This is a genomic window from Pseudomonas sp. W2Jun17 (assembly GCF_023127795.1).
Lineage (GTDB): Bacteria > Pseudomonadota > Gammaproteobacteria > Pseudomonadales > Pseudomonadaceae > Aquipseudomonas > Aquipseudomonas synxantha_A.
This window is the reverse complement of the sequence record NZ_SPKO01000029.1, coordinates 1-55,020: the sequence shown is the minus strand read 5'-3', so window position 1 is coordinate 55,020 and position 55,020 is coordinate 1. Positions and strand designations below refer to the sequence as shown.

General features: G+C 59.4%; 44 protein-coding genes and 1 pseudogene. 30 read left to right on the top strand and 15 right to left on the bottom strand.

Annotated features, from left to right (window positions below):
- The 3 genes from E4O98_RS17355 to E4O98_RS17345 all read right to left on the bottom strand — a co-directional run.
- Window positions 1-1,036 (bottom strand): M10 family metallopeptidase C-terminal domain-containing protein (locus tag E4O98_RS17355; protein WP_248091291.1); only part of this gene is annotated, 1,036 nt, incomplete at its 3' end.
- Window positions 1,037-1,402: 366 nt separating this feature from the next.
- Entirely contained in the window at window positions 1,403-2,509 is a 1,107-nt protein-coding gene (locus E4O98_RS17350) for a P1 family peptidase (RefSeq protein WP_103735198.1), read from the bottom strand.
- 9 nt (window positions 2,510-2,518) lie between these two features.
- Complete coding sequence (locus E4O98_RS17345) at window positions 2,519-3,883, bottom strand: APC family permease (RefSeq protein ID WP_005788456.1); 1,365 nt, start codon at window positions 3,881-3,883, stop codon at window positions 2,519-2,521.
- Window positions 3,884-4,082: 199 nt separating this feature from the next.
- Here E4O98_RS17345 and E4O98_RS17340 point away from each other — a divergent pair, with 199 nt between their 5' ends.
- A complete protein-coding gene (locus E4O98_RS17340; RefSeq protein ID WP_005788457.1) occupies window positions 4,083-4,868 on the top strand; it encodes a LuxR C-terminal-related transcriptional regulator in 786 nt (261 codons plus the stop codon).
- Window positions 4,869-4,870: 2 nt separating this feature from the next.
- Here the strand turns inward: E4O98_RS17340 and E4O98_RS17335 are convergent, their stop codons facing one another.
- Window positions 4,871-5,323: a M10 family metallopeptidase C-terminal domain-containing protein gene (locus tag E4O98_RS17335; RefSeq protein WP_032875250.1), complete on the bottom strand. Its 453-nt coding sequence runs from the start codon at window positions 5,321-5,323 to the stop codon at window positions 4,871-4,873.
- Window positions 5,324-6,213: 890 nt separating this feature from the next.
- Here E4O98_RS17335 and E4O98_RS17330 point away from each other — a divergent pair.
- Window positions 6,214-6,486 carry a DUF1652 domain-containing protein gene (locus E4O98_RS17330; protein ID WP_005788459.1) on the top strand — a complete coding sequence of 91 codons (273 nt, stop codon included), beginning with the start codon at window positions 6,214-6,216 and terminating at the stop codon, window positions 6,484-6,486.
- 80 nt (window positions 6,487-6,566) lie between these two features.
- Here E4O98_RS17330 and E4O98_RS17325 read toward each other — a convergent pair whose 3' ends face one another.
- Entirely contained in the window at window positions 6,567-9,011 is a 2,445-nt protein-coding gene (locus E4O98_RS17325) for a UvrD-helicase domain-containing protein (protein WP_248135774.1), read from the bottom strand.
- Window positions 9,012-9,229: 218 nt separating this feature from the next.
- Between E4O98_RS17325 and E4O98_RS17320 the strand changes: the two genes are divergently transcribed.
- Entirely contained in the window at window positions 9,230-9,925 is a 696-nt protein-coding gene (locus E4O98_RS17320) for a pirin family protein (protein WP_032875247.1), read from the top strand.
- Between the two features lie 115 nt (window positions 9,926-10,040).
- Here E4O98_RS17320 and pgm read toward each other — a convergent pair whose 3' ends face one another.
- From pgm to E4O98_RS17300, 4 genes are all read right to left on the bottom strand, one after another.
- Window positions 10,041-11,684 carry a phosphoglucomutase (alpha-D-glucose-1,6-bisphosphate-dependent) gene (gene pgm / locus E4O98_RS17315; protein ID WP_248135773.1) on the bottom strand — a complete coding sequence of 548 codons (1,644 nt, stop codon included), beginning with the start codon at window positions 11,682-11,684 and terminating at the stop codon, window positions 10,041-10,043.
- 105 nt (window positions 11,685-11,789) lie between these two features.
- The gene (locus tag E4O98_RS17310) at window positions 11,790-13,193 is read right to left on the bottom strand and encodes a PLP-dependent aminotransferase family protein (protein WP_248135772.1); all 1,404 of its coding nucleotides are present in this window, start codon (window positions 13,191-13,193) and stop codon (window positions 11,790-11,792) included.
- Window positions 13,194-13,229: 36 nt separating this feature from the next.
- Window positions 13,230-14,654, bottom strand: coding sequence for a hypothetical protein (locus tag E4O98_RS17305; protein WP_248135771.1), 1,425 nt, complete (start codon window positions 14,652-14,654; stop codon window positions 13,230-13,232).
- A gap of 703 nt (window positions 14,655-15,357) precedes the next feature.
- Window positions 15,358-16,380: a zinc-dependent alcohol dehydrogenase family protein gene (locus tag E4O98_RS17300; protein ID WP_005788465.1), complete on the bottom strand. Its 1,023-nt coding sequence runs from the start codon at window positions 16,378-16,380 to the stop codon at window positions 15,358-15,360.
- A 268-nt stretch (window positions 16,381-16,648) separates the two neighbouring features.
- Here E4O98_RS17300 and E4O98_RS17295 point away from each other — a divergent pair, with 268 nt between their 5' ends.
- From E4O98_RS17295 to E4O98_RS17215, 17 genes are all read left to right on the top strand, one after another.
- Window positions 16,649-17,563, top strand: a complete 915-nt coding sequence (locus E4O98_RS17295) for a LysR family transcriptional regulator (protein ID WP_078821402.1) — start codon at window positions 16,649-16,651, stop codon at window positions 17,561-17,563.
- A gap of 132 nt (window positions 17,564-17,695) precedes the next feature.
- Window positions 17,696-18,424 carry an AraC family transcriptional regulator gene (locus E4O98_RS17290; protein WP_032875173.1) on the top strand — a complete coding sequence of 243 codons (729 nt, stop codon included), beginning with the start codon at window positions 17,696-17,698 and terminating at the stop codon, window positions 18,422-18,424.
- A gap of 182 nt (window positions 18,425-18,606) precedes the next feature.
- Window positions 18,607-19,671 carry an SDR family oxidoreductase gene (locus tag E4O98_RS17285; protein WP_348984634.1) on the top strand — a complete coding sequence of 355 codons (1,065 nt, stop codon included), beginning with the start codon at window positions 18,607-18,609 and terminating at the stop codon, window positions 19,669-19,671.
- Window positions 19,668-20,927, top strand: coding sequence for an aminotransferase class III-fold pyridoxal phosphate-dependent enzyme (locus E4O98_RS17280; RefSeq protein WP_248135769.1), 1,260 nt, complete (start codon window positions 19,668-19,670; stop codon window positions 20,925-20,927). The genes E4O98_RS17285 and E4O98_RS17280 overlap by 4 nt, the downstream gene beginning before the upstream one ends.
- A gap of 15 nt (window positions 20,928-20,942) precedes the next feature.
- Window positions 20,943-21,386 (top strand): SRPBCC family protein, encoded by a 444-nt coding sequence (locus E4O98_RS17275; RefSeq protein WP_032875168.1) that lies wholly within the window; start codon window positions 20,943-20,945, stop codon window positions 21,384-21,386.
- A 3-nt stretch (window positions 21,387-21,389) separates the two neighbouring features.
- The gene (locus tag E4O98_RS17270) at window positions 21,390-22,532 is read left to right on the top strand and encodes an acyl-CoA dehydrogenase family protein (protein WP_032875165.1); all 1,143 of its coding nucleotides are present in this window, start codon (window positions 21,390-21,392) and stop codon (window positions 22,530-22,532) included.
- Window positions 22,529-23,356, top strand: a complete 828-nt coding sequence (locus E4O98_RS17265) for an SDR family NAD(P)-dependent oxidoreductase (RefSeq protein WP_032875162.1) — start codon at window positions 22,529-22,531, stop codon at window positions 23,354-23,356. Before E4O98_RS17270 ends, E4O98_RS17265 begins: the two co-directional genes overlap by 4 nt.
- A gap of 10 nt (window positions 23,357-23,366) precedes the next feature.
- Entirely contained in the window at window positions 23,367-24,326 is a 960-nt protein-coding gene (locus tag E4O98_RS17260) for a fatty acid desaturase (RefSeq protein WP_032875159.1), read from the top strand.
- 46 nt (window positions 24,327-24,372) lie between these two features.
- Window positions 24,373-25,188, top strand: a complete 816-nt coding sequence (locus E4O98_RS17255; protein ID WP_032875157.1) for a DUF3050 domain-containing protein — start codon at window positions 24,373-24,375, stop codon at window positions 25,186-25,188.
- A 29-nt stretch (window positions 25,189-25,217) separates the two neighbouring features.
- Entirely contained in the window at window positions 25,218-26,285 is a 1,068-nt protein-coding gene (locus E4O98_RS17250) for an HlyD family secretion protein (RefSeq protein ID WP_032875154.1), read from the top strand.
- Window positions 26,282-27,799 (top strand): DHA2 family efflux MFS transporter permease subunit, encoded by a 1,518-nt coding sequence (locus E4O98_RS17245; protein WP_148853193.1) that lies wholly within the window; start codon window positions 26,282-26,284, stop codon window positions 27,797-27,799. Before E4O98_RS17250 ends, E4O98_RS17245 begins: the two co-directional genes overlap by 4 nt.
- 22 nt (window positions 27,800-27,821) lie before the next feature.
- Window positions 27,822-29,165 (top strand): TolC family outer membrane protein, encoded by a 1,344-nt coding sequence (locus E4O98_RS17240; RefSeq protein WP_248135768.1) that lies wholly within the window; start codon window positions 27,822-27,824, stop codon window positions 29,163-29,165.
- A gap of 85 nt (window positions 29,166-29,250) precedes the next feature.
- Window positions 29,251-30,147 carry a LysR substrate-binding domain-containing protein gene (locus E4O98_RS17235; protein WP_032875145.1) on the top strand — a complete coding sequence of 299 codons (897 nt, stop codon included), beginning with the start codon at window positions 29,251-29,253 and terminating at the stop codon, window positions 30,145-30,147.
- Between the two features lie 178 nt (window positions 30,148-30,325).
- The gene (gene mexE / locus E4O98_RS17230) at window positions 30,326-31,567 is read left to right on the top strand and encodes a multidrug efflux RND transporter periplasmic adaptor subunit MexE (RefSeq protein WP_078821430.1); all 1,242 of its coding nucleotides are present in this window, start codon (window positions 30,326-30,328) and stop codon (window positions 31,565-31,567) included.
- 15 nt (window positions 31,568-31,582) lie between these two features.
- Window positions 31,583-34,762, top strand: coding sequence for an efflux RND transporter permease subunit (locus E4O98_RS17225; RefSeq protein WP_248135767.1), 3,180 nt, complete (start codon window positions 31,583-31,585; stop codon window positions 34,760-34,762).
- Entirely contained in the window at window positions 34,759-36,174 is a 1,416-nt protein-coding gene (locus E4O98_RS17220; RefSeq protein ID WP_216091321.1) for a TolC family protein, read from the top strand. Before E4O98_RS17225 ends, E4O98_RS17220 begins: the two co-directional genes overlap by 4 nt.
- Before the next feature lie 279 nt (window positions 36,175-36,453).
- A complete protein-coding gene (locus tag E4O98_RS17215; protein ID WP_078821409.1) occupies window positions 36,454-36,978 on the top strand; it encodes a hypothetical protein in 525 nt (174 codons plus the stop codon).
- Window positions 36,979-37,698: 720 nt separating this feature from the next.
- Here the strand turns inward: E4O98_RS17215 and E4O98_RS17210 are convergent.
- Entirely contained in the window at window positions 37,699-38,718 is a 1,020-nt protein-coding gene (locus E4O98_RS17210; RefSeq protein WP_248135766.1) for an AraC family transcriptional regulator, read from the bottom strand.
- 168 nt (window positions 38,719-38,886) lie between these two features.
- Here E4O98_RS17210 and efeU point away from each other — a divergent pair, with 168 nt between their 5' ends.
- The 4 genes from efeU to efeO (E4O98_RS17190) are packed head-to-tail and all read left to right on the top strand — an operon-like array spanning window position 38,887 to window position 43,106.
- Complete coding sequence (efeU, locus tag E4O98_RS17205) at window positions 38,887-39,732, top strand: iron uptake transporter permease EfeU (RefSeq protein ID WP_223018258.1); 846 nt, start codon at window positions 38,887-38,889, stop codon at window positions 39,730-39,732.
- Between the two features lie 10 nt (window positions 39,733-39,742).
- Window positions 39,743-40,945, top strand: coding sequence for an iron uptake system protein EfeO (gene efeO, locus E4O98_RS17200; RefSeq protein WP_248135765.1), 1,203 nt, complete (start codon window positions 39,743-39,745; stop codon window positions 40,943-40,945).
- A gap of 13 nt (window positions 40,946-40,958) precedes the next feature.
- Window positions 40,959-42,263: an iron uptake transporter deferrochelatase/peroxidase subunit gene (gene efeB, locus E4O98_RS17195; protein ID WP_228309844.1), complete on the top strand. Its 1,305-nt coding sequence runs from the start codon at window positions 40,959-40,961 to the stop codon at window positions 42,261-42,263.
- A gap of 24 nt (window positions 42,264-42,287) precedes the next feature.
- Entirely contained in the window at window positions 42,288-43,106 is an 819-nt protein-coding gene (gene efeO, locus E4O98_RS17190; protein ID WP_248135764.1) for an iron uptake system protein EfeO, read from the top strand.
- Window positions 43,107-43,175: 69 nt separating this feature from the next.
- Here the strand turns inward: efeO (E4O98_RS17190) and pssA are convergent, their stop codons facing one another.
- Window positions 43,176-44,519, bottom strand: a complete 1,344-nt coding sequence (gene pssA / locus E4O98_RS17185; protein ID WP_223018254.1) for a CDP-diacylglycerol--serine O-phosphatidyltransferase — start codon at window positions 44,517-44,519, stop codon at window positions 43,176-43,178.
- Window positions 44,520-44,644: 125 nt separating this feature from the next.
- Here pssA and E4O98_RS17180 point away from each other — a divergent pair, with 125 nt between their 5' ends.
- Window positions 44,645-45,196, top strand: a complete 552-nt coding sequence (locus E4O98_RS17180) for a TetR/AcrR family transcriptional regulator (RefSeq protein WP_005788500.1) — start codon at window positions 44,645-44,647, stop codon at window positions 45,194-45,196.
- Between the two features lie 56 nt (window positions 45,197-45,252).
- On the top strand, window positions 45,253-45,732 hold the full coding sequence (locus E4O98_RS17175; RefSeq protein ID WP_248135763.1) for a nuclear transport factor 2 family protein: 480 nt from the start codon (window positions 45,253-45,255) through the stop codon (window positions 45,730-45,732).
- Between the two features lie 62 nt (window positions 45,733-45,794).
- Here the strand turns inward: E4O98_RS17175 and E4O98_RS17170 are convergent, their stop codons facing one another.
- A complete protein-coding gene (locus E4O98_RS17170) occupies window positions 45,795-46,952 on the bottom strand; it encodes a PQQ-dependent sugar dehydrogenase (protein ID WP_032875110.1) in 1,158 nt (385 codons plus the stop codon).
- A 12-nt stretch (window positions 46,953-46,964) separates the two neighbouring features.
- On the bottom strand, window positions 46,965-47,279 hold the full coding sequence (locus E4O98_RS17165) for a hypothetical protein (RefSeq protein ID WP_032875107.1): 315 nt from the start codon (window positions 47,277-47,279) through the stop codon (window positions 46,965-46,967).
- Between the two features lie 184 nt (window positions 47,280-47,463).
- Here E4O98_RS17165 and E4O98_RS17160 point away from each other — a divergent pair, with 184 nt between their 5' ends.
- A complete protein-coding gene (locus E4O98_RS17160; protein WP_248135762.1) occupies window positions 47,464-48,303 on the top strand; it encodes a Ku protein in 840 nt (279 codons plus the stop codon).
- 24 nt (window positions 48,304-48,327) lie between these two features.
- On the top strand, window positions 48,328-50,847 hold the full coding sequence (gene ligD / locus E4O98_RS17155) for a DNA ligase D (RefSeq protein WP_223018249.1): 2,520 nt from the start codon (window positions 48,328-48,330) through the stop codon (window positions 50,845-50,847).
- Between the two features lie 19 nt (window positions 50,848-50,866).
- On the opposite strand, the gene lpxO is transcribed toward ligD, so the two are convergent.
- Window positions 50,867-51,766 (bottom strand): lipid A hydroxylase LpxO, encoded by a 900-nt coding sequence (lpxO, locus tag E4O98_RS17150; RefSeq protein ID WP_032875099.1) that lies wholly within the window; start codon window positions 51,764-51,766, stop codon window positions 50,867-50,869.
- 264 nt (window positions 51,767-52,030) lie between these two features.
- Window positions 52,031-53,368, bottom strand: a complete 1,338-nt coding sequence (locus tag E4O98_RS17145) for a Wzz/FepE/Etk N-terminal domain-containing protein (protein WP_103735219.1) — start codon at window positions 53,366-53,368, stop codon at window positions 52,031-52,033.
- 338 nt (window positions 53,369-53,706) lie between these two features.
- On the opposite strand from E4O98_RS17145, the gene E4O98_RS17140 reads away from it, so the two are divergent.
- A complete protein-coding gene (locus tag E4O98_RS17140; RefSeq protein ID WP_248135761.1) occupies window positions 53,707-54,093 on the top strand; it encodes a TIGR03067 domain-containing protein in 387 nt (128 codons plus the stop codon).
- Between the two features lie 94 nt (window positions 54,094-54,187).
- Window positions 54,188-54,709: pseudogene (locus E4O98_RS17135) on the top strand (hypothetical protein).
- Window positions 54,710-55,020 lie beyond the last annotated feature (311 nt).

The window sequence follows — 55,020 nt, the reverse complement described above, 5'->3', positions numbered from 1 at the left end:
AACCGCCGAATGCGTTCTCGATGGTGACGCCCTTGGCGATCGACACGTTGCCGACCAGGCCGCCAACATCGGAGAACGAGGTGGCAGTGAGGTTGATCTTCTGGTTTTGAGTGAAGCCAGAGAAGTCCAGGGTGTCGTTGCCGCCACCGTCCCACACCGAGAACACCAGCTTGTCGGCGTTGGATGTGGCGCTGAGGAAATCACGCCCGGTGTTGGAGTTGAACCCGTAGGTGGTGTCGCCGGCGCGGGTGTTGAGGTTGGCACCGTAGAGCTTCTGGATCGCGGCGATGTCGTCGATCAGCGGGCCGGAAGCGTAAGCCTCGACGCCACCTTTGCTGAAGTTCTGGTTGGTGTTGCTCTCGCTCCAGTAACTCATGAGGCTATAGCCACGCGTGTCCTGTCCATAGGTCGCGTCGTTATAGGTCGGGTTGCCGTTCCCGGCGTTGTAGTCGCCAGGGTGAGCCAGGCCCAGGGTGTGGCCGATTTCGTGGGTCAGGGTCTGCCGACCATAGTTGTTCAGGTCCGGAGTCTTGTTCGGCGTGTAGCTGTTGTTGGTCAGGTACCACGAGGTGCCATCGTAGCCCGCACCGGTGCCGGGCAGGTAAGCGAAGGCCGCGGCGCCGTCCTGGCCGCTGCTGTAGTTGCCGAAGGTCATGTGACCGTCACCGCCGGAAGCCTTTTCGGTAAAGGTCACGTTGGCGACATCCGACCAGGATTGCATGGCCAGTGCGGCCTGTGCTTTCTGCTGGGCGTTGAACTGGCTGAACCCTGAGATGCCATGTTTGTTCATGGTGCTCTGGGTAGCCGAGGTGAGGAAGGTGTAGGTCAGATCGATCTTGCCGTTGCCATCAAAGTCCCGATACGCGGCGCCATCCCGCAGCAGCTGGGTCGCTGCCTGGTCCACGGTGTAGGACGGTTTGCCATTGACTGTGAGGTTACCGCCACGGTCATACAAATGGCTGAAGCTATCGATTTGCGAGTAAGCAGTGCTGGCTTGCGCGGCAGATACAATAGCTTTGTCTTTTACTTTTGACATAAACGTACTTCCTTGTTTGCAAGTGCATCAGTCTTTGTTCGATAGGAACCTCGCGGGCGAGGATAGTCCTATCACTCACCTCTTTTGAAGGCGTAAGAAAACTGACACAACTTGAAATCTTTCGTCTACATCTATTTCCACAGCAAAAATGTGACACAGGTTCAACTTGAGGAAGTCCCACGCAGTGTTTACTGGGAACGCTTGCTTTTACCCGCCGAATTCGAGCGCCGCATTATTTAAATATTAAATAGCAGTAAAGCCGCTCCAAGTTGAGCGGCGCACTTGAGTAATGGATCCAATATATTGTCACGGTGTCATTAGCGGCATTAAATAGCCACTACTTGCACTATTAAAGTGCAGTGTCCCCTATTGCCGGGGCACACTCCAGCCACACTTGTGCAATGCTGCCAAGAGGGTCTCGCCGGCCAGGCCAGGCACCTGGACACCCGCCTGTGTGGTCATGTCTTCCCCTGCCAGCATCGCGTTGATGATTGCTTCTTCCACTGCCTCCGCCGCCGCGCTGAACAGTGGAGAAATATGATCGTTATTGACCATATGCAACGCGGTACGCAGCGGCAGGTCCTTGCGCCCGTAGTCCGCCTGCGGCAAATCCTGATTACCGGTGGCAAAGGCCAGAAACAAGTCACCGCTGGAATCCTCGGTGCCGCCACCGGTGCGTGCGATACCGATGGACGCCCGCTGCGCCAGGCGTTGGCACTGATGGGGCAGCAACGGCGCGTCGGTGGCGATAACCACCACGATGGACCCCATGCCGGGCGTGCCCTGCTCGGCAAAGGGCGAAGTGATGTCCATCAAATGTCGGCCCACCGGGTAGCCATCGACCCGCAGCTCCTGGCGCTTGCCATGGTTGGCCTGCACCAATACGCCGACGGTCCAGCCGCCCTGCTCCGCCGACAAGCGCCGGGATGCGCTGCCGATGCCGCCCTTGAACTCATGGCAGATCATCCCGGTGCCGCCGCCCACGGCGCCTTCCTGCACCGGGCCGGTTTCGGCATGGTCGAGTGCCTGGCGCACATGCTCAGGTTGCACATGCTGGCCCCAGATATCGTTGAGCAGGCCGTCATAGGTTTCCATGACCACCGGCATGCACCAGTACACCGCGGGGTCTTGCAGGCGTTCGCGCTCCAGGGCGATCAAGGTGTCACGCACGATCCCGACGCTGTGGGTGTTGGTGATGGCCATCGGCGTGGTCAACAATCCGGCCTCGTTGATCCACTCAAGGCCGGTGGCATCACCATTGCCGTTCAGCACGTGGTACCCGGCAAAACAGGGTTGATGCCGGGCCTCACCGGCGCGTGGCTGGACCACCGTCACGCCGGTACGCACCTGCTTGCCGTCGACACGCGTCTTGAGCGTGGTGTGGCCGACGCGAACCCCGGGAACATCGGTGATGGCATTCAATTCGCCAGGCGTGCCCAGCCCCAGCGTGATACCCAATTGACGTGCGCGCATACCCACTCCTTACAATTTCTGAAAGACCGGACTCGACCGGCCACTGATGCAATACAAAATCACCGACAGCGCCAGCAAGCCGATAATGACCATGATGTCGCGCATCGACGCCTCAAGGATCAAGGTCACTAACAGATACCCCGCGCCGAGCACCGCCAGCACGGCCGGCAACGGCCACAATGGCATGCGATAGGGATGTTCGCGATCACGCAGCAGCACCCGGCTCATCAGCGCGCTCAGCGCCACCACCAGGTACACCAGCATGATCAGCAACACGCTGAACGACGTCAGATCCGCCAGGTTCGAGCTGAAACTCAACAGCGCCGAAGGAATCGCCAGGAACAACGTAGCCAGCCACGGCGAATCCCAGCGCGGATGAATCCGCGTGAACAGCTTGTTGATACTCGGCGTCCACAGTGCATCGCGTCCGCTGCTGAACACCACCCGGCCGATCTGGATGACAATGGCCACAATTGCGTTGAACACCGACAGGAAAATCCCGGCACTGACCAACCGCGACAGGGTTTCATTACCGTGACTGGTCAACAGATAGCCAATGGGGTCGGGGCTGCTGATCATCTCACTCAGAGACGGCGCGCCGATCAAGAGTGCGGTGATTGGCACAAGTTCGATCACCACCACCAACCCCAGGGACCACAGCACCGCCTTGTGTACCCCCTTGCCGCCGCATTTCATGTCTTCGGCCAGCAACACCGCCGGGCCGTAGCCATTGAATGAGAACAGGCCAATACCGACGGCACCGATCACCAGGGCCCAGGGCGCGAGGTGCAACACGCCGTTTTCGACGATCTGCGGCTGGAACAATACGCTGGCCGGCTGCACCGGGTTGCCGAAGCCGATCACCACAATCACCAGCAACGCTGCCACTTCCAACAGCAGGCAGGTGCCGGTAATCCAGGCATTGAGCTTGATATTGAGAATGCCCAGGGCGTAGCTGCACACCACGATCACCAGGGCGACAGTTTGGGAGTCGAAGTTCGTACCCAGGGCATTATTCAGATAAGTCGCCGCACCAGTCGCCAATACCGGCGGAATAAACAGCAACATCACCAGCACCGTCAGGAACGTGGCGTAGCCGGCCATGCCACCAAACACGCGCTTGGCATACACATACTCGCCACCGGCACTGTTATGGGCGCGTCCGAGTTCGGCGTAACAGAAGGCGAACATCAACGCCAGCAGCCCGGCCATCACAAACGCCAGGAACACACCGCTGCCCGCTTGCTGAATGGCGAACGGGGCGATCACAAATACGGAACTGGCCGGCGTCACCGCAGAAACGGTGATAGCCACTACATCAAAGACGCTCAAGGTGGGCTTGAGCACGCCATCGGGCGTGGGGGTAGCGCTCATATCGTTATCCTCTGTCGTTGTTTTTGGTGTGAGGCAGAAACGAAAAATGATGTGTGTGTGCGGGATATGCTTCCCGTTGAATAGTGACGACGTTATCGGCTGGCGGGCCGGTAGGCCAATTCCCCTATTGGCGTACTCCCCTTGACGGTACCGGCTAAAAGCCGAACCCTTGGCCGATCTTTTGAGGGGAGCCAGTGATATGAGCCTGTTCCGGGAAATCGGCATGCACGCGGGATTGGGGCGCACCCTGTCACAAATCGGCACCGAACGGTTCTGGAAACAATTGGTGCTGTTATTGCACCAATGCCTGCCCTTCGATAACGCCCTGGCGATTTTCTACCCGCTGGACGGCCCGCCCCAGGCCCTTGAGGAGTACGACGCCCAGCCCAGCAGCAAACCGGCGTCGATGCTGGTGTACCTCAACGGTCTGTACCTGCTCGATCCGTTCTACCAGGCGTGCCGCGAGAACTATGCCAGCGGCGTGTACCGCCTGGAGGAAGTGGCGCCGGACCATTTTCGCCAGAGTGAGTACTTCCTCAACTACTTCCACGACAACGTGCTGGAAGACGAAGTGCAGTTGATCCTGCAATTGCCCGGCACGGGCACGCTTTCACTGTCCCTGGGTATGCAGCGACGCTTCAGCTTTGAGGAAACCGGGCTGTTGACCACACTGGCTGCTTGGGTGCTGCCATTGATGCAGCAGCACTGGCAGCAAAGCACTCAGCGAGCACCGGCAATAGACAGCCAGATTCGGGACGCGCTGAGTCATTTCGGCAGTGGTGTACTGTCGGACCGCGAGCTGGAAATCGCTCGCCTGGTGTTACGGGGTTTTTCCTCCAAGGCCATGGCCGAACGCCTCAAGATCTCGCCGGACACGGTCAAAGTGCACCGCAGGCACCTTTACGCCAAGCTCGATATCTCGTCACAGCCCGAGTTGTTTTCACTGTTTATCCAGTCGCTGGGGCATGACCTGGAGAACCCGTAGGCTTAATCCGAATGGAAGAAATTAATATGCTGCGGCAACAGATTTACACCATCAACGCGTACGGAAAAGTTCGGCCCTTCGGCATTGACTTTGATAGTCAATGTACTCACGCCGAACGCGTGGCTCAGTTGCACATCGCCCACCTCCACAGGCGGGCCTGGTTGAATATTGATTGCCGATATAGCGTGGTCCTTTAACATCAGGGACACATCGATCTCATCTTCTTTCGGATTGAAATTCAGGATCGTGTCCGGATCATCGCTGAGGGAGTCGGTGCTTTTTTCATATTTGAATGTATTGGCACCCTGACGCCCCACCAGTTGGTCGCCGCCTGCCCCGCCGACCAGCACTGAAGGCTCGCCGCGCCTGGCCTCCAGCCGTTCGCGCTGGTCTGTGCCACGTAACTCGGACTGGGTCCATGTACCGCCGATTGGAAGGCTTTCTATGGAAGACATATAAGTCACCTGTTGATAATCAGTTATGTGAGAGTGTTACGTGTTGCGGCCGAAATCTCTCACAGTGACACCCCTTCTTTCCATTCGGAATAGTTGACAGAAAATGTCTTAATCATGACGCCATTATTTATTTAACCAGTGGCCGGTTAATTATCTGAAAAGTGTCAATTAACGTCCGGTGCGATATAGACCGACCCGTTGCACAACTTGATAGCAGCCAACGGTAACCACGATGCGAAGCGAGCCGCTCTTGATCTTGATCTTGATCTTGATCTTGATCTTGATCTGCTTTTGATCTTAAGCGCCCCGTCAAACCACGCTGGCCGGAATTCGACAGGGATTTGGGGGGTAAATCGGCAGGGATGCCGGTTTAGCCGCCCCGCGCCATGGATGGCGCGTGGCGGCGGCCCCCCAAATCCATGTCGGATTACGGGCACACCGAGCCTAAGCGAGGTGCCGAGTGGTGGGGCAAGAGCGCTTTGGTTACTTTCGCGCTTTTCGAAAGTGACCCGCTGTAAAAGCGGAACCAATAGCAGCCGTTACCCAAATAACGGATATATACCCGGTCTGATCCAGCACCCTGGTCAGCCCTGAGGCCGCCATCGGGAGCAAGTCGAATCGTCGCACCGCCCCTGCGCCAGCACAGCGAACAAAATGCTTGAGATTGCCTAAATCTACCCGCCCCCCACAATGGCCAGACGACCATTCGAAGTAATGGCCTTTTGCCTAATCTGCTGTAGGACATGATCCACATCAAAATCAGGTAAAAGAACCGCCGAACGGGGCCGAAAAACTCACCTTGTACTTGCGAACGAATGCTATTTTTAAGTTCTTCGCCGTCTTGACCAACGAAGGTCCTGACCCCTGCCGCGAGCTAAAGGAAGCGCTCAATGAACAAGGTAGGCAACATGAACAAAGTAACTTTTCCCAATGCGTGCCAGTTGATGCGCTGGCATTTTCATCCGATGGGCTTCGAGGGGAGTATGGATGCCCCCGGCAGCATGATCGCCCGACTGTTCGACCGCGCCAGCGGTGAAACATTGATCGCCATCGCCGGCATACCTTGCGCCACAGTGATGAACGCCGCTGATGTGGAGCGCATTATCGAGGCCGTGGAGGATGAGCTGGAGTGTTTTGTGCCGCCGTTGTCGTTGCGGGCCTGAATAGTATTTGTCAGCCGCCGATTACCTGATGCGGGAGCGGACAAGCCCCTCCCGCATTTTGCTGTGTGTCAGCTGAAGGTTCAGCGCTGATCGTCGAAAAACGCTTTCTTGCCATCCACCCGCTCGGATGCCCTGGGCACATTTACACCCTGGCCCTCCGGCTTTTCCACATACCAGTAGCAGTGGCTGACCGCTCGGGTAATACCGACGTAGGCCAGCCGTAGTATTTCGTCCTTTTGCGCATTGTCGTACGGCTCGCTGTCACCTTCCTTGCCCAAGCCCGCCATGCGGTAGACCTGGTTTTTGTAGGGCGAGCTGGTGAGATGCTGGCAGTCCCCAAGCAGAAATACTGCATCGGCCTGCAGGCCCTTGGCGCTGTGGTAAGTGAGCTGTTTCAGACGGCGCTCGTGGACCGGCAAGCTAGAATCCACATTAAAAACAGACTGAATATGCTCTTGAATCAGCAACTTATCGCTGCTTTTTCGATAAAGCATCAAGATCGTATCCCCGCGTTGGTAATGCTCCAGCAACCGCCGGCCGAGCGCCGCGTCGTCGCGCTCCTGCACGGTGACCGGCACCAATGCCTTGGGCTCGCCACTGGCCTTGGCCTTCTTGCCGGGGATGGCCGGTGCGGTGCGCACGATATGCTCGGCCGCGTCGATGATGTGTTGGTGGCTGCGGTAGTTCTCGCCCAGCATCACGCGAGTGGTGCTCGGTGCGACAAATTCCTGGTTGAATTCCATGAAGTACTTGGGCGAACTGCCGCGCCAGCCATAAATCGACTGCCAGTCATCGCCGACACACAGCAAGGATGAGCGTTGCGCCCCACGCCCGACGTGCATGGCTGGGCCGCGACTGCGGATTTCCCGCAGCGTGGCACGGATCCACGAGACGATCTGCGGCGATACATCCTGGAATTCGTCGATCATCAGGTGTGACATCGGCCGCAGCAAGGGATCACTGAGCAGCTTGAGGTTCTCCGGGGTATTTTCGCCAAACAGGGAAAACATTCGGTTGTAGGTCATGATCGGCGGTGATTGATCGAGCAGGTGGTCTTCCAGGGCCTTCCAGAAAATGCTCAAGGCCTCGAAGAACAACCGATCCGGGTCATCCTTGGCGAAGCTCATCTGGCCCACGGCCGTCGGTACGTCCAGCCCGAGGTTCTCGATAAACCCGGCCGCCATGACAAAACTGTCCAGCAGCGGCGCCGAGGCGAGTTCACCCTTGACCTTGTAATCAAAGCCAGGCCCTGCCGTGGCCTCGCCGGCCAGACTGCTTAAAAGGCGCTTGGATGACTCGTAGTTATCCAGCCATATCAATGGCTTATTGCAGAAAGCTTGAAACAGGGTGCGCTTTACCGCCCACTCTGCGCGAACCGATAATTTTGAGTTTGGGCGGCTGATCCCGGCGTTTTCCCGCGCATCGAAACCTAATACGACCCAGGCATCCAACTGCGGGATATAGCCGTGGCAATGAAACTTGGCACCGTTGATTTCAAAGGTCTGACGGCTGGGTTCGATGCCTTTGATCGGCCAGGCGCCCGCGCGGAACCACAGGTCCTCGATCACGTCGCAGAGTTCTTCATCACGTTTGGCCGCCAACTCGGTCACGGCCATGCGCTTTTGCACGTCCGGATGATCGCGTTCCAGCTCCTTGAGCTGCAGGCCCTGGCGAGCCAGCGGCGCAATCAACTCGCGAAAACGCGCATGATGCCCCTGCAAACGGTGATAACAGGTGTTCATATGCTGGCGCTGGGCATCACTGATACGTAGATCGAAGGCATTGCTATCGGCGTCTTCAAAGCCGCCACTGAGGTTTTCGAAGGCTTGCAGCCGTTCAAAACCCGGCAGGCTGCGCACCATCGGCAGGATGCGCGAGTGAAACGTACGCACCACCGCCTGGGCTTGTTTCAGGTCAAGGGGTTGGCCCCACAGGCTCAGAATCTCCATGAGCTTGTTGATGAAGTCCTTGCGCGACTCGCGGGTGAACGTCACCACGGTCATCGAACTCAACTCAAAACCCAGGTAATGGGTGAGCAACAGGATACGCAACACCAGGGAGGTCGATTTACCTGCGCCGGCGCCCGCAATCACCGAGGTCGAGGGCGTGTCGCTGAAGATCATCTTCCACTGCGCTGTGCTCGGCTGCGCGTGGGCTGGCAGCAGGCGCGCCACATCCGCCTTCATGCGCTTCTTCACATCGGCGGTGAGCGGCAATCGCCAATCGTCGAACAGGCTGTCATCCACACCGGGCGCTCGGTGCTCATCAGGGCGAAAGTCGCGAATCAACAGGACTTGCCGGCCCTCTTCAAGACCATCGGCCTTACCCTCGCGATACCCATATTCCACACCGGCTTCATGCCCATTGCGAAAACCGTCGGCCTGGCCATGCAGCCAGGAAAACCGGTGCTGCGCGCGCAAACGGGTGAGGCCATGGCCGAACAGGCGAGCGGCCAGCCGCTTCAATAACGGCATTTCAGCCAAGGGGCGCAGTTCAGGGGGCAGATCAGGCTTTTGTTGCGGCACGCGGACTCCTGCGATGAGCTTGGCTTTGACAAGGCCGCCATGGTCGCCGGAATCGACGCTCAGTTCCAGCCAATTGCTTTACGGTCATGTAGTTAGGCGATGAAGTGAAAGTTGAAGCAGATTTAAATGATCGAATTGATGGATAGGAATCAGGCATTTTTTACGCTTTTTATCGATCATGCGCTGCTGGATGATGGGCTCATTCACAGGAGACGATCATGCTTGAACTTCGACCTTTCAACACCCTCGGCGGCGCCCATCATGGCTGGCTCGACGCCCATCACCACTTTTCATTCGCCGAATACCACGACCCCGAGCGTATGCACTGGGGCAATTTGCGGGTATGGAACGACGACATCATCGCGCCTGGCAGCGGTTTCCCCCAGCACCCGCACCGCGACATGGAAATCATCACCTACGTACGCGAAGGCGCAATCAGCCATGCCGATAACCTGGGCAACAAAGGCCGCACCGAGGCGGGCGATGTACAGGTGATGAGCGCTGGTACCGGGATCGCGCACAGCGAGTACAACCTGGAAGCCACCCCGACCAAGATCTTCCAGATCTGGATCATCCCGAATGAGGCCGGCTTGCCACCGTCCTGGGGTGCCAAGCCGTTTCCGCAAGGTAATCGTGAAGGCTTTGTGACGCTGGCCAGCGGCAAGGCTGGCGACAGTGAAAGCCTGCGCATTCGTGCCGATGCACGCTTGGTGGCGGCGAACCTGAAAGCTGGGGAAAGCGCCGAATACCGGCTGGACAACGGACGCCGGGCGTACCTGGTGCCGGCAACCGGCGTAATTGAAGTCAATGGTTTGCGCGCACAGGCGCGAGACGGCGTGGCCGTTGAGGATGAGCAAGTGTTGCGGGTGACGGCGATCGAGGACAGCGAGATCGTGCTGGTCGACCTGGCCTGATCTTGCATCATGCTGCTATCTAATGTGGGAGGGAGTTTGCTCCCGATGAGGTTATGCCAGTCAACACATCTGTGACTGACCCACCGCTATCGGGGGCAAGCCCCCTCCTACACCGTTACTGGGAAATTGCGCCGTCCACCAGCACCTGCGCCTCTTCCACCAGCTGCTTGAGGTGTTCTTCGCCGATAAAGCTCTCGGCGTAGATCTTGTAGATGTCCTCGGTACCCGATGGCCGCGCAGCAAACCAGCCGTTTTCAGTCATGACCTTCAAGCCGCCAATCGCCTGGTTATTGCCCGGGGCATGGCTGAGGATCTGCTGGATGCTCTCGCCGGCCAATTGGGTGGACGTCACCTGCTCCGGCGACAGCTTGCCCAGCAGGGCTTTCTGCGCCGGGGTCGCCTTGGCATCCACGCGAATGGCAAACGGTTCGCCGAGTGCATCGGTCAGGCCGCGGTAGATCTGGCTGGGATCCTGGCCCTTGCGCGAGGTCATTTCCGCTGCGAGCAAGGCCGGGATCAGGCCGTCCTTGTCAGTGCTCCAGACCGTGCCGTCCTTGCGCAGGAACGAAGCACCGGCGCTTTCTTCACCGCCAAAACCCAACGAGCCTTCGAACAAGCCATCGGCAAACCATTTGAAGCCCACCGGCACTTCATACAGACGCCGGCCAATACGTGCAGCCACGCGATCGATCAGGCCACTGCTGACCACGGTTTTTCCCACCGCCGCATCGGCTCGCCAATCAGGACGGTTCTGGAACAGGTAATCGATGGACACCGCCAGGTAGTTGTTCGGCGCCAACAGGCCGCCGGAGGGCGTGACGATACCGTGACGGTCATGATCCGGGTCACAGGCAAACGCCACGTCAAAACGTTCCTTGAGACCAATGAGGCTCTGCATGGCGTAGCTGGAGGATGGGTCCATGCGGATCTGTCCATCCCAGTCCACGCTCATGAAGCGGAAGGTGGAATCCACTTCGGTGTTCACCACCTCCAGGTTCAGGCGGTAGTGCTCGGCAATTGCCGACCAGTAGCGCACCCCCGCCCCGCCCAATGGATCAACGCCCAGGCGCAGATCAGCGCTACGGATCGCGTCCATATCGATCACATTGATCAGGTCGGCCACATAGCTGTTGAGGTAGTCATGGCGATGAGTGGTCTCCGCCTTGAGCGCCTGGGCATGGGTGATGCGCTTGACCCCAGCAAGCTTGTGGGCTAGCAGTTCATTGGCTTTGGCTTCGATCCACTTGGTGACGTGGGTATCGGCCGGGCCGCCATTGGGCGGGTTGTACTTGTAGCCGCCACTCTGCGGCGGATTGTGCGACGGGGTGATCACAATGCCGTCCGCCAGGCCGCTGGCGCGGCCGCGGTTGTAGCAAATGATGGCGTGGGAAATCGCCGGGGTCGGTGTGTACTCATCGCCCTCAGCCAGCATGACGTGCACGCCATTGGCAGCCAGCACTTCCAGGGCACTGGCACCGGCCGGCGTGGACAATGCATGGGTATCCAGGCCAACGAACAGCGGCCCTGTGATGCCTTGGGCTTCACGGTACAGGCAGATCGCCTGGCTGATCGCCAGCACATGCCATTCATTGAAGCTCAGCTCGAACGAACTGCCTCGGTGCCCGGAGGTACCAAAGGCTACACGCTGGGTAGAGATTGCTGCATCAGGCTGGCCGGTGTAATAGGCCGTGACCAGTCGCGGGATATCCACCAGCAACTGAGCCGGCGCCGGTTTGCCCGCAAAAGGACTGATAGTCATGCATAAACCTCGGAAAATAAGGATTCGGAAAAAATGACAGTTTACTCAGAGTTGGACTACTGAGCGATGTTATCGATCCCGCAATTCGGAGAGAAGTTTCACACATTAATCGGTCTGTGCCTGGAGCAGCGCCTGAGCCAGCGCATTCAGGACAATATCCAGATTGGGGTGGCCGCTGAACGTATGACTCAAGCGCATATGCTGGTGATGCAAGCCTATGAGGCTGAACAACTCCCCCGGCGCAATCACGACCTGCTGGGCGAGCATGCGCTGGAACACCAGACGCATATCCACCGGCACCACCGACTGCAACCAGAAACTTGCCCCGGCGATAGGCATTCGATAACTCACACGCCCTTGCATATGCACATCCAACCGATGGCTCATGGCTTGCGCCTGTTCCTGAAGGCGCTGGCATAACGTCTGCAAGTGCTGATCCAACCGCCCGCTCTCATATAGCCGAGCAATGGCGCGTTGCCGAATGGAGGAAAGTCGAAATGAGCGCAGCAAAAACTGGCGCTGCAACTCACTGCCCATTTGCTGCGTCAGTAGGTACCCAAACGGCGCTTCTGGCCCCAACACCTTTTCGAACGAAGAAAACACAATCAGCCGCTGCGGGTTGACCAGGTTGCGCAAAGCCGTCTGCGACGACGCGAAGCTCAGCTCACCAAACGTGTCGTTCTCCAGCAACCAACAGGCGTGCCGCTCCAGCAAATGCGCTACTTGCAGCCGTTCAGGTAGCGTCAGCGCGTTACCCGAGGGCATGCTGACCACGGAGGACAGCAGCACAAGGTGCACCGGTTCGTGCTTGAGCAGGTGCTCGAACGTGGCCAAGTCGAAGCTGCCATCGGCGTGCCAGGGCAGTTCGATAACCCGCACGCCAGCGCTTTGTAACAGGCGCAAGACCAGGTAATCGCAGGGCGATTCAGCCAGCACCACCGTACCCTCGAGGCCAAGCGTGTCGATCAGGATTTGCAGTACGCCCTGAAGATCGGCGCCGATATACACCTCGTCGGCCTGCCAGCAATGGCTAGGCGACGAGGTATAACGGGCCGCCAATGCCGCCCGTAATTCCCATACGCCAGAAGGTTGCGACGGTTGCAGGTGGTGTGGATACCTGCGCACCAGCTGGCGCTCCAGCGCAAGCAAAGCGCCATCCAGTGACCCCAACAACGCCGGCTCATCACCACTGAGCACCACCATGGTCGGGCGTCGCGCCGCCGCATACAGCCGCTCAAGCAGGTCGGCGCCCGCCATGACCGGCGGGTTTGTCGCCACAGGCCAGGCGAAATAGCCAGACTTGGCCACCGAGTAGACCCGCCCTTCCTTTTCCAGCAAAGAGTAAGCGTACTGAATCGTCGAGATCGACACGTTCATGCGTGTCGACAACTGACGCAACGACGGCAACTTGACCGGCGTTTCCAGGCTGACTTCGTTGATCAGGTTGATCATGTAGCGGTACACCGCCTGATAGGCAAAGTCTGCCTGCCGCTCTCCCCTCAGGTTCATCGCCGCTCACCGGCATCTATACGCCAATGCACGGTGCTAGCGCCCCGACACTTGGGCGATCCGGGCCTCGGGCCGGCTAAACAGTTGTTTGTGGATGCGAGAGCCGTGCGCAGCCGGCAATGTTCGCTTGCGATACAAATGCTGCAATAAGGCCAGCGGCAAACCACTGGTGTCTACCAGCCACTGATGCAACATGTCCGCAGCAGGCTTGCCCTGCAGCGCCTTGTGCAGTTCGGGCAGTGCCACCAACATGCCGGGATGGCATTGACGCAAGAAGCCCTCCAGCCGTTCGCCATGCTGAACGAAAGGCGCGAACAGCAGGCAAGTCAACTGACTTTCATCCAGACCAAAAAACGCCTGGGCGTAGGTGGTCGACAATACCCGCCCATCCGGGCTGGACGCCTCGGTGATCAACTCAATGGGGACGCGTCTGCGCAGCATGTAGTCTGCCGCGTGACGAACAAAACCTTCGACACCGTGCTCATAGGAGAGCTCACGCAGGCATTGGGCCTGCAAGCCGTACATATGTGCCATGAGCAATGGGTTTGGATAGGCTGGGTGGCTGAACTGGAACTCGAACGGGTCGCGCTTGTGAGCCAGAAACTCCGTAAGCAGCGGCGCGCGCGCGACGTCGACATCGTCGAGCAGGTCGGCAATACCGATGTAGGCCAAATGCCGGTGCCCGCCCCGGCCTGGGTTCTCGGTGCCCGCGTAGTGCTCGCCATAGAGGTCGCGGTAGCAGCCGACGCTCCATTCTTCCATGCGTGCAAACAACCCGTTGAGCGATGTCGGCTTGCCGGACGCGAACGCGAGACCGGTTGCCAGGGCATTTTTCTTCAGCCACGCGATGTGTTGGCTTTGCTTGCGCACCGAATCGCCGCTGACCACTGCGTGCACACCGCCGTTCCAGGTAGCAACCCGCTGATAGAAATCGCCAAGGGCCAGATACGTGTCGTTGCGCAGGATGGCGCGAATGTCCCCGGACGTCAGGTGCCCTATCATCAGCATATTGCGCTGGCTGACTTCACGCCCGGCACTGGACGCCGGGCGCTGATGATTAAAGGGCAGTACTTCATGGTTTTCGACCATCAGCAGTTCAACCCGAGAATCATCATGGAAGAACAACGCGCCATAGCCCTGATGCAGTGAATCAAGCGTTGCCTGAGTCATACCCGGATGCCGCAACGTTGCCACGCGCAGATGAAAAGTCTTGGGTGCACGCCCGGCGATGCTCAGTTGCGCCGCACGCAACAGCGCCAGGGTGTAACTGCTGACCTCACCCCCGCCGTGAGCAATCAGCACTTTGTAGTTGCCTACTTGTTCCATGCCACCGGCCGCTACCACAATTCGCTGGATCAACAGTTGCAGTGCGGTACGTTCGTCACGGGTAAAGTGCCCGACCAACCGTTGCAGAACTTGCTGGTAAACATAGTTCATGGCTTGCTCATGAATAGCGCTCATCGTTCTACTACCTGAATTGAAATATTAGCTTCAAGCAATTATCAATTGTCATTGCTCGACCCATTACATCTATAAGTTTGTCGTCAGTTGCATCGTGCGAGGTTGATTCAACATTAGCACCCTGCAACAAAATCGCAGGACCGCTCACCGGAGCAGTCAATGGCGCCACCGATGCTGAGTCGTGGGCGTGCACGGCTTCCAGCGCGGCTGGCCGCATGTCTTAGGAATATTCCGACAACGCCCTACACCACTTTAACTAAGCAACTAAGGAAACGTCCGACGCATATTAGTTACCCGCTCATTGTTGGCTCAGGTAAAGCGACTGCGTATTTGTTTTGCACTTTCGAGAAGGCGACCCGTGCATCGCTAGTTTCAGAGGTGCGAGACGTTAATGTCAGGTATTCAATCATTGCTCAATCCTTGAGATGACAGCGAAGACACAATTATCGGCACTCAAATAATGATTAACAGATACAGAACAACGCCTGAAAGCAGTTCAGATGGGCAGGCGACCGAACTTTTTTGGCGCGCACGCAACAGCGCCGCGCTGGAATTCAGGGCGGCGTAAGGAAAAAAGGTATTGTTTGCAGGGCGCAACACCCTCGCGGCGGCTCAACCCCGATGCGGGTTAAGCCCTGTCAAATGGCGCATTTGCCTCATAGGCTCAGACGCCAACGTATTCATTTACGAATACTCCTACAGCTCAAACAGCTTCAACCTGCAACGCCACACGCTCGCGACACGGGCATTCGTCCATGTATCGATGTGCTTCGACGAACTTACCGAACGGAAACACCGTGGTTTTCAGTGGGACCAGCACCCGGTCGGCCGTCAGTTGGTTGATCTCACGCAAGGCGCGCTGCACTGCCACCTGGTCCTGGATGATGCCCAGTTCCGGCTTGCCGGTGAAGTTGCCGATACAGTGCACGAAGAACTGAATGTTCTTCTGGAACGCCGCACAGGCCGGGAACGGCGTCTGGTTGCCGCCTTGCAGGCCATACAGCACCAGGCTGCCACGCGGTGCCAGCACATCACCGAGCAGCGACATCTGCGGGCCACCCAGGCCATCGAATACCACGTCCACGCCACGGTTATCGGTGAACTTGTTGATCTGCATGAGCAGGTCTTGTTCTTCGGTGACGATGACTTTTTCTGCCCCAAGGGACAGCAGGTATTCGCGCTCGGCACTGTCTTTGGTAGCGGCGATCACCCGCACACCCAAGGCCTTGCCCAGTTGTACAAACGATGGGCCGGAACAATGGCTGGCATCGGTCACCAAGGCAAACTGCCCCGGTTTGACCCGCGCCAGATCCATGTAGGCAAAGTAGGCAATCAGCAACGGCGTGTAGTGCACGCTGGCTTCAATCGGGCTCAAGACATCCGGGTAACGGGTCAGCGCCGAACGGGGCAGGACGATCTGCTCGCCGTACACCGGGTAATCATTGGGGCTCTCGGCCGGAAAACTGGCCACCTTGTCGCCCACTGCCAAGTCATCCACGCCATCGCCGAGGGCGACAACAACACCGGCCATTTCATGACCAAGGCCCGAAGGCAAGCGCGCATGGGAAGACGCCAGGTTCTGGCGCCACAGAATGTCGTACCAACTGATGCCAATTGCCTCGACACGCACCTGCACTTCGCCCGGTGCGGGCTGCGCGGCTGCATGCTCTTCGCATTTGAGCACCTCGGCCGGACCAAACTTGTGAAAACGGATCGTGCGGGACATCGCAAACCTCGTCAAAGTAACCTCTAATGCCATGAACTTTATCTGGGCTTTCCAGGTAAGACCACCGGTCGCCATTAATAGTCGACATGCCTGTCATTGATTCCGCGAAGGAGGAGCAGACCTCAACTATCGTAGGAAAAATCAATTAGCCGGTGCAGAGTACCAGCCTTTCCCCGTAAGATTCATGCCGGTCATGCTTCTGAATAGGACCTTATGGGTTCCTGTGTGACCGCTCACATCAAGTTTGCAGACTCTTCCAGGACACAAGATGAACCGTAACGACCTGCGTCGTGTCGACCTTAACCTCTTGATCGTATTCGAAACCTTGATGCATGAGCGCAGTGTGACCCGCGCGGCCGAGAAATTGTTCCTCGGCCAGCCGGCCATCAGCGCGGCCTTGTCGCGCCTGCGTGGGCTGTTCGATGACCCGCTGTTCGTGCGCACCGGGCGCAGCATGGAACCCTCGGCCCGCGCCGTAGAAATCTTCGCCCTGCTCTCCCCGGCCCTGGACTCGATTTCCACCGCCGTCAGCCGCGCCGCCGAATTCGATCCCGCCACCAGCACCGCCGTGTTCCGCATCGGCCTGTCCGATGACGTGGAATTTGCCCTGCTTCCGCAATTGCTCAAACGCCTGCGTTCCGAAGCCCCCGGCATTGTGCTGGTGGTACGCCGCGTCAATTACATCCTGATGCCCAGTCTGCTCGCCTCCGGTGAAATCTCCATCGGCGTCAGTTACACCGCCGACCTGCCGGCCAATGCCAAGCGCAAGGTACTGCGGCGCAGCCTGCCAAAACTGCTGCGCGCCGACAGCGTGCCCGGCTCGCTGAGCCTGGACGACTTCTGCTCACGCCCCCATGCATTGGTGTCATTCGCCGGCGACCTGAGCGGGTTTATTGATGAAGAGCTGGAGAAACTCGACCGCAAACGCCACGTAGTACTGGCCGTGCCACAGTTCAACGGGCTTGGCACCTTGCTGGCGGGTACCGACATTCTGGCCACCGTGCCGGATTATGCGGCTGAAGCGTTGACCGCGGCGGGAGGGTTGCGCGCCGAAGACCCGCCGCTGCCCGTGCGCTCGTTTGAGCTGCATATGGCATGGCGGGGGTCGCAGGATAATGATCCGGGGGAGCGGTGGTTGCGGTCGCGGATTCAGATGTTTTTCGGGGATCCGGATAGCCTCTAGCAAGCGTCGGCTTGATATGCACTCGCTGTGCAACGAAAAGACAGCGACCCAGCGCCACGCTTGAATCCAGACCTGTGCAGGCCTACCCTGCACGCGTCGAACAATCACCCAACACGTCAAGGAAGACTTCAAATGTGGGATGGCAGCGTTACCTTTGGCGACTCGTGGGCCGGCTACATTGGCCGTGCGGATCAAAACACTGCTCACTCCCATGTCGCCATCCAACTGTGCATCGGCGTAGGTCACCCCGCCACCCTTGAGTTGCCCGGAAGGGTGCTCCGTGCGGCAGGTGTGATCATCGGTCCCAACGTCGAACACCGTGCCGTGGCGGAGAGTCATCCGGTAGCGTTTTTATATGTCAGCCCGGACACGGCGTTGGGCCGTGCACTCAATGCGTTGCTCCAGGACGATGGCATCGCCCTGGCCAGTGATGAACTGCTGACGTGCTTTCGCCGTAGTACATCCCTGTCGCACTTTGTCGATGCCCTCTCGCGTTTGCTGGCAATTACCCCGCCGATCGACCATAGGCTCCACAAAGCCCTGAATATTTTGCGCCTGGACCGCGACGGCCCAGGTTGCGTCAGTCGCGCTGCCCAGGCGGTGGGGTTGTCCAGCCCCCGGTTGCGCTGCGTCGCCACCCACCAGATGGGTGTTTCCCTCTCCCAGTGGATCATCTGGAACAAATTGGAACGGGCCTCCAAATCCCTGGCCGGCGGTTCGACGTTATCGGACGCGGCCGCCGACGGCGGTTTCTCCGACCAGGCGCATCTGGCTCGCATGATGCGCCGCATGATTGGCATGACGCCGCGCACCGCCGCTGAGGTTTTGCGTAAGACAAGCGTTTCGTTCAAGACGCACTGATATCAAAACGCCAATATCGATCGCATCTTATTCGCGACAACGTTAAGCGCTGATCACCTCCTCCCAGAGCACCTCAGCGCCACCGAAAGTGAATAGAAGAGTGTTCGCCCGGGGCATCTGTGCCTGCAATTCGGCGAGACGCACCATGAATTCTTTCGATGAATCCGCAGGATGCGCCCTACATGTCAGCACAGCAAAAACTAACCGTCCTTCTCACTGGAGGCTCAGGGGTGCTCGGTGAGTCACTGATCGACTGCCTGGCAGAGGACTTTCACCTGGTCTGCCTGGCGCGCAAAAGCCGTATCCGCGATCCCCGAGTGGAAGTGCTCAAGGGTGATATTTGCAGCGCTGACCTGGGCTTGGCCTGCGACGTTTATGCGGCGCTGGTTGAGCGTGTCGACTGGGTGATCCACGCCGCGGCAGTGACGCGCCTGGACGGCGATATCGATCAGATCTTTTCGGTGAACTACCTCGGCACCGAAAACGTCGTGGCCTTCGTGCAGCAAGCCAAGGTGCCGCTGTATCACATCAGCACCGCCTTTACCCACCCTTGCGACTATTACGAAGGCGTGCAAGCGGAAACGCCATACGAAGTCGCCAAGCGCCAGGCCGAAACCCTGGTGCGCTCGGCTGGCATCGATGTGTCGATCTTTCGTCCGTCCATCATTATCGGTGACGCCAGCACCGGGCATATGCCCAACTTTCAGGGTTTCCATATGACCATGGGGCTGATGATGTCTGGCGTACTGCCCATCGTACCCTGCCCGCCTGCTGGCTATGTCGACCTGATCGCCCGTGACGTCGCGGCCCGAGCGATTGCCAACGCGCTGCACCAGCGTTTGATCGGCGACGACTACTTTCTCACCAGCGGCCCACAGGCTCTGGATCTGACGGGGCTGCTGGACCTGATGTGCCAATCCATGGAAGCCCAGATGCAACCCTTCACACGGCCACGCTGCATGGCGCCGGATATTTACGAACGATTGATTCGCCCGGTATTTCTGCCGGCGCTGAGCGGCAATATCCAGGCTGCCCTGACCCGTGCCACGCAGTTGTGCCGCTATGCCTGCCTGCGCACGCCACTGCCCACCTCATTGCCGCAGTTACTCGGCGAGCCGGCGTTCAGCCAGCGTGATGTTGGCCGCGAGTTGCTGCTGTCGCTCAACCACCTGGCGCCCAAGCTGGGGGCTCTGACGCGCATGCTCAAGCAGCCGGTGACACCGACCACAGAAGTGAGCGTGGCATGAACCCGATAGTCATCGAACCCACCCTCGACGCCGCACAGGTCGACCAATACCTGCGTCAACACGTCAACTCGGGCTACGCACGCCTCGCTTCGCTGATGAACCTGCCGATCGAGCAATCCAGCCGTGGCGTCTACATCTACGACGAGCAAGGTCGTCAATACCTGGATGCAGGCGGCTATGGCGTGTTTTTCCTCGGTCATGGCCACCCGGTTGTCGTGGAAGCGGTTACCCGTCAACTGCAGCAAAACGCTTTGGCCAGCAAGTTGTTGCTCAACCCGCAACAGGCCTTTGCCGCACGCGCCCTGGCGGCGCAGTGCCCGGGCGACCTGGACTATGTGTTCTTTTGCAATTCAGGCGCCGAGGCCACCGAAGCCGGCTTGAAGCTCGCGCGCCTCAACGGTTGCCGTCGTACGCTGTCGACCTTCGGGGGGTTCCACGGCAAGACCCTCGGCGCCCTCGCCGTCACCGGCCGCGAGAGCTACCGAGAACCCTTCAATGGGTTGCTCAGCGACAGCGAGTTCGTGCCGTTTGGCGACAGCGTCGCACTTGAGCAGCAACTACGCGCATCGCCGGACAAGGCCTGCGTGATCCTCGAACCGATCCAGGCCGAAGCGGGAGTCATTCTGCCGCCATCGGGTTACCTCAGGCGTGTGCGCGAGCTGTGCAATCAGTATGGCGCCGTGCTGATTATCGACGAGATCCAATCTGGCCTGGGCCGCACCGGCTATTGGTGGGGCTGTGACCAGGAACAGGTGGTGCCCGACATCATGCTGGTAGGTAAAAGCCTGTCCGGCGGTTGCGTACCGGTGAGCGCCATGGTCGCCAGCGCCACGATCTATGCGCCGTTCAATCGCAACCCTACGGTCCACACCTCGACCTTCGGCGCCAACCCGCTGGCCATGGCGGCCGTGCAGGCCACGCTGCAAGTGATGGTGCAAGAAGACCTGGTCGCGCGTGCCCGGTTACTGGGCCAGGACCTGCACGCCCGCTTCAGCGCGCTGTTGCAACAAAGAGGTTGGGCCGAACGTGTGCAACTGCGCAGTGCGGGTTTGCTGTTGGGCTTTGAGTTCGCCGAGGCCTCAATCGCCGCCAATATGGTCATGGCCCTGATCGAGCAGCGCATCATTGTGTGCCACTCGCTCAATGATCACCGGGTGATAAGGCTCACGCCGTCGCCATTGCTGACGGCCCAGGATTGCAACTGGTTGATCGAAGGCTTCACCCAGGCACTGACCACTTCGATGCCATCCCTTTAAATGGAGTTTTCCCCCATGCAAGAAGTCAACGTGCAGGCCCATATTCCCCATGCCTGCGCTGATGAAGTATTTGCGGTGATCAGCGATTTCAGCAATTACGTCGAGCTCTGCGAGTCGGTGCGCGATATCAGCATCAACAAGGTCAGCGACCAGGTGTCGTTTACGTCCTGGGAGGTCAACTTCCACAGCGGCATTCTCAAGTGGCAGGAGCGTGACACCTTCAATGCCGACACCCGGGAAATTCATTTCGAGCAGATGGCCGGCGACGTCGATCACTTCTCCGGCACCTGGCACGTCTTGCCGGACGGCAAGGACGCGATCATCTCCTTCAAATCGCGCTTCGACCTGGGCCTGCCGATGCTCGCGGACATGCTCGACCCTGTGGCCAAACAAGCCATCCGGGACAACATTCACTCGATCATCACCGGCCTGTTTCCGGCGAGCTACTTGAAGGCCTGAACCATGTCACTGTCGTTACTGAATCGCTCACGCGATCTGCTTCAACGCTACGCCCCTGGTTTTGACGAGCGTCTGGCGGCCATTCCTCCGGCCCAGCGTGAGGCGCCACAGAGCGAGGTCATCGCCCTGTTCAAGCAACATGGCCCGGTGGGTTTGCTGGTCAACCGCGAAGCCGGCGGGCTGGGCGCGAATATCCTCGACGCGGTGCATGTGCAGATCGCCCTGGGGGCCCGCTCGCCCTCGCTGGCAGTGGCCAGCACCATGCACCAGTTTTCCGTGGCGAGCTTATTGGCACTCACGCAGAACGGTGGCGGCGCCGAAGGCCTGTTGCTGGCTGCCGTCGCACAAAAACGCTTGTTGCTGTCTTCGGGGTTTGCCGAGGGCACCAGCGGAGCGGGCATTCTCGACTCGGCCATGCAAGCGGTGCACACCCCAGAGGGGGTGTTACTCAGCGGCAGCAAGAAGCCCTGCTGCCTCGGACAGTCGATGGACTTGCTCACCGCCAGCTATATCCGCCAAACCCCTGGCGGCGAAGAGCTGATGGTCGCATTGATTCCGGCCACTGCGCCGGGCATCAGCCGTAATCCCTTCTGGCAGAACAGCGCCTTGGCCGGCGCTGAAAGCATCGAAGTGCGCCTCAACGAAGTGCTGGTGCCCGAGCGCATGGTGTTTTCCGCCGGTTACACCCACCAGCTGGGCGACGTGCAAACCGTGGGTTTTATCTGGTTCGAACTGTTGATTTGCGCATCCTATGTGGGTGCCTGCGCCGGCCTGATCGAGTCGGTCACAGACGCCGCCCGCTGGACCGCGCATCACCGCGTGGACCTGGCAGCCGACCTGCAATTGGCGATCAGCGCGCTGGAAGGCGCGGCCCTGGATATCGAGCGCAACCCACAGGACTTGCCTAACGTGCTGGCCCGTCTGCTGCTGGTGCGTTACGGCATCGAGCAACGCCTTGCCCAGCTCTCCGACCAGGCTCACGCCATGTTGGGCGGGATGGCGTTCATCACCAGCAACCTGAGCTCCAACGGGTTGATGGCCTGCCGCGGTCTGCAATTTCATCCACCGGCCAGGATCTCGATGGCGACCAACCTTGACACCTACTTGTCCGCATCAACCTTCAGCATGACCGGAGCGCACTCATGAATCTGCTCGGAAAAACCATTGTTATCACCGGCACCGCGCGCGGCCTGGGTTTCGCAGCGGCCTGCAAACTCAAGCAACTGGGCGCCACCGTGATTGGCCTTGACATCCTCGCACCGCAAGACAGCAGTCTGCTGGACGCGTTTTATCAAGTCGACCTGTGCGACCGCCACGCCGTGGCCAACGTGATCAGCGCCATCAGCACCGATTTCGGCGACATCGACATTCTGGTCAATAACGCCGGCACCCTGACGCTGGAACGCGGCGAAACCGGCGTCACCGATGAGGTGACCCGCGCGGTGGATGTCAACCTGTTCGCGCCTTGGCAACTGACTTCGGGGTTCCTGCCGGGGTTGCTGCGAAAGCGCGGCAAAGTGGTCAACGTGTCCTCACTGTTCGCGCTGGTGAATGCACCCTACGTGGCCGCCTATGCTGCGAGCAAACGTGCGCTGAGCGCTTATTCGGATGTGCTGCGTATGCAGTATCGCGGGGAACTTGACGTGGTCACGGTGTACCCGGGGTTCATCGACACGGCGATCCACTTGCCCGCGCAGCGTGTGGGCCTGTCGGTCAAACGCCTGGTGACCTTCAAATGGGGTGACAAGACCCTGCTGTCCCTCGAAGAAAAGCTGGATGCCGCCGCGAACGGCCTGGTACGTGCCTGCCAGAAAAATGGCCTGCGCAACCGGGGGCTGACGTTCATGGGCACGCTGGCCATGTATACCGCACGCAGCGTGCCGAGCGTGGTGGATGGCTTTATCGCCATGCGCCTGCGCACGCTCACGCGCGGCGGCCACCTGGTGCTCAACCCTGAACTGATCGAGTAAGCCGTCGCCAATGGCCAGCCACCTGCACCCCAAGCCCCAGGTCCGTCTCGACCGTGCCTTGTTCAAGGCCCGGCCGAGGGAGTCCTTGCTGATCATCGCCTACGCCTTGAGCCTGTACCTGTTGCCACTGGCACTGTTTGTGTGGGTGACGACCACAGCTTCCACCCTGTGGACGCTGGTGTGTTTGCCGTTGGTGGTATTGGCGGGATACGGGTTATTTCTGCAAGCGATCCTTGGGCATGAAGGTTTCCACTTCAACCTGAGTGCGAACCCCATGCGCAGTTGCTACCTGGGCATTGCCACCAGTTCGCTGCTGCCGGGGTTCTGTGTGACCGGTTACTTTGTAGACCATTGGCAACACCACCGTTACAGCAACAGCACGAAGGACCCGGACTACCGGCTCTTTTCGCGTTACCACACACTGGTAAGCCGCATCACCCTGTCGCGCTTGATCGCCACCCTGCGTTATCTGCAGACCACCTGGCGCCTGGCGTTCGGGCCATTGGGCAATCCCTCGGCGCTGCCGTTGAGTTCAGCCCAGGTGCAATGGCTGGCGCGCTGCAATATCGCCTGTCAGGTTGTATGGCTCAGCCTTTATGGGCTGGCCATGTGGCTCATCGACGGGTTGCTGCTGGGGTTTTCCTTGAGCCTGGCGGTGGCGTTCATGCTGTCGGCGGTCAATGCCTATCAAGAACATGCTTTCGACGCAGGCCCGCACTTGCCGCCAGCGCGTTCACGCACTTCGCGCCTCAACACCTGGCTGCACGCGGGTTCGAACTTTCACCTGGAACATCATTTTTACCCCGCGGTGCCTTGCTGGCGACTGCCCAAGGTACACCGTCAACTGCTGGACGCGGGGTGGTACGAAAACCGGCAATACCTGCTGGAAAAGCACTTCGTGCGGTCTTTCCGGTATGCCACCGGGCGCCACCCCTACCGTACAAACACGGTAAACGACACACACCCTTAATTTCCGCTGGATTTTCTGCCTGACCCTTCAGGCCGCAGGAGCACGCATGCCTTTTGATATCGATAGCCACATTGAAACCGAGCGCGAGCAGCTGTTCAGTCACCCCTTGTTCGCCAGTATCCGCACCGTAGAAGACGTGCGCACCCTGATGGAATTTCACGTGTTCGCCGTCTGGGACTTCATGACCTTGCTCAAGCGTATCCAGCGCGACCTCACCTGCGTGGAGTTGCCCTGGGTACCGCCGGTACACATCACCGCCGCCCGCCTGATCAACGAAATCGTGGTCGGTGAAGAGACCGACGAGCATCCCGAGGGCGGTTTTATCAGCCACCTGGACCTGTACCTCGCGGCCATGGATGAAATCGGCGCCGACAGCAGCGTATTCCGCCGCTTCCTGGCCGCTATCCAGGCCAAGGTTCCGCTGGCCAAGGCGCTCAACCACGGAGAGATTCCAACGGCGGCCAAAGTGTTCATGTGCCAGACCCTCGATATTGCGCAACACGGCAGCACCGAAGCGGTCCTGGCGTACTTCTTCTTCGGGCGTGAAGACATTATCCCCGACATGTTTGGTCGCCTGCTGTCGCAATGGTCGGTCAGTGAAAGCGAGGTACCGATGCTCACGTATTACTTGAAGCGCCACATCGAGATGGATGGTGACGATCACGGCCCGGCGGCCAAACGCATCATCGCCGAAATCGTCACCAGCCCCGCGCAACACCTGCACATGGTCGAGAGTGCGAAAACCGCAATCAACTCACGGATTGACCTGTGGAATGGCGTGCATCAGTTCCTGCTGGACAAGGCTCAGCCGACGGTGAGCCGTCCTGCGCGGGAGGTCCACACCGTTTCTGAGCCTGCTTGACCTCAACGTGCATCGACAGGGAGTACCACATGACCAAAGGCAAGTTGATAAAACTGACGCTGTGCGGCGTCGTGGTCGGCGGGTTGCTGATACTGGGCTGGCAGCGCTGGCAGTATTCCAGCACCTACGTGAGTACCGACAACGCCGAACTCGACGGGGTGATCATCCCGGTACGGGCCAAGCTCTCGGGCGTGGTGATCAGTGTGCCGGTGGTGGACAACGTCACGGTACAAAGCGGCGACCTGCTGTTTCAGATCCGCGACAGTGAATACCGCTACCAGCTGCAGCAGCGCGAAGCACAGTGGCAAGCGCTGCTCGCCGCCGCCGGGCGCGCAGGCGTGCCGGGGGCGCTGGACAGCCAGGTGCTCGGTGCAGTGGCCATGCGCGAGGCCGCGCAAGCGGCCCTGGCTCAAGCGAGCGCCAACCTTGAGCAAGCGCGTAACGACTACCAGCGTGCCCGTCGCCTCGGCGCTCAAGGCGTGCTGAGCACCCAGGACCAGGAAGTGGCCAAGGCGCGTTTCGATGCCCTCAGCCATGCCCAGGGGGTAGCGCGCAGCAACGCCCAGGCCGCGGCCCAAAGCACCTTGGCCAACAAGGCCGAACTCAAGGTGCAGGACTATCGGATCGCGGCCGCGCAAGCTGAGCTGGAACAATCCAGGATCCAGCTCAACGACACCCGCCAGACCGCGCCGTTGCGCAGCATTGTCTCGAAAAAAGAAGTGGAGCCTGGCCAGTTTGTGGTCGCCGGCCAAAAGCTCATGAGCCTGATCGCCACCGAACCGCTGTGGATTACCGCCAACTTCAAGGAGACCCAGGTGGGCCGCGTGCGCGTCGGCCAGAACGCCCGAGTTACCGTGGACGCCTTCCCCGGGCACGCCTTCGACGGCGTCGTCGAAAGCCTGGCACCGGCCACCGGGGCGAAATTCTCATTGCTGCCCCAGGAGAATGCCACGGGCAACTTCACCAAAGTGGTGCAGCGCGTGCAGGTGCGCATCGCGCTCAACGCTGTGCCGGATGACTACAAGTCGCTGTTGAGCCCGGGCATGAGCGCGTTCGTCGAAGTGGCCGCACCTGACGACGCCGGCCAGACGCTATGAGGTCGCCCTACCTGATTGCGTTTACCGTCACGCTGGTCTCGATGATGGAGCTGCTCGATGTCACCATCGTCAACGTCGCGATTCCCAGTCTGATGGGCACCTACGGGGCGTCGGTGGATGAAATCTCCTGGGTCTCCACCGGTTATGTGGTGGCCAACGTGGTGATTCTTCCGGTCAGTGGCTGGCTATCGGCGTGGTTCGGCCGGCGTACTTATTACCTGGTCTCTACTGCGCTGTTCGTACTGGCATCGTTGGGTTGCGCGATGTCTGCCGAACTCTGGCAACTGGTCGCGTTTCGGGTGCTGCAAGGCCTGGCGGGCGGCGGGTTGCTGGGCATTTCCCAGGCCATCATCTACGACGTGTTCCCCAAGGAAAAAGTCAGCAGCGGCATGGCGTTGTACGGCGTGGGGGTGATGATGGGGCCAACCCTCGGCCCGACCGTCGGCGGCTACCTGATCGACACCTTGTCGTGGCACTGGATCTTCTTGATCAACTTGCCGATCGGTGCCGTGGCCTTGTTGCTGTGCTGGCTGTGTATCAACGACTCGCCCAACGAACAAAAACCTTCCAGCGTCGACTACAGCGGCTTCTGCTTGCTGGCTCTGGGCGTCGGCAGCCTGCAGATCCTGCTGGAGCGCGGCGAACACTGGGACTGGATGGCGTCCAACTGGACCGTAGCCTGCCTGTTGCTCAGCAGCTTCAGCCTGGTGGGCTTCTTCTGGTGGGAGCGGCGTGTGGCCAACCCAATCGTCAACGTCGCACTGTTCCAGAATCGCGAGTTCCTGATGGGATGCATCTGTGCATTTTGTGTGGGCTTCGGGCTGTACAGCACGTTGTTCATGGTGCCGCTGTTCTTGCAGACCTTACTGGCGCAGAGCGCTTACCAGAGCGGGCTGGTGATTTTCCCCGGGGCAGTGGCCAGCGCCATCAGCACCTTGGTGATCGGCAAGCTGTCCCAGGAAAACAAGATCGACGAGCGCGTGTTCGTCACGCTGGGCATCGTCATGTACTGCTATGCCATGTTCCTGCACACCCAGTTCACCCTCGACAGTAACCCGGACACGCTGTACTGGCCCTTGGTGATCCGCGGCCTGGGCCTGGGCATGATCTTTGTGCCGCTGACCAACCTGGCGATGCGCCGCCTGCCGCTGACATTGATCTCCGGTGCTTCGGGCGTGCTCAACCTGATGCGCCAGTTGGGGGGCAGCGTGGGTATCGCCATCGCAGCCACCCTGCTCACACGGTTCTCGTGGGAACGCTACCGCCTGCTTTCCGAACATGTCACCGAATCGAGTCTGGTTGCCAGCGGCTGGGGAGGTGTGGAAACCGACCCGCTGTTTCTTTCCCTGGGCCTGGCGAGCCATCAACAAGCCCTGGCCCTGATGCCTTACCTGCAAGCGCGCGAACAAGGGCAAATGCTGGCGTTCAGCATGCTGTTCGGCACCTTGGGAGCGGTAATGGCCATTGGTATTCCCATGGTGCTGATGATGCGCAGAAGCCACATCAGTCGATAAATCTTTCAGTGGAGCACACCCCTTGCGTATTCCAGGTTTGCATCTCAACACCACCCCGCTGCTCATGCCTCTGTATTGGCTGGCACTCGCCTGCGCGCCCACCCAGGTATCGGCAAATGACTTGTACCACCTGTACCAGAAGGCACTGACCCACGACATGCAGTTCGCCGCCGCACAGGCCCAGCAATTGGCCACGGCAGAAAAGGAACCGCAAAGCCGTGCCAACCTGCTGCCAGACCTGTCTGTCACCGGCGGCGCGGCCTGGGTCGATGCCGAGGACTCTTCCGATTATCATCGCAATCGCAATAACACCAACGCCTACGCGGTGGTCCTCACACAGCCGCTGCTGCGTTGGCAGAATGTGATCGCCCACGACCAAAGCAAACTGTTGATCAGTGCCAGTGAACTGCACACTGAACAGGCGCGCCAAGCGCTGATGCTGCGCGTTGCCCGCGCTTATTTCGACGTGCTGCTCAATCAGGAACTGTTGAGCACCCGCACACAACAGCTACAAACCCTGCGCCAGAGCCAGACGCGCAGCCAGCGACTGCTGGCCGACGGGGCTACCACCGCTAACGCGCTCGCGCAGGTTCAGGCCAAATACGACCAGGCATTCGCCGAACAGATTGCCGCCCGTGGTGCATTGGACATCGCCAACGAAACACTCACCCAATTGACTGCCGCACAGGTGGGGCCGTGGTCAGGCAAAGAGCCGCAGTTCAGTGCCCCGGTGCCCGCTGCCATCGATGATTGGGCCACGACCGCGCAACAGGGCAACCTTGCCGTACAGGCGGCGCAGATTGCCCAGCGCCTGGCCGAAATGGACATCGACAAGGAACGGGCCGGCCATTTGCCCACCCTCGATCTGATCGCCGCCCATGGCCGCTTCGCCTCTGTCGGCGGTGATGTATACGATGTGACGTTACCGGAAAATCGCTATAACCAGACCGTGGTCGGGGTCAAACTGAGCGTTCCGCTCTACAGCGGTGGCCGCACCAGCAGTCGCGTGCGCGAAGCCCATGCACTGCAAAGCAAGGCAGCGGACGAAGTCGAAGACGCACGCCGCAACGCCGGGATGAAGGCCCGTCAGGCCTACCTGCAAGTCACCAACGGCATGAGCCAATATCAGGCACTCAAGCAGGCCTTGAACTCCAGCCAGATCAACCTCGCCGCCGTGACCCACGGCTTCGAAGCCGGTTCCCGCATCAACACCGACGTACTGGATGCGCAACAGAAAGTCACCGATACCCAACAACGCCTAGCCCAACAACGCTATGCGATCCTGATGGCCCAGTTGCACCTGTTGGCGTCCACCGGCAACCTGAGCGACGCGCGCCTGCGTGAGGTCAGCCGTACACTGAACTGACGCACGGATGAAAGCGCTGACATTCGCTCAACGTAGGGCCTGAGTTGGATTAAGCTGGGGGCATCTCAAAAATGGAACACTGCCCATGTTCGACCTGAACGAACTCTTCCTTTACGCCAAGGTGGTCGAGCACGGCGGCTTTGCGGCGGCGGGTCGAGCGTTGAACCTGCCCAAGTCGACCCTGAGTCGCAGGGTCGGTCAGCTTGAGGCAAGGCTTGGAGCGCGGCTGATACAGCGTTCGACGCGCCAGTTCCAGGTTACCGATATCGGCCAGGCTTATTATCGACATTGTGTGGCGATGATTGCCGAGGCCGAGTCGGCAGAAGATGTGGTGGCCTTCAACAAATCAGAACCTCGCGGCTTGATTCGCCTGAGTTGCACCACCGCGCTGCTCAACTATTGGGTGGCGCCGATGCTGGCTCAATTCATGGCGCAATGCGGCAACGTCGAACTGAATGTGAAGAGCTTCAACCGTAAGGTCGATGTGATTGCCGAGGGTTATGACCTTGCCTTGAGCCTGTGTTTCCCACCCCTGGAAAGCAGTGAACTGGTGATGAAACTGCTCGGTAAAAGTACGCAGGTGCTGGTGGCGAGTGCGGCTTTTTTGCAGGACTATGCCCTGCCCTCGCAACCCGCCGACCTTGCCGGGCTGCCCACCGTGCACTGGGGCAACCTGATGATTCAGTACGTGTGGGAGCTGACCGGCCAGGATGGCGCGACGACGCAGATCCAGCACACGCCGCGCCTGGTCAGCGATGATGTGCCGACTTTGAAAAACGCGACACTGGCGGGAGTAGGCATCGCCAACCTGCCATGGGTGGTGGTCAAGGAGGATGTCGCCGAGGGGCGTCTGGTTGTCTTGCTGCCTGAGTGGCAGCCCGTGCAAGGCGTTATCACGGCGGTATTTCCATCCCGGCGCGGGCTGATGCCGTCGGTGCGCGCCTTGATCGATTTTCTGGGTGAAGCATTCGATGCACCTTAGGCAACAGTCTTTTGTCATCAAGGCTATTGATAGCTCCCTAACGAAACCCCCATGCTAGAGGGCTGACTCCCCTCTTATATCATTCCGAATGATAGTTACCTTTGCTTCATTCGATTCGTGACATAGCACCCCGCCGCGCATGATCCGCCCATCTCAAATACATTGGCGGATGCACCTCATGGAACAGTCACTCAAACTTTTGCGCTTCCCCCTGGCGATTCTGGCCGTGGTGGTGATGAGCGCGTGCGGCAAGTCTCCCGAACAAGCGGCCGCCATGCCCCCAGCCAAGGTCAGCGTGGCCAAGGTACTGGAACAGCCGGTCAACGAGTGGGACGAATTTACCGGACGGCTGGAAGCCCCGGAAACCGTGCAAATTCGTCCTCGGGTGTCCGGCCAGATTGACCAAGTCGCTTTTACTGAAGGCGCTTTGGTCAAGAAAGGCGACCTGCTGTTCCAGATCGACCCGCGCCCGTTCCAGGCCGAAGTGCGCCGCCTGGAAGCCCAGTTGGCTCAGACCAAAGCCGCCGCCACCCGCAGCGAAAACGAAGCGCAACGCGGCGAACGCCTGCGCCAGAGCAATGCGATCTCCGCTGAACTGGCCGACTCGCGCACCACCGCCGCCCAGGAGGCCCGCGCCGCCATGGCCGGGATCCAGGCGCAGTTGGACCTGGCCCGCCTGAACTTGAGCTTTACCCGTGTCACTTCACCGATCAGCGGCCGCGTCAGCCGTGCCGAAATCACCGCCGGCAACCTGGTGACCGCCGACACCACTGCGCTGACCAGTGTGGTGTCCACCGACAAGGTCTACGCCTACTTCGACGCCGACGAGCGTGTGTTCCTCAAGTACACCGAACTGGCCCGTGAAGGCCGTCGCGGCGCAACCACCCCGGTGTATCTGGGCCTGTCCAACGAAACCGGCAACCCGCACCTGGGCCAGATGAACTTCGTCGACAACCAGGTCAACCCGTCCACCGGCACCATCCGTGGCCGTGCGGTGTTTGACAACAGCAAGGGCGAATACACCCCTGGCCTGTATGCGCGCTTGAAGCTGGTCGGCAGCGGCACCTACTCCGCCGTGCTGATCAACGACGAAGCCGTCGGTACCGACCTGGGCAAGAAGTTTGTGCTGGTGATGGACGGCGACAAGCCGGCTTACCGCGCGGTGGAATTGGGGCCCAAGATCGAAGGCTTGCGCATCGTACGCAGCGGCCTGACCAAGGACGACACCGTGATCGTCAAGGGCCTGCAGCGTGTGCGCCCCGGCTCACCGGTCGCGCCGGAAACCATTCCGATGGCCAGCAAGGAAACCCTCGCCGCCTTGGCCCAACAACGACAAGCGCTTGAAGCCAGCAACCTGGAGCAAGTGGCGCCGGAAACGACCGCGCCCAAGCTCGCCAGCACTGCGACTCCACGCGGTTAAGGGATAAGACTCAAGATGAATTTTTCCAAGTTCTTCATCTCGCGGCCGATCTTCGCAGCGGTGCTGTCGCTGTTGATCCTGATCGCGGGTGCAATCTCGCTGTTCCAACTGCCGATCAGCGAATACCCGGAAGTAGTGCCGCCGACTGTGGTGGTACGCGCCAACTTCCCGGGTGCCAACCCCAAAGTCATCGGCGAAACCGTGGCCGCACCGCTGGAGCAGGCCATCACGGGTGTCGAGAACATGCTGTACATGTCCTCGCAGTCCACCGCCGACGGTAAGCTGACCCTGACTATCACCTTCGCCCTGGGCACCGACCTGGACAACGCACAGGTGCAAGTGCAAAACCGTGTGACGCGGACTCAGCCAAAGCTGCCTGAGGAAGTGACACGCATCGGTATCACCGTGGACAAGGCTTCCCCCGACCTGACCATGGTGGTGCACTTGACCTCCCCGGATCAGCGTTACGACATGCTGTACCTGTCCAACTACGCGATCCTCAACATCAAGGACGAACTGGCCCGTTTGGGTGGCGTCGGCGATGTGCAGCTGTTCGGCATGGGTGACTACTCCCTGCGTGTTTGGCTGGATCCGAACAAGACCGCCTCGCGCAACCTGACCGCTACCGATGTGGTCACGGCGATCCGCGAGCAGAACCGCCAGGTGGCTGCCGGTGCCCTGGGCGCTCAGCCTGCGCCGAGTGACACCAGCTTCCAGTTGTCGGTCAATACCCAAGGCCGCCTGGTCACCGAGGAAGAGTTCGAGAACATCGTGATTCGTGCCGGCGCCAACGGTGAAATCACGCGCCTCAAAGACATCGCCCGGGTCGAGCTGGGCTCCAGCCAATACGCGCTGCGCTCGTTGATCGATAACCAGCCGGCCGTTGCGATTCCGATCTTCCAGCGCCCCGGCTCCAATGCCATCGACATCTCCAACGATGTGCGCAGCAAGATGGCCGAGCTGAAAAAGAGTTTCCCGGCGGGCATGGATTACCGCATTGCCTATGACCCGACCATTTTTGTACGCGGCTCTATCGAAGCGGTGGTGCACACACTGTTCGAAGCGCTGATCCTTGTGGTGCTGGTGGTGATTCTGTTCCTGCAGACCTGGCGCGCCTCGATCATTCCGTTGGTGGCGGTGCCGGTATCCTTGATCGGTACGTTTGCGGTGATGCACCTGTTCGGATTCTCGCTCAACGCCCTGTCATTGTTCGGCCTGGTACTGGCCATCGGTATCGTGGTGGATGACGCGATCGTGGTGGTGGAGAACGTCGAGCGCAATATCGAACTGGGTCTGGAGCCGTTCCCGGCCACCGAAAAAGCCATGAGCGAAGTTACCGGCCCGATCATCGCTACAGCGCTGGTGCTGTGTGCGGTGTTCATTCCAGCCGCTTTTATCAGTGGCTTGACCGGGCAGTTCTACAAGCAGTTCGCGTTGACCATCGCGATCTCGACCGTGATCTCGGCGTTTAACTCGCTGACGCTGTCCCCTGCCCTGGCCGCCGTGTTGTTGCGCGGTCACGATGCGCCGAAGGATCGCTTCTCGAAGTTCCTCGACAAGCTCTTCGGTGGCTGGCTGTTCCGTCCCTTCAACCGCTTTTTCGAAAAGGCCAGCCATGGCTACGTGGGTACCGTACGCCGAGTGATTCGCGGCAGTGGTATTGCCCTGTTCGTGTACGCCGGGCTGATGGTGCTGACGTTCTTCGGGTTTGCTCACACCCCGACCGGTTTCGTACCGGCCCAGGACAAGCAATACCTGGTGGCCTTCGCCCAACTGCCCGACGCTGCAAGCCTGGACCGCACCGAAAACGTGATGAAGCGCATGTCGGAGATCGCCCTTAAACAGCCCGGCGTGGAGGCCGCGATTGCCTTCCCGGGCCTGTCGATCAACGGCTTCACCAACAGCCCGAACAGCGGCATCGTGTTTGTGACCTTGAAGCCCTTCGATGAGCGTAAAGACGCGAGCATGTCGGCCGGGGCTATTGCCGGGGCGTTGAATGGCCAATACGCCAACATTGAAGAAGCGTACATGGCGATCTTCCCGCCGCCGCCGGTACAGGGCCTGGGCACCATCGGCGGGGTTCGCCTGCAGATCGAAGACCGTGGCAACCTCGGCTATGACGAGCTGTACAAAGAAGTCCAGAACGTGATTGCCAAGAGTCACAGCGTGCCTGAACTGTTCGGCCTGTTCACCAGCTACACAGTGAACGTGCCGCAAGTCGACGCCGCCATCGACCGCGAAAAGGCCAAGACCCACGGCGTGGCGATCAGCGACATCTTCGACACGCTGCAGGTCTACCTGGGTTCGTTGTATGCCAACGACTTCAACCGCTTCGGGCGTACCTACCAGGTCAACGTGCAGGCCGAGCAGCAGTTCCGTCAGGACTCCGACCAGATCGGCCAGCTGAAAGTGCGCAACAACAAAGGCGAGATGATCCCCCTGGCGACCTTTATCAAGGTCAGCGACACCTCGGGCCCGGACCGCGTGATGCACTACAACGGCTTTATCACCGCTGAAATCAACGGCAACGCCGCACCGGGCTACAGCTCCGGCCAGGCCCAGGCTGCGATTGAAAAGCTGTTGAAGGATGAACTGCCCAACGGCATGACCTACGAGTGGACTGACCTGACCTATCAGCAAATCCTCTCGGGCAATACCGCGCTGTTCGTGTTCCCGCTCTGCGTGCTGCTGGCGTTCCTGGTACTGGCCGCCCAATACGAAAGCTGGAGCCTGCCGCTGGCGGTGATCCTGATCGTACCGATGACGCTGCTGTCGGCCATTACCGGTGTGATCATCTCGGGCGGCGACAACAACATCTTCACCCAGATCGGCCTGATCGTACTGGTGGGCCTGGCCTGCAAGAACGCGATCCTGATCGTCGAGTTTGCCAAGGATAAACAAGCGGAGGGCCTCGACCCGCTGGCCGCGGTACTGGAAGCCTGCCGCCTGCGTCTGCGGCCGATCCTGATGACCTCGTTCGCGTTCATCATGGGTGTGGTGCCGTTGGTATTGTCCAGCGGTGCGGGTGCCGAGATGCGCCATGCCATGGGTGTGGCGGTGTTCTCCGGGATGATTGGTGTGACCTTCTTCGGTCTGTTGCTGACGCCAGTGTTCTACGTACTGATCCGTCGCTATGTTGAGCGCCAGGAAGCGCGCAAAGCGGCCAAGGCCTTGAAGCTGGAGACACAGCAATGAGTGTGAAAGTATTCCTGCCGAGCTTGCTGGTACTGGCGCTCGCCGCCTGTGCCGTAGGCCCGGACTACAAGACCCAGCAACTGGAGGCGGCCAACATCACGGCCGCCGCCGACAGCAAAAGCTACGACCATGCCAAGTACGAAGGCATCTGGTGGCAGCAGTTCGAAGACCCGACGCTCAACCAGCTGGTAACCCAGTCGCTGAGCGGCAACCGTGATTTGCGCGTAGCCTTTGCCCGCCTGCGGGCAGCACGGGCTATCCGTGACGACGCGGCCAACGACATCATGCCAGTGGTCACCTCCCGCGCCAGCAGCGATGTGGGCAAGGGCCAGATTCCCGGCCAGACTACCAAGCGTGTCAACAGCGAGCGCTATGACCTGGGCCTGGACATGGCCTGGGAAGTGGATTTGTTCGGGCGCATCCGCCGCAACCTGGAAGCCAGCGACGCTGACCAACAGGTGGCCGAAGCCGACCTGTACCAACTGCAAGTCACCATGATCGCTGAACTGGTGGATGCCTATGGCCAACTGCGCGGGGCGCAACTGCGTGAACGCATCGCCCTGGACAACCTGAAGAACCAGCAAGAATCACGCACCATCACCGTCAGCCTGCGCGATGCCGGCGTGGGTGATCAACTCGACGTCGAGCGTGCCGACGCACGCCTGGCGGCGGTGGAAGCCAGCGTGCCGCAGCTGCAAGCCGAACAAGTGCGCGAGCGCAATCGCATCGCCACCCTCCTCGGCCAGCGTCCCGACAAGCTGAGCGTGGACCTGAGCCCCAAAGACCTGCCGGCAATCGCCAAGGCCCTGCCGATTGGCGACCCGGGGCAATTGCTGCAACGGCGCCCGGACATCCTAAGCGCCGAACGCAAGCTGGCCGCCGCCACCGCGCGTATCGGCGTGGCCAAGGCCGACCTGTTCCCACGGGTCAGCCTCAGCGGCTTCCTCGGCTTTACCGCCGGACGTGGTTCGCAGATCGGCTCGGCTGCAGCGAATGCCTGGTCCCTGGGCCCAAGCATTACCTGGGCCGCGTTTGACCTGGGCAGTGTGCGTGCGCGTTTGCGCGGTGCGAATGCCGAGGCCGACGGCGCCCTGGCAACCTACGAGCAGCAAGTGCTGCTGGCCCTGGAAGAGTCCGAGAACGCCTTCAGCGATTACGGCAAGCGTCAGCAACGCCTGGTGTCTCTGATCCGCCAAAGCGAATCCAGCCGCGCCGCCGCCGACCTCGCCGCGATCCGCTACCGCGAAGGCACCGTGGACTTCCTGGTACTGCTCGACGCCCAGCGCGAACGCCTGGCCGCAGAGGACTCCCAGGCCCAGGCCGAAGTGGATCTGTATCGCGGCATTGTGGCGATCTACAAGGCCTTAGGGGGTGGCTGGCAGCCGGATACTGTGGTGGCCAGCAGCAAGTGAGGTAAAGAGCTCCTTTGGTTGGTCGCATCCAGCCAATTTTTAGCCCTGCGATCCATTCGGTCGCGGGGCTTTTTTTTGCCGGGACTTCCTAAAATGTTGAAAGTAACTTCTGTAAGTCAAATAAGAAGGCCTTCGTAGGTAATGTCCTAGTCCCGCGCTGTACCTCGCCGTCAGGTTTTAATGCCTCACAACCAACTCACATTTCAGACGCCACGCGCCATTAAAGTAATACGCACATGCGTCGACAACGAAGTGTCACTTACTAATGGAGGAAGGGACATGGCTATCTTGTTGACTGCTGAACAGATGCGGTATACCAAGGCAACCAATGCGTTCGCGATCAAAAATCCAGAGCAGACAATGAATGCATTCACAATTACAGAGAAGAAGGTGGCAGCTGACACCCTACAGCTCAATGATAACAATCAAATCACCCAGCTGAAGGCTTATTTGAAAGATTATGACATGACGTCCATAAGTTCAGATGACCTAAGAAAAGTAGGGCGCACACTATTTGAGCACGAAATGATTGATATCTATGCATTCAGAATGTTCATAGGTGGTAATTTGCATACCGATGCGAAAGGTGTTCCAACAGAGACGCACGTAAAATTCAACGCAATTGCCTTATTTAATGAGCGACTGGTGGAGTACAGTGAATTCCTGGAAGACAACCCTGCAACCGCAAACGAGCATACGTTGAGATGGCGGCAGGGAATGGTTGCAGCTAATCACGCCATGGGGGCACTGGTCTATTTTGTAAACTCTTCCAATACGGCTTTATCCATAGATGAAAAAGCTTGATTCAGATGCTCGCAAATAGTGCGCCAATAACCTCGTGGCGCACTGTTTAGCTTAACGACTCAGCGACCGTATCGTGCGGTGCCAGAGTAAGATTGCACCTCCGAACCAGAATTAATCATGACGACTCGATAGGTTCCAAACACACCTGAGAAGGACGTACTACTTCCAAAGGTTCCAGCAACATCTCCCCAGGAAGCCCCGGTCTGCTTTTGAATTATCAACTGCGGCGCCCTCCCCCCACCGCTTGTGGAAGCAGAAACATCAATGGTCGCACCAGCACACCCATTAGCCGACGTTATTGTGAACGGACCATAAACTGCCGTTTCCACGCCTGGCTGCAAAAGCCCGCTATAGCTATCAGTTATATACAGACACAAGGCAGACACCTGAGCAGACAAAAGCATTAACGCAAGACACGGCAACGCAATAAGACCTTTCATAATCTCACCTCAAATCAATAAATAATTCATTTGAAAGCAGCTGATCACTTTATTTGCCCATAAGCGCACTCCACGATAAAACCACGGATCCCAGTACGCGAAGTTCAATGTTCACCAAGCAGACATTAAGTGCCCGAAAACATGGATAGGAACACGTTGCTTACAGTGCACGAAATCAAGCGCCAAATATGCCGGCCGCGTCCTAAAATATCGAAGGAGCGTTCTGTCATACTGGGGTGAAGGAATGAGTAAGAAATGTCTTACTTGCGCATAACGAAGGTTAGAACCGACTCGAGTCGCTCAAAATCAAACTCCGATAATGCCCCGGATTCGACCCCGCCCACTTGCGAAACGCCTTGTAGAACGAACTCGCATCGGCAAACCCCAGCCGCGTGGCAATCTCGGCAAAGCTGATCTGCGGTTCAGCCAACCACACAATCGCCAGTTCTTTGCGCACACTGTCTTTGAGGCCCTGATAAGTCTGCCCCTCTTCCGCCAGGCGCCGACGCAGGGTGGACGCAGAAATACATAGCCTGGCGGCAAGGCCCTCCGTTTCCGGCCAAGTGTCGGGAGGCATCTGCCGAAGGTCGTGCTTGATGCGCGTGGCGAGGCTTTCAGGGTCGCGGTATTTGACCAGGATGTTAGCGGGTGCATGGGCCAGAAAACGTTGGAGCTCCTGCTGACTGCGTTTGATCGGCAGGTCCAGGCAGTCGGCAGAAAAGATCATGCGGGTACGGGGTCGATCAAAGCGCAGGTTGTCGGAAAACATTACCTGGTAATCGTCACAGAAGTCCGGCTGCGCGCAACGCAGCTCAATGGCCAGGATCGGGATGCGACGCCCCGCCAGCCAGCACGCAACGCCGTGGACGATCATCCAATAAGTGAAATACGTGAACGCACGCTTGGGCTCATCGGGTTCGAGCAGGACGATCTCCGCCAGGCTCTGTTGGCGAACCAACTGGCCTGGCATGTGCTCCAGCATCAACGACAGAAACCCCAGGCCGGTTTCCAGGCCCGCCGCCAAGCTCGGTTGCGCCATGGCGGCGCGACACAGAAACGCCAGGCTACCGGATTTGAGTGCACGCGGGTCCATGCCAAAAAACTCGTCATCCCTGCGCCGCGCCAGCAAACGCCAGAGGCGCGCATAGGCCGTGGCCGGGACACGGGCATGGGGCTGCTCAAGCAACGCAGGGTCAATCCCGACTTTGCTCAATGCCTCGACAGTGGCCGCACCAGGCGCACAGCTCTGCAACAGCGCTTCGCGCACAAGGTGGATGGAGATGGTGTCTTTTTCCGACATGGGATGTTGAGTTATCCGACTGCAAACCAGGTGGCCTGCATCATAAGGGCGGTCGCGCTTCGCCACCACTGTTCAGCCCTCGTTCAGCAAAGGTCAATATTTCTTGTTTAGCAATGAGTATCATTATGTTACAACTTAGCTTCCTAACTAGTTACGCCCTGGTGCCCGATGCTCGTTCCTTTTTTAATCATGCTGCGCGAAGGCATTGAAGCCGCCTTGATCGTTGGCATCATCGCCAGTTACCTGCAACAGACCGGGCGTGGCCAATGGATGCCTGCGGTGTGGATTGGCGTATTCCTGGCCGCGGCCCTGGCGTTGCTGGTGGGCGGCGGTCTGGAACTGGTCAGTGCGGAATTTCCGCAAAAGCAGCAGGAATTGTTCGAAGGGATCGTAGGGCTTGTCGCAGTGGGCATCCTCAGTTCCATGGTGTTCTGGATGCGCAAGGTGGCGCGTTCGATCAAGCATACCCTGCACGAATCCCTTGACCTCGCCCTGACCGGCTCCAGGAACCAAGTGATCGCGTTGATCGCCATGGTGTTTTTCGCCGTGGCCCGCGAAGGCCTGGAGACGGTATTTTTCCTGTTGGCCGTGTTCCAGCAGAGCGAAGGCCCGGGCGCGCCGATAGGTGCCCTGCTCGGCCTGATCCTGGCCATCGTCGTCGGTTTCCTCATCTATTCCGGCAGCATGCGCCTGAACCTCGGCGCGTTTTTCCGCTGGACCGGCCTGTTCATCCTGGTGGTGGCGGCCGGCATTCTCGCCAATTCGGTGCAAGCCCTGCATGAGGCCGGTGTGTGGAACCACTGGCAAACCGTGCTGTTCGATTTCAGCGCTGCGCTGCCCGTGGATAGCCCGTTGGGCTCGGTACTGGCCGGCATGTTCGGTTATCAGGAGGCGCCGACCGTCAGCACCCTGGGTGCCTATGTGATTTACCTGGTGGTGGCCCTGGTGATGTTCTTCCTGCCCTCGGCCCCCGCCAAGCCTGTCGCCACGACTTCTTCCGTTTCCAGCCAGTAAGGACCGTCTCTTGTCCAACCCAACCCCTCAATCGGCCCCGCCATCCCGCGCCTTGCGCTGGGGTGTGGCCGGCTCGGTGGTGGTGATGATCGCCGCCGGTGGCCTGTTCTACTACGCCTCGCAATTGGCCGCGACCAAGCGCCAGACCAACCACAATGAAATCGCAGTCACGATTCACAGCCACGCCTGCGAGCCCAGCGCCCTCACCGTGCCGGCCGGGCGCGCAAGCTTTCGTATCATCAACCGCTCCGACCGTGCGGTGGAGTGGGAAATCCTCGACGGTGTGCTGGTGGTCGAGGAACGGGAAAACATTGCCCCTGGCCTGAGCCAGGTGATCAACGCCAACCTGTTGCCCGGTGACTACGCCATCACCTGTGGCCTGTTGAGCAACCCGCGTGGCACCTTGCATGTCACCCCCACCACGGAGTCCGACGCCCAGGCCAAGGCCAAGCCGTCGATGGTGGCGTTTATCGGCCCGTTGTCGGAGTTCCGTGTGTACTTGAGCGGCCAGAGCGGTGCACTGATCAAGGCGGTGACGGCGCTGCAACAGGCTATCGACGCCGGTGATCTGGCCCAGGCGCAGGCCCTGTATGTGCCGGCCCGTGAGGCGTATCAGCGCCTGGCGCCTGCCTCTCAACGCCTGGCCGAATTGGATAACGCAATCAACGCCCGCGCCGACTACTTTGAAAAGCGCGAGCAGGACCCGGCCTTCAGCGGCTTCCATCGCCTCGAATACAGCCTGTTCCAGCAACACAGTCTCGACGGCCTGGCGCCGGTCGCGCAACGCCTGGTGGCCGACGTAACCAAGCTCAAGCAACAGTTGCTGGCGCAATCGCTGCCCCCAGAGCAACTGGTGAGCATTGTGGTACGCAACCTCAACAGCCTGGCGGATGTACGTGCCCGCAGTGGTGAAGAGGAGCGCTACAGCCATATCGATCTGAACGGCTTTGCCGCCAACCTGGACGTCGCTCGTAAAGTGGTCGACTTGATGCGCCCGCTGCTGGGCAAGTCCGCAGCCGGCTTGCTGCCCGATATCGACAGCGCGCTGAATGCCTTCGACGCCGAACTCGCTGCATTCAAAGTCGGCAATACCTATAGCACGTACGACAGCATCACCGCCGATCAGCGCCAGCAGATCGCCGACAAGGCCAAGGCACTGGCCGCCGCACTCGATGGAATCGACCCCGCCCTTGGCCTTTCCGGCCTGCAGTGAGACGAACGCATACATGAGTGATTCAGAACAGCTAAACCTTGCGCGTCGCCGCGTCCTGCTGGGCATGGCGGCCACCGGCGCGGTCATCGCCGGCAGCACCTTGACCTGCCCGGCCATGGCCGCAGCGGCCGAGCAAGTCACCAGCGCTCCGCGCAGCGACAAGACCCACGACCACCAGGCTTTTTTCGGTCAGCATCAGAGCGGCATTGTCACCCCGCGCCCGGCCTGCGGCATGGTGGTGGCCTTCGACGTACTGGCCAGCGACCGCGAGGACCTCGAACGTTTGTTCCGCACCCTGAACGAGCGTATCGCGTTCCTGATGAGCGGCGGCACCGTGCCGCAGGTCGACCCGAAACTGCCACCCACCGACTCCGGCATCCTTGGCCCGGTGGTTACCCCAGATAACCTGACCATCACCGTGTCGATCGGCGAATCGTTGTTCGATGAGCGCTTCGGCCTCAGTGCCGTCAAGCCCAAGCGCCTGATCCGCATGGTGGGTTTCCCCAACGATGCACTGGAGCCGGCGCAGTGCCACGGCGACCTGAGCCTGCAGTTCAGTTCCAACACGCCCGATACCAACATCCACGCCCTGCGCGATATCGTGAAAAACCTGCCTGACTTGCTGCTGGTGCGCTGGAAACAAGAAGGCAGCGTGCCGCCCCAGGCCCCGGCCAAGCCCGGCGAACCGGCGCAGAGTGCGCGTAACTTCCTGGGTTTTCGCGACGGTTCGGCCAACCCCGACTCCAACGATGCCAAGGCCATGGACCAGATCGTCTGGGTGCAACCGAGCAGCGACGAACCCGCCTGGGCGGCCCATGGCAGTTACCAGGCCGTGCGTATCATCCGCAACTTTGTCGAGCGCTGGGATCGCACCCCACTGCAAGAACAGGAAAGCATCATCGGCCGCGTCAAACCCACCGGCGCCCCCATGGATGGCCAGCATGAAACCCAGGTGCCGGACTACAGCAAAGACCCGCATGGCAAGTTGACCAAGCTTGATGCGCACATCCGCCTGGCCAACCCGCGCACCCCGCAGACCCAGGCCAACCTGATCCTGCGGCGGCCGTTCAACTACTCCAACGGCGTCAACAAAAACGGTCAGCTGGACATGGGCCTATTGTTCATCTGCTATCAGGCTGACCTGGAGAAAGGCTTTATCAGCGTGCAAACGCGGCTCAACGGCGAACCGCTGGAGGAATACCTCAAGCCGGTCGGCGGCGGGTATTTCTTCACCTTGCCCGGCGTCACCGGCCCTGAGGATTTCATCGGGCGCACGCTGCTTGCTGCAACCCACTCAACCCCCCCTGCCAAGACCTGAAACACACCAGAGCGGAATGCCCCCATGAAGAAGTCGTCTATCGCGTTGTCGTTGTTAATGAGCCTTGCGCCGCTGGCTGCCTTCGCCGCTACCGCGCCGCTCGACCTGGTAGGCCCGGTATCGGACTACAAGATCTACGTTACCGAGGAAATCGGCGAACTGGTCACCCAGACCCAGGCGTTTACCAACGCCATCAATAAAGGTGACCTGGCCACCGCCAAGAAGCTCTATGCGCGGACCCGCGTGCACTATGAGGCCATCGAGCCGATCGCCGAGCTGTTCAGCGACCTCGACGCGTCCATCGATTCGCGTGTCGATGACCATGAAAAAGGTGTAACGGCCGAAGACTTCACCGGTTTTCACCGGATTGAATACGCGCTGTTCGCGCAAAACTCGACCAAGGGCCTGGAAGCACTGACCGCCAAGCTCAATACCGATGTGAACGATCTCAAGACGCGGGTCGATGGCCTGACCTTCCCGCCGGAAAAAGTCGTCGGCGGCGCTGCGGCGCTGCTGGAGGAAGTCGCTGCCACCAAGATCTCCGGCGAAGAAGACCGCTACAGCCATACCGACCTGTATGACTTCCAGGGCAACATCGACGGTGCGAAGAAAATCGTCGATTTGTTCCGTGGCCAGATCGGGCAGCAGGACCAGGCGTTCCTGGCCAAGGTCGATAAAAACTTCGCCACCGTGGACAAGATCCTGGCCAAGTACAAGACCCAGGATGGCGGCTTTGAAACCTACGACAAGGTCAAGGACAACGACCGCAAGGCCCTGGTAGGCCCGGTCAACACCCTGGCTGAAGACTTGTCGATGCTGCGCGGCAAGCTGGGTTTGAATTAAAGGCTACCGGCAAAAAAAACATCCAGGCCCTGTTGAGGGCCTGGGTGTTTTTTGCCTGCGGGATAACGGCTACAAAATGCGGTACAGCAAACGCTCAATGCGCACTCGGCTGACCCGACGCAGGAATTTACCCACTGCCGGCGGGTAATCAACCAACGTCTGCAATTGCTGGTAGCCCTGGATACGCGTGGTGTGCTGGAAGATCTGCGCCAGCTCGGTATGTCGCGGCTCCAGCCATTGGCCCTTGGGGTCGTCGATCAGCAAGCCGTTTTCCAGGTCGAGGCGAAATGCCCTGGGGTTGAGGTTGTTGCCGGTCAGCAAGGTATAGCGCTGGTCAACCCACATGCCCTTAAGGTGGTAGGTGTTGTCGCCATCGCGCCACAGGTGCAGGTTCAACTGGCCGCTGTCGATCATCGGCTGGTGACGCTTGGCAAAGCGGCGCAGGCTGATCTCATACAGATAAGGCAAGGCCGCGATCACCTTGAACGGCTCGCTGGGCGGAATATAGAAGTCGTTGGCCGTCTTGTCGCCGACCACGATGTCGATCTTCACTCCACGCGCCAGGGCGCGGTTGATCTCGCGGGTCACCGGCAACGGCAGGTTGAAATACGGGGTGCAGATGGTCAACTGCTGCTGGGCGCTGGCGATCAGCTCCAGAATGACCCGGCTCAGGGGGTTGTTCTTGCCAACGCCGAGCAACGGGCTCACCGAGAGGTGACCATTGGGCAACTGCCCGGCCGTGGTGTCATAGGCCGCGTGCTTGAGACGGCTGCGCAGGTCGCCGATATCGTTGCGCAGGCTGCGGGTGGTCGGCGGGTTGGGCAGGTCCAGGCGGTGCACGGCCTTGGATGCCACCAGGCCGTGCTCGATCAGGTGTTGCATAGAATCGGCCAGCACCTGGCTATGGATCAGGTGGTAACGATCAAAGCGGTACTTGTCGAACTTGTGCAAATACACATTGTTGAGGCTGGCGCCGCTGTACAGCACGCTGTCATCGATCACAAAGCCCTTGAGGTGCAATACGCCAAACAGCTCGCGGGTTTGCACCGGCACGCCATACACCGGCACTTCGCTGGCGTGGCTTTGCGTCATGGCCTGGTACCAGGCGCTGTTGCCCGGCTGCTTGCCGGCGCCAATCAAGCCACGCTGGGCGCGCAACCAGTCGACCATCACCACGATGTCCAACTCCGGCCGTGCCGCCTTGGCAGCGTGAAGCGCGTCGTAGATCTCCTGCCCCGCTTCGTCGTGCTGCAAGTACAAGGCGACGATGTAGATGCGACGCGTCGCCTGGGAGATTTTTTCCAGCAGGCAGCGACGATAGGCATCGGCGCCGGACAGCACCTCGATGGCCTCCGGGGACAGCGGGAAACCGCGTAGTTTGGGCAACAGGGAGCGTTTGAAGAACGACGGCATAGGGCTCGCAATGGGTCGAATCCGAAGAGGTCCAGAGCTTACACCATGGGGCTGCTCAGGTCTCGCCGTACGGCATGGAAAAAAGCCGGTTGACCAAGAAGAACGATCGTTCTACTGTAGTAAGCATGAACGACATAACCCGCGACATTATCCTCGACGTCACCGAAAAGCTGATCTATCGCCATGGCATCGCCGCCACCGGCATGGACTTGCTGGTAAAAACCGCTGGCGTATCGAGAAAAAGCATCTATCGCTATTTCGCCAACAAGGACGAGTTGGTGATTGCCGCCCTGCAGCGTCGCGACGAACGCTGGATGCAGTGGCTGCGCAGCGAAGTGGAACGCAGCGACAACAGCGGCGAGCGCTTGCTGGCGCTGTTCAGCGCCCTGAAAAGCTGGTTCGGTTCCGCGGATTTTCGCGGCTGCGCCTTTATCAACACCAGTGGCGAAACCGGCAACGCTCAAGATCCGGTGCGCCTTCTGGCCAAGGCCCATAAACACAAACTGTTCGAGTACGCACTTGAACTGTGTCAAGCACATGGCACCCCCGACCCGCAACAGCAGGCCGCGCAACTGCTGATCCTGATCGATGGCGCCATTACCGTTGCCCTGATCATGGGTGATTCAACAGCTGCCGATAATGCGCAATGCATGGCGCGAACGTTATTGGGACTTTGAATTCTCGGAATTGGCAACTTCTATCATTCAACCCTATTGTTTTAAGGAGCCACCCCATGTCAGCCAATGCACAAGCCCGCCCGCCCCTACCGCCCTTTACTCGCGAGTCAGCCATCGAAAAAGTCCGGCTGGCCGAAGACGGCTGGAACTCCCGCGACCCAGAACGGGTTTCCCTGGCCTACACCCTGGACACCCAGTGGCGTAACCGCGCCGAATTCGCCCACAACCGCGAAGAAGCCAGGCAGTTCCTGAGCCGTAAATGGGCCTGGGAACTGGATTATCGATTGATCAAGGAGTTGTGGGCGTTCACCGGCAACCGCATCGCCGTGCGCTATGCCTATGAGTGGCATGACGACTCCGGCAACTGGTTTCGTTCCTACGGAAATGAAAACTGGGAGTTCGATGAGAACGGCCTGATGGCCAACCGCTTTGCCTGCATCAACGATAAGCCGATCCAGGAAAGCGAACGCAAGTTCCACTGGCCGCTGGGGCGTCGCCCGGATGATCATCCGGGCTTGTCAGACCTAGGGCTGTAGCTCTCTTACCCTTTGTAGGAGCGAGCTTGCTCGCTCCTACAAAAAGCGATTACCGAAAGGCATCAGTCCTGATTCAGCCCGACCCGATACAACACTCCATTATCCTCATCCGTCAGCACATACAGAAACCCATCCGGCCCCTGCCGCACGTCACGAATTCGCGCTTTCAACTCGCCCAGCAAACGTTCCTCGTGAACGACCCTGTCACCCTCGAACTGCAACCGAATCAACTCCTGAGTGCCCAGCGCACCGATAAACAGATTGTGCTGCCACACCTTGAACCGGTCGGCGTCATAGAACGCCATGCCGCTGATGGCCGGGGACTTCTCCCAGACATGATGGGGCTGCACCGTGCCTTCTGCCGTTTTGCCCTTGGCTTCGGGAATCGGTAGCAGAGAGTAGTTGATGCCGTGGGTCGCCAGCGGCCACCCGTAGTTCTTGCCGCGCTCGATGATGTTCACTTCATCGCCCCCACGCGGCCCATGCTCGTTTTCCCAGATCGTGCCGCTCCACGGGTTCAGCGCCAGGCCCTGTGGGTTACGCTGGCCGTAGGACCAGATCTCGGGACGTACACCGGGTTGACCGACGAAGGGGTTGTCATCCGGTACGCGGCCATCTGGATAGATGCGCACAACTTTGCCTTGCAGCTTGTCCAGGTCCTGGGCGGTCGGGCGGTCGTTGTTCTCGCCCAGGGTCACGAACAGATAGCCGTCACGATCGAACGCCAGGCGCGAGCCGAAGTGGTTGCCGGTAGACAGCTTGGGCTCCTGGCGCAGGATCACCTTGAAGTCCTCCAGGCCGCTCATGTCAGCAGACAGGCGCCCGCGCCCCACAGCGGTTCCGGCTTTGCCATCCTGCCCGCCGCCTTCGGCGTACGACAGGTAGACCATACGGTCCTGCTTGAAGTCTGGTGACAACACCACATCCAGTAACCCGCCCTGCCCCTTGGCCCACACTTGCGGCACCCCCTTCAACGGAGCGGAAAGCTTACCGTCGGGGCTGACAAATCGCAGGTGCCCGGGAAGCTCGGTCACCAGGAAGCCCTGCCGATCCGGTAGAAACGCCAGCGCCCAGGGATGATCCAGGCCTTTGGCGATCGGCGTGACGGTGATGCTGCCTTGCTCGCTGGGGAACTGCTGGCTATCGGCGGCATACACGGTGGTCAGCGGCAGCAGCGTGGCGGCACAGACAGCCGCTAGCAGAGTTTTGCGTAGAAACATAAGGCGAAGTCCTTACCGGCGATTGCCGTTGGCATCATAGGTGGGTGCTTTGGTTTCGGTGGCCGGGCGACTGGGAGCGACGTCGCGCTTGGGATACGTATTGCCGATTCCGCGGTTTTCCACGGTCGGCCGAGGGCCGGTGGGCGCAGTCTGGATAACGCCGGCCGCAGGTGCATTGGGCTGAGTGCCCTGCATGCTATTGGGGTTGGCCCGGTGAATCGGGCTGTTGTTGGTGTCGTATTGGCCTGGCAGGTTTTGCGCCTGGGCCCAAGGCGCCAGGGCCAGGCCCAGCGCAAGTACTGCAAGATAACGTACATAAGCATTCATGACGGAGCCTCTCTATGCCGAGTACTACGTGCTTTCGATAACACGCTACGCCATGGGTTCGGCTTGCGACACTAAATAGTTTCTCATCAGGTGTAACACGATCTGTCCGAGCATCTGCCCGCCGAAACTTTTGCCGCGGCCTGCGAGTCACCAGAACAGGCTCACTTTTTAAGGAATCGGAGTTATGCCACGGGCAATCTGGAAAGGCGCTATCAGTTTCGGTCTGGTTCATATCCCGGTGTCGCTGGTCTCGGCGACATCTTCCCAAGGCGTTGATTTCGACTGGCTGGACAAACGCAGCATGGACCCGGTCGGCTACAAGCGCATCAACAAAACCACGGGCAAGGAAGTCACCAAGGAACATATCGTCAAGGGCGTCGCCTTTGAGAAGGACCGTTATGTGGTGCTCAGCGAAGATGAAATTCGCTCGGCCCATCCGAAATCGACCCAGACCATTGAGATCATCGCGTTTGTCGCCGCTGACCAGATCCCCCTGCAAAACATCGACACGCCCTACTTCCTGGCGCCGGACAAACGTGGCGGCAAGGTCTATGCACTGCTGCGCGAAACCCTGAAGAAAACCGGCAAGGTCGCCCTGGCCAATGTGGTGCTGCATACCAAACAGCACTTGGCCGCGTTGATGCCGCTCGAATCGGCCCTGGTACTGGTGATGCTGCGCTGGCCCGCAGAAGTGCGCAGCCTGGACGAGCTGGAACTCGGTGCCGATGTAACCAAACCGACCCTGGCCAAGGGTGAATTGGACATGGCCAAGCGCCTGGTGGAAGACATGAGTGCAGACTGGCAACCCGATGAGTACCGCGACAGCTTCCAGGACAAGATCATGGCGCTGGTGGCGAAAAAGGCCAAGGCCGGCAAGATCGAAGACGTGGAGTCGAGCCAAGACAGCGAAGAGCGCAAATCCGCCGACGTTATCGACCTGACCGAACTGCTTAAACGCAGCCTGGCGGGCAAACCCGCCGCGAAAAAGCCCGCCGCGAAGAAATCCAACAAAAAGGCCTCTTGAGCCTGCCATTGACTGGAGCGCGACATGGCAAAGCCCCTGAGCGAATACAACCGCAAGCGCGATTTCAAGATCACCGCCGAACCCGCCGGCAGCTCACCCGCCAGCAAGCGGAAAGCCTCGGCGCTGAGCTTCGTGATTCAAAAGCATGATGCGCGCAACCTGCATTATGACTTTCGCCTGGAACTCGACGGCGTGCTGTTGAGCTGGGCGGTGCCCAAGGGCCCGAGCCTGGACCCAAGCCAGAAGCGCCTGGCGGTCCACGTTGAAGACCACCCCCTGAGCTATGGCGGTTTCGAGGGCAGCATCCCAGCCGGCCAATATGGCGCAGGCGATGTGATTGTGTGGGACCGAGGTATCTGGCAACCCCATGACGAGCCGCGCAAAGCCTATGCGGCCGGCAAGCTCAAGTTCACGCTGGTGGGCGAAAAACTCGCTGGGGATTGGACCCTGGTACGCACCCGACTCAAGGGTAGTGGCGACAAGGAGCAGTGGCTACTGATCAAGGAAAAAGACCAGCAGGCACGCCCCGCTTCTGAATACGATATTGTCGACGCCGAGCCTGCCAGCGTGCTCAGCGATGCGGTGGTCGGCACGCCCAAGGCCAAGGTCCCAGTCAAAAAAAAGCCAGCGCCAAAGGCCAAGGCCCGCACGCAAGTGAGCGCCATACCCGAAGAATTTGCCCCGCAATTGGCGACCTTGGTCGATCGCGCCCCCGAGGGCGATTGGAGCTACGAGATCAAGTTCGACGGTTATCGCATTCTCGCGCGCATCCATGACGGTGAAGTGCGCCTGTTCACTCGCAACGGCCACGACTGGACCGAACGCCTGCCGCGCCAGGCCAAAGCCTTGCAAGCCCTCAAGCTCAAGGACAGCTGGCTGGATGGCGAAGTGGTCAGCCTCAACGGCGACGGGTTGCCGGATTTCCAGGCGTTGCAGAATGCCTTCGATATCGGCCGCAGCCTGGACATCGTCTATTACCTGTTTGATGCCCCCTTCCTGAACGGCCGTGATCAACGCGAAGATCCGGTCGAGGAGCGTCGGGCTGCGCTTAAAGCTGCGCTCGCCGGCAGCAAAAGCAAACTGCTGCGTTTCTCCGAAGCCTTTGCCGCCAACCACCGCGATATTTTCGAAAGCGCCTGCGACCTGGCGCTCGAAGGCGTGATCGGCAAGCGTGCAGGCAGCCCCTATGTGTCCCGCCGCAGTGCTGACTGGATCAAGCTCAAATGCCGCCTGCGCCAGGAGTTTGTGATTGTTGGCTACACCCGCCCTCAGGGTTCGCGCAGCGGGTTTGGCGCGCTGCTGCTGGCCGTCAACGATGAAACCGGGCTGGTATATGCCGGGCGTGTGGGCACCGGATTTGATCAGGCCACGTTGAAATCCATCTACGCCAAGCTCACGCCATTGGAGCGCAAGGACTCGCCCTTGCAAAAGCCTTTGACCAGCACCCAGGCCCGTGGCGTGCATTGGGTCGAGCCGCGCCTGGTGGGTGAAGTGCAATTCGCCGAATGGACGCGTGAAGGCGTGGTGCGCCAGGCGGCCTTTGTGGGGCTGCGCACTGATAAGCCTGCGTCGCAGATCATTCATGAACAGCCGCGTGCGGCAAAGTCGGTCAATGCCTCGAACAAGCAGAAAACCGATAAAGCCGACATAGCGGTGAAGAACGTGAAAATCACCCACCCCGATCGCATTATCGACAAGCACAGTGGCACGCAAAAACAGCAATTGGCGCAGTTCTACGCCGACATCAGCGAATGGATCCTGCCGTTCCTGCGCGGTCGTCCTGTGTCGCTGCTGCGCGCACCCGAAGGCATCGAAGGGGAGCAGTTTTTTCAGAAGCACTCCGAACGCCTGGCAATTCCCCACATCAAGCAACTGGATCAGGCCCTGGATCCCGGTCATGCACGCCTGATGGAGGTAGACAGCGCAGAGGCGCTGGCCGGCGCCGTGCAAATGGGCACTGTCGAGTTGCATACCTGGGGCGCCACTACGGACAAGATTGAAACCCCTGACCTGTTCGTCCTGGACCTCGACCCGGACCCGGCCCTGCCCTGGAAATCCATGTTGGAAGCGGCCGAACTGACCCTGTCGGTGCTGGATGAGCTGGGCTTGCAAGCCTTCGTCAAGACCAGCGGCGGTAAAGGTCTGCACCTGATCGTGCCGCTGGCCCGGCGTGATGGCTGGGACGCCGTCAAGGCATTCGCCAAGGCCATCGCCCAATTTATGAGCCAGCAACTGCCCGAACGCTTTACCGCCACCAGCGGCCCTAAAAACCGTGTGGGCAAGATCTTTATCGACTACCTGCGCAACGCCCGTGGCGCCAGCACTGTGGCGGCATACTCCGTGCGTGCGCGGCCGGGTCTGCCGGTATCGGTGCCGGTCAGTCGGGAAGAATTGAAAGGATTGCGCGGGGCCCAGCAGTGGACGGTGGCGAACCTGCATGAGCGTCTGCAGGGGTTGAAGGGCGACCCATGGGCCGGCTATGCCAATCGGCAGAAAATCGGCAAGAAGATGTGGGACAAGCTGGGCGCAAAACCACCGCAGTGATTCGCGCCCGGCACAGGGTTCAGATAAGAATGAAGATCAGCGCCAGACCGGCAAAGATCGCCCATTTTTCCAGGTAGTAGCGTGTGCGGTTGCGCTTTTTGAGCTCTTTGCCGCGCAGGCGGATCTTGTACAAGCGGGTAAAGGCGCGGTTGAGGCCGCCGGTCTTGTCGCCATCATCATTGGGCGAGCCTGCAGCGGCCATTACATTGCGGCTGAACCAACGGTTGAATGCCGCCGCCCAGCGGTACTTCATCGGGCGTTCAATATCGCAGAACAGAATGATGCGGTTCTGCTGGGTGGTGTTTTCTGCGTAGTGAATGTAGGTCTCGTCGAACATCACCGGCTCGCCGTCGCGCCAGTAATAGCTCTCGCCATCCACATTGATGTAGCACCCCGGGTCGTTGGGCGTATCGAGCCCCAGGTGATACCGATAGGAGCCCGCGTACGGGTCACGGTGGCGCACCAGCTTGGAGCCCGGCGGCAGTTCGGCGAACATCGCGGCCTTGATCGAGCCGATCCCTTGCACCAACTCGGTGGTGCGCGGGCACAGCTTCATCGCCGAAGGGTGGCTGTCGCCATACCACTTGAGGTAAAAGCGCTTCCAGCCCGACTTGAAAAACGAGTTGAAACCCACGTCGTTGTACTGATCCGAACGTTTGATCTCCCCGGCCCGCATCAGGTTCTGGCCTTCCTCGCGGATCTCTTGCCAATGTTCCTGCAGGGGGCTCAGGTCTGGAAAATCGCTGGGCGACAGATAGGGACGGCTGGGCTGCTTGGAGAACAAGTACAGGAAACAGTTGATCGGCGCCAGGAACGTCGAGTGATCGCTAAGCTGGCGACCCAGCTTGTGTCGCACCCGACCACGCAGGTGTACATACGCAATGGAGGCAACGTAGAGAGCAACAATGATGAGTTTCAAGGGATTCGTCACAAGTCAGGGAGAGAACAGGCTGCTCCTGCGGGCCCACAACGGCCGAGGATGGATATGCAGCACCTGAAATCACAATTCACGTACAGGTGACACGGCAGGCTGGGCGACCTGCGGCGTGTAACCATTGGCCGTTATTTAGCCATACTTTGTAACCAAAGGTTAACTAAGAATTGTGAAAAGCTGTCTACTGAGTGTGCTGGGGAAGGGAACAGGCGGGCGTTCCCGCCCACCTGCTTAAAGGTTTTGCTGAAATTATTGCGGGGTGTCCTTAATCTCGCGGCGGGGCAAACTGCCGTCTCCCAACGCCGTAAAAGGTACGGCCTGGCTGCGGCTGCGGATGAAGTAGCGAATCAGCGCGATCATGAGTCCCACCAACAGGCCGCCCACCAGACTCAAAGCAATGATCAGCGATTTTTTCGGTTTGATCGGCGCCAGAGGCTCTTGGGCGCGGCGGTCGACCGTTACCAGCTTGAGGTTGCTCATGTCGATGTTCAAGCCACGCAGCCTGGCAACTTCAGCACGAAGCGGCTCGACGTCCTGCAGGAATATGTCCTCATTGCCGCGCTTGCGCAGCACCTCGACTTCGCGGTTGCTTTCGAGCAGTTGCAAATCCTTGCCGATCTCGGCAATTCGCGGGTTGGTGAAGTCATCGCTGGTGCGCTGTTGCAGCGCAGCGCGTTCGGCTTCCAGAGCCTCGGTGCCCATGAAGTACAGCGGGATCTTCTGATTGTTCACCTCTGTGCGCATGACCTGGCTCGACCCACTGCGCGTGGAGTCCGCCATGGAAGATGGTGTCGTCGGGGTGCGGATGCCCATGGACTTGGCAATGGCGATGGCTTCCGCCAGCTCGGCCAGGCGATTGGTACGCTCCATCTTCATCTGCAAGCGCAGCGCGCTGAGCTCATCCTGCAACTGGGCACGCTTGAGTCGGTCAGCCTCGAGCAACTTGGCGATCTTGGATTCCTTTTCCGTATCGTAGTTGTCACGGGCGGCGTCGATCTTGCCTTTGAGTTCGCTCAAGCGGTTATTGACGATCACCTTGAGGTCGGCGCCAACCTGCTGACGCTCGGCGGCGATGGCGTAGTCTACAAAGCCGTTGAGGATCGCGACACCATCAACGTCTGTCGGGTATTGCAGTTCCAAGCGAATATAGCTGCTCAGCGAGTCTGATTTCTTCGGGTCCGGCAAGATCAGGTTGACAGAGTTTCGATTGAACGCCTCAAAGCTTTGCTCAAGGCTCTGCCCCGGCTTCTTGAACGCCTTGAACAATTCCTCGTGTTCCTTGAAAAATCCCAAGCGCGCCTCGTAAGAGTCTAACTGTGCTCCCACTTTCATCAGGGCGTCAGCGGGAGGCAACTTATAGACTTCCGAACGGTTCAACGCATCCAGTTCATTGATTGCCGCAGGCCGCAGCACACTGCTGACTTCATAAGTCTTGGGTGCCAGGAACGCGTACCCTGCCCCTAATACGCCCACCAGAAGCGTACATCCGACTACCAGCTTTTTTTGTCGCCAGATGGCGTGAAACAATTCAAACAAGTCAATTTCATCAGACGCTACGGAGGGCGGGAGCGGGGAAGTGCGATTCAAAATAAGAACACCTTAAAATAATACTAAAAGGCCATCATTCTCAGAAACCTAAATGGCTTCAAAAATCAGGGACAACGCCCTGGATACGCCGGACCGGTGGCGATGTGACCACTTAGCCAGCCGAAATATCCCACATTTCCAAGGATTATTTCGGTTTTATATCGAGGAGTAGTACAAATGGCGCAGCATTGTCGGACTTGCGCGCTTGCAAGCATAGTCAATAGAACATCAAAATGCTGTCAAATAGCTGTCTTCTAAAGAAAAAACTTATCCGCCTACGTCGTGGTTGCGTACCTGATGCAACGGGGCGCTTCCCTGATCAGCAATAAGGAATTTGCATGCTGTCTGTTTCAACTCTCGATTTACGCGGCTTACAAGGCACCTGGGAGCAGACTGCCCTTGAAGACAGTGGCATCCTCAACCCCGCCGACGCCCACAGTGCGCCAGGGGCTATTACCACCATCACGGGCGATCGCTTCGAAGTGACCACCGTCAATGGTGATCAACTGCTGGCGGGCCGTTTTTTCCTGGATGCCAGTACCACGCCCAAAAGCATTACCTGGATTGACGCTATCGGCGATGACGCGGGCAAGCAGCTTCCCGCCAGTTACCGGCTCGACGGCGATGATTTCGTATTTATCGCAGCGGATGAAGGCATGCCCAGGCCCACCGTATTCAGCACCGGCCCTGGGCAAACCATGCGCACCTTTGTGCGGCGCTCATGAGTTACCTCTGTAATTAGATGGACTCGCCCAAGCCGAGGCGTCTATGCGCCACGGTGGCATTCTTATAGAAGCCAACGACAGCGAGGGCGAGCCCATGAAAAAGCATACGACGATCAATCAGTCTTTGTCAGCCGATGTATCTACTTGCGTAAACGTCGCGGTAGACCTTGCCAAAAAGGTCTTCCAGGTGGCCGGTGAGAATGCGCTCGGACAGGTGATATTCGAGGATCGGATTAAGTCACGAGAGGCCTTTCAAACCTTTCTTCTTAAGCTTCCAGCAAGCGTGACGGTGCTGGTGGAAACCGGGCCAGGTGCTCAGGCATGGGCGTGATTACTGCAGGCATAGGGCAATTTCGGCAAGATGAGCAAGAAGGGTGATGCGTATTTGCGCAGCCTGGCGGTCCAGGGGGCCCACGCCGTGTTAAGACAGGTGCGACCGGATTCAGAACAGCCCGACGACCAGTGGCTACAGCGTTGGGTATCTCGCCTAGGGCGCAAGGAGGCGGCGGTGCGTTTGGCCAACCGCAACCTGCGTATCCTCTGGCGGCTCTTGCAAAACGACCAGACTTATCGACGTCAGCCAGGCAATAGTCAGGAGGCTGCTGTGAGCCACTGATTTACAGAGTTCTGCCACCGGGGCGTTTAGCCGCTCCAACCCGTGCTAACGAACATTGACCCCTGGTCAGACCGTCGCGAATTGATGCCTGTGCTCCTACCGGCCCTTGAGGCCTTTTTGTAATGGGCAGATCGCGAGCTGATCCAATGTTGGCCAGAAGCTGTTTGGAGCTTCCTCGGATAGGCCTGATACATAGATGCAACCGGGTACCAATGTTTGAAAAGCGGGTTGAAAGTGGGGGCGAGTCCATACATACATAGCCGACTACCCGGCCCACTGACCGGTGCTGACGGGTTACCTGGGGCTGTTCG

What these genes read in the sequence shown, in the direction of transcription:
- E4O98_RS17295 (WP_078821402.1), top strand. Translation starts at nt 16,649, where the DNA reads ATGAACCGTAACGACCTGCGTCGTGTCGACCTTAACCTCTTGATCGTA.
- E4O98_RS17225 (WP_248135767.1), top strand. Translation starts at nt 31,583, where the DNA reads ATGAATTTTTCCAAGTTCTTCATCTCGCGGCCGATCTTCGCAGCGGTG.
- E4O98_RS17330 (WP_005788459.1), top strand. Translation starts at nt 6,214, where the DNA reads ATGAACAAGGTAGGCAACATGAACAAAGTAACTTTTCCCAATGCGTGC.
- E4O98_RS17310 (WP_248135772.1), bottom strand. Translation starts at nt 13,193, where the DNA reads ATGAACCTGAGGGGAGAGCGGCAGGCAGACTTTGCCTATCAGGCGGTG.
- efeU (WP_223018258.1), top strand. Translation starts at nt 38,887, where the DNA reads ATGCTCGTTCCTTTTTTAATCATGCTGCGCGAAGGCATTGAAGCCGCC.
- E4O98_RS17300 (WP_005788465.1), bottom strand. Translation starts at nt 16,380, where the DNA reads ATGTCCCGCACGATCCGTTTTCACAAGTTTGGTCCGGCCGAGGTGCTC.
- E4O98_RS17280 (WP_248135769.1), top strand. Translation starts at nt 19,668, where the DNA reads ATGAACCCGATAGTCATCGAACCCACCCTCGACGCCGCACAGGTCGAC.
- E4O98_RS17250 (WP_032875154.1), top strand. Translation starts at nt 25,218, where the DNA reads ATGACCAAAGGCAAGTTGATAAAACTGACGCTGTGCGGCGTCGTGGTC.
- E4O98_RS17270 (WP_032875165.1), top strand. Translation starts at nt 21,390, where the DNA reads ATGTCACTGTCGTTACTGAATCGCTCACGCGATCTGCTTCAACGCTAC.
- E4O98_RS17160 (WP_248135762.1), top strand. Translation starts at nt 47,464, where the DNA reads ATGCCACGGGCAATCTGGAAAGGCGCTATCAGTTTCGGTCTGGTTCAT.
- E4O98_RS17260 (WP_032875159.1), top strand. Translation starts at nt 23,367, where the DNA reads ATGGCCAGCCACCTGCACCCCAAGCCCCAGGTCCGTCTCGACCGTGCC.
- E4O98_RS17165 (WP_032875107.1), bottom strand. Translation starts at nt 47,279, where the DNA reads ATGAATGCTTATGTACGTTATCTTGCAGTACTTGCGCTGGGCCTGGCC.
- E4O98_RS17285 (WP_348984634.1), top strand. Translation starts at nt 18,607, where the DNA reads ATGTCAGCACAGCAAAAACTAACCGTCCTTCTCACTGGAGGCTCAGGG.
- E4O98_RS17265 (WP_032875162.1), top strand. Translation starts at nt 22,529, where the DNA reads ATGAATCTGCTCGGAAAAACCATTGTTATCACCGGCACCGCGCGCGGC.
- E4O98_RS17245 (WP_148853193.1), top strand. Translation starts at nt 26,282, where the DNA reads ATGAGGTCGCCCTACCTGATTGCGTTTACCGTCACGCTGGTCTCGATG.
- E4O98_RS17340 (WP_005788457.1), top strand. Translation starts at nt 4,083, where the DNA reads ATGAGCCTGTTCCGGGAAATCGGCATGCACGCGGGATTGGGGCGCACC.
- E4O98_RS17320 (WP_032875247.1), top strand. Translation starts at nt 9,230, where the DNA reads ATGCTTGAACTTCGACCTTTCAACACCCTCGGCGGCGCCCATCATGGC.
- E4O98_RS17335 (WP_032875250.1), bottom strand. Translation starts at nt 5,323, where the DNA reads ATGTCTTCCATAGAAAGCCTTCCAATCGGCGGTACATGGACCCAGTCC.
- efeB (WP_228309844.1), top strand. Translation starts at nt 40,959, where the DNA reads ATGAGTGATTCAGAACAGCTAAACCTTGCGCGTCGCCGCGTCCTGCTG.
- E4O98_RS17220 (WP_216091321.1), top strand. Translation starts at nt 34,759, where the DNA reads ATGAGTGTGAAAGTATTCCTGCCGAGCTTGCTGGTACTGGCGCTCGCC.
- E4O98_RS17290 (WP_032875173.1), top strand. Translation starts at nt 17,696, where the DNA reads ATGTGGGATGGCAGCGTTACCTTTGGCGACTCGTGGGCCGGCTACATT.
- efeO (WP_248135764.1), top strand. Translation starts at nt 42,288, where the DNA reads ATGAAGAAGTCGTCTATCGCGTTGTCGTTGTTAATGAGCCTTGCGCCG.
- pgm (WP_248135773.1), bottom strand. Translation starts at nt 11,684, where the DNA reads ATGACTATCAGTCCTTTTGCGGGCAAACCGGCGCCGGCTCAGTTGCTG.
- E4O98_RS17140 (WP_248135761.1), top strand. Translation starts at nt 53,707, where the DNA reads ATGCTGTCTGTTTCAACTCTCGATTTACGCGGCTTACAAGGCACCTGG.
- E4O98_RS17305 (WP_248135771.1), bottom strand. Translation starts at nt 14,654, where the DNA reads ATGAGCGCTATTCATGAGCAAGCCATGAACTATGTTTACCAGCAAGTT.
- E4O98_RS17255 (WP_032875157.1), top strand. Translation starts at nt 24,373, where the DNA reads ATGCCTTTTGATATCGATAGCCACATTGAAACCGAGCGCGAGCAGCTG.
- pssA (WP_223018254.1), bottom strand. Translation starts at nt 44,519, where the DNA reads ATGCCGTCGTTCTTCAAACGCTCCCTGTTGCCCAAACTACGCGGTTTC.
- E4O98_RS17180 (WP_005788500.1), top strand. Translation starts at nt 44,645, where the DNA reads ATGAACGACATAACCCGCGACATTATCCTCGACGTCACCGAAAAGCTG.
- E4O98_RS17350 (WP_103735198.1), bottom strand. Translation starts at nt 2,509, where the DNA reads ATGCGCGCACGTCAATTGGGTATCACGCTGGGGCTGGGCACGCCTGGC.
- E4O98_RS17210 (WP_248135766.1), bottom strand. Translation starts at nt 38,718, where the DNA reads ATGTCGGAAAAAGACACCATCTCCATCCACCTTGTGCGCGAAGCGCTG.
- E4O98_RS17170 (WP_032875110.1), bottom strand. Translation starts at nt 46,952, where the DNA reads ATGTTTCTACGCAAAACTCTGCTAGCGGCTGTCTGTGCCGCCACGCTG.
- E4O98_RS17175 (WP_248135763.1), top strand. Translation starts at nt 45,253, where the DNA reads ATGTCAGCCAATGCACAAGCCCGCCCGCCCCTACCGCCCTTTACTCGC.
- mexE (WP_078821430.1), top strand. Translation starts at nt 30,326, where the DNA reads ATGGAACAGTCACTCAAACTTTTGCGCTTCCCCCTGGCGATTCTGGCC.
- E4O98_RS17215 (WP_078821409.1), top strand. Translation starts at nt 36,454, where the DNA reads ATGGCTATCTTGTTGACTGCTGAACAGATGCGGTATACCAAGGCAACC.
- E4O98_RS17275 (WP_032875168.1), top strand. Translation starts at nt 20,943, where the DNA reads ATGCAAGAAGTCAACGTGCAGGCCCATATTCCCCATGCCTGCGCTGAT.
- ligD (WP_223018249.1), top strand. Translation starts at nt 48,328, where the DNA reads ATGGCAAAGCCCCTGAGCGAATACAACCGCAAGCGCGATTTCAAGATC.
- E4O98_RS17345 (WP_005788456.1), bottom strand. Translation starts at nt 3,883, where the DNA reads ATGAGCGCTACCCCCACGCCCGATGGCGTGCTCAAGCCCACCTTGAGC.
- E4O98_RS17235 (WP_032875145.1), top strand. Translation starts at nt 29,251, where the DNA reads ATGTTCGACCTGAACGAACTCTTCCTTTACGCCAAGGTGGTCGAGCAC.